The organism is Parashewanella sp. 2304DJ23-3, assembly GCF_056591695.1.
In genome coordinates, this window is the sequence record NZ_JBWQOH010000001.1 from 1,268,773 (window position 1) to 1,326,443 (window position 57,671).

At 40.4% G+C, this 57,671-nt stretch carries 48 protein-coding genes and 1 pseudogene (2 of these 49 only partly in view); 19 read left to right on the forward strand and 30 right to left on the reverse strand.

Annotated features, from left to right (window positions below; all coding sequences use genetic code 11):
* From AC1EU2_RS05585 to rpsF, 5 genes are all read right to left on the reverse strand, one after another.
* Positions 1-6,906 carry the 5' portion of an ankyrin repeat domain-containing protein gene (locus AC1EU2_RS05585; protein ID WP_480296994.1) on the reverse strand. 1,533 nt of this gene lie to the left of the window's left edge, so only the first 6,906 of its 8,439 coding nucleotides appear in the window; it begins with the start codon at positions 6,904-6,906; its stop codon lies off the left edge, out of view.
* Positions 6,907-7,396: 490 nt separating this feature from the next.
* On the reverse strand, positions 7,397-7,849 hold the full coding sequence (gene rplI / locus AC1EU2_RS05590) for a 50S ribosomal protein L9 (RefSeq protein WP_129945795.1): 453 nt from the start codon (positions 7,847-7,849) through the stop codon (positions 7,397-7,399).
* Positions 7,850-7,875: 26 nt separating this feature from the next.
* A complete protein-coding gene (gene rpsR / locus AC1EU2_RS05595) occupies positions 7,876-8,103 on the reverse strand; it encodes a 30S ribosomal protein S18 (protein WP_129945797.1) in 228 nt (75 codons plus the stop codon).
* A 12-nt stretch (positions 8,104-8,115) separates the two neighbouring features.
* The gene (gene priB / locus AC1EU2_RS05600) at positions 8,116-8,421 is read right to left on the reverse strand and encodes a primosomal replication protein N (RefSeq protein ID WP_129945799.1); all 306 of its coding nucleotides are present in this window, start codon (positions 8,419-8,421) and stop codon (positions 8,116-8,118) included.
* An 8-nt stretch (positions 8,422-8,429) separates the two neighbouring features.
* On the reverse strand, positions 8,430-8,843 hold the full coding sequence (gene rpsF, locus AC1EU2_RS05605; protein WP_129945801.1) for a 30S ribosomal protein S6: 414 nt from the start codon (positions 8,841-8,843) through the stop codon (positions 8,430-8,432).
* A 220-nt stretch (positions 8,844-9,063) separates the two neighbouring features.
* Here rpsF and AC1EU2_RS05610 point away from each other — a divergent pair, with 220 nt between their 5' ends.
* Positions 9,064-9,816 (forward strand): DUF481 domain-containing protein, encoded by a 753-nt coding sequence (locus AC1EU2_RS05610; RefSeq protein ID WP_480296995.1) that lies wholly within the window; start codon positions 9,064-9,066, stop codon positions 9,814-9,816.
* 141 nt (positions 9,817-9,957) lie between these two features.
* Here the strand turns inward: AC1EU2_RS05610 and rlmB are convergent, their stop codons facing one another.
* The 6 genes from rlmB to AC1EU2_RS05640 all read right to left on the reverse strand — a co-directional run bounded on the left by rlmB (position 9,958) and on the right by AC1EU2_RS05640 (position 16,020).
* Positions 9,958-10,695 (reverse strand): 23S rRNA (guanosine(2251)-2'-O)-methyltransferase RlmB, encoded by a 738-nt coding sequence (rlmB, locus tag AC1EU2_RS05615; RefSeq protein WP_480296996.1) that lies wholly within the window; start codon positions 10,693-10,695, stop codon positions 9,958-9,960.
* A 74-nt stretch (positions 10,696-10,769) separates the two neighbouring features.
* Complete coding sequence (locus tag AC1EU2_RS05620; RefSeq protein ID WP_480296997.1) at positions 10,770-11,915, reverse strand: protein-tyrosine phosphatase family protein; 1,146 nt, start codon at positions 11,913-11,915, stop codon at positions 10,770-10,772.
* A 142-nt stretch (positions 11,916-12,057) separates the two neighbouring features.
* Complete coding sequence (gene rnr / locus AC1EU2_RS05625; protein WP_480296998.1) at positions 12,058-14,484, reverse strand: ribonuclease R; 2,427 nt, start codon at positions 14,482-14,484, stop codon at positions 12,058-12,060.
* 43 nt (positions 14,485-14,527) lie between these two features.
* Positions 14,528-15,154: a tetratricopeptide repeat protein gene (locus tag AC1EU2_RS05630; protein WP_480296999.1), complete on the reverse strand. Its 627-nt coding sequence runs from the start codon at positions 15,152-15,154 to the stop codon at positions 14,528-14,530.
* A 114-nt stretch (positions 15,155-15,268) separates the two neighbouring features.
* On the reverse strand, positions 15,269-15,502 hold the full coding sequence (locus tag AC1EU2_RS05635; RefSeq protein WP_480297000.1) for a hypothetical protein: 234 nt from the start codon (positions 15,500-15,502) through the stop codon (positions 15,269-15,271).
* A 152-nt stretch (positions 15,503-15,654) separates the two neighbouring features.
* The gene (locus tag AC1EU2_RS05640; protein ID WP_480297001.1) at positions 15,655-16,020 is read right to left on the reverse strand and encodes a TonB-dependent receptor; all 366 of its coding nucleotides are present in this window, start codon (positions 16,018-16,020) and stop codon (positions 15,655-15,657) included.
* A 280-nt stretch (positions 16,021-16,300) separates the two neighbouring features.
* Between AC1EU2_RS05640 and AC1EU2_RS05645 the strand changes: the two genes are divergently transcribed.
* Positions 16,301-16,702, forward strand: coding sequence for a VOC family protein (locus AC1EU2_RS05645; RefSeq protein WP_480297002.1), 402 nt, complete (start codon positions 16,301-16,303; stop codon positions 16,700-16,702).
* Positions 16,703-16,747: 45 nt separating this feature from the next.
* Here the strand turns inward: AC1EU2_RS05645 and AC1EU2_RS05650 are convergent, their stop codons facing one another.
* The 3 genes from AC1EU2_RS05650 to AC1EU2_RS05660 all read right to left on the reverse strand — a co-directional run bounded on the left by AC1EU2_RS05650 (position 16,748) and on the right by AC1EU2_RS05660 (position 18,705).
* Positions 16,748-18,043, reverse strand: a complete 1,296-nt coding sequence (locus AC1EU2_RS05650) for an adenylosuccinate synthase (RefSeq protein WP_480297003.1) — start codon at positions 18,041-18,043, stop codon at positions 16,748-16,750.
* 66 nt (positions 18,044-18,109) lie between these two features.
* Positions 18,110-18,298, reverse strand: a complete 189-nt coding sequence (locus AC1EU2_RS05655) for a DUF2065 domain-containing protein (protein ID WP_480297004.1) — start codon at positions 18,296-18,298, stop codon at positions 18,110-18,112.
* A gap of 14 nt (positions 18,299-18,312) precedes the next feature.
* The gene (locus tag AC1EU2_RS05660; protein ID WP_480297005.1) at positions 18,313-18,705 is read right to left on the reverse strand and encodes a VOC family protein; all 393 of its coding nucleotides are present in this window, start codon (positions 18,703-18,705) and stop codon (positions 18,313-18,315) included.
* Between the two features lie 88 nt (positions 18,706-18,793).
* Between AC1EU2_RS05660 and AC1EU2_RS05665 the strand changes: the two genes are divergently transcribed.
* The gene (locus AC1EU2_RS05665; RefSeq protein WP_480297006.1) at positions 18,794-20,887 is read left to right on the forward strand and encodes a cytochrome-c peroxidase; all 2,094 of its coding nucleotides are present in this window, start codon (positions 18,794-18,796) and stop codon (positions 20,885-20,887) included.
* Positions 20,888-20,957: 70 nt separating this feature from the next.
* On the opposite strand, the gene rpsI is transcribed toward AC1EU2_RS05665, so the two are convergent.
* From rpsI to zapE, 4 genes are all read right to left on the reverse strand, one after another.
* Positions 20,958-21,350 (reverse strand): 30S ribosomal protein S9, encoded by a 393-nt coding sequence (gene rpsI / locus AC1EU2_RS05670; RefSeq protein WP_129946061.1) that lies wholly within the window; start codon positions 21,348-21,350, stop codon positions 20,958-20,960.
* 14 nt (positions 21,351-21,364) lie between these two features.
* Complete coding sequence (gene rplM, locus AC1EU2_RS05675) at positions 21,365-21,793, reverse strand: 50S ribosomal protein L13 (protein WP_129946062.1); 429 nt, start codon at positions 21,791-21,793, stop codon at positions 21,365-21,367.
* A 260-nt stretch (positions 21,794-22,053) separates the two neighbouring features.
* Positions 22,054-22,938, reverse strand: coding sequence for an EamA family transporter RarD (gene rarD / locus AC1EU2_RS05680; RefSeq protein ID WP_480297007.1), 885 nt, complete (start codon positions 22,936-22,938; stop codon positions 22,054-22,056).
* A gap of 138 nt (positions 22,939-23,076) precedes the next feature.
* The gene (zapE, locus tag AC1EU2_RS05685; protein WP_480297008.1) at positions 23,077-24,186 is read right to left on the reverse strand and encodes a cell division protein ZapE; all 1,110 of its coding nucleotides are present in this window, start codon (positions 24,184-24,186) and stop codon (positions 23,077-23,079) included.
* A 567-nt stretch (positions 24,187-24,753) separates the two neighbouring features.
* Here zapE and AC1EU2_RS05690 point away from each other — a divergent pair.
* Complete coding sequence (locus AC1EU2_RS05690) at positions 24,754-26,106, forward strand: DegQ family serine endoprotease (RefSeq protein WP_480297009.1); 1,353 nt, start codon at positions 24,754-24,756, stop codon at positions 26,104-26,106.
* A 147-nt stretch (positions 26,107-26,253) separates the two neighbouring features.
* The gene (locus tag AC1EU2_RS05695; protein WP_480297010.1) at positions 26,254-27,372 is read left to right on the forward strand and encodes a trypsin-like peptidase domain-containing protein; all 1,119 of its coding nucleotides are present in this window, start codon (positions 26,254-26,256) and stop codon (positions 27,370-27,372) included.
* A 55-nt stretch (positions 27,373-27,427) separates the two neighbouring features.
* Here the strand turns inward: AC1EU2_RS05695 and nfuA are convergent, their stop codons facing one another.
* A complete protein-coding gene (nfuA, locus tag AC1EU2_RS05700) occupies positions 27,428-28,006 on the reverse strand; it encodes a Fe-S biogenesis protein NfuA (RefSeq protein ID WP_129946068.1) in 579 nt (192 codons plus the stop codon).
* A 205-nt stretch (positions 28,007-28,211) separates the two neighbouring features.
* On the opposite strand from nfuA, the gene AC1EU2_RS05705 reads away from it, so the two are divergent.
* The gene (locus AC1EU2_RS05705) at positions 28,212-30,746 is read left to right on the forward strand and encodes a M14 family zinc carboxypeptidase (RefSeq protein ID WP_480297011.1); all 2,535 of its coding nucleotides are present in this window, start codon (positions 28,212-28,214) and stop codon (positions 30,744-30,746) included.
* 134 nt (positions 30,747-30,880) lie between these two features.
* Here AC1EU2_RS05705 and AC1EU2_RS05710 read toward each other — a convergent pair whose 3' ends face one another.
* Complete coding sequence (locus tag AC1EU2_RS05710; protein WP_480297012.1) at positions 30,881-31,627, reverse strand: ComF family protein; 747 nt, start codon at positions 31,625-31,627, stop codon at positions 30,881-30,883.
* A gap of 49 nt (positions 31,628-31,676) precedes the next feature.
* Between AC1EU2_RS05710 and bioH the strand changes: the two genes are divergently transcribed.
* Both bioH and AC1EU2_RS05720 read left to right on the forward strand, forming a co-directional pair.
* A complete protein-coding gene (gene bioH / locus AC1EU2_RS05715) occupies positions 31,677-32,450 on the forward strand; it encodes a pimeloyl-ACP methyl ester esterase BioH (protein WP_480297013.1) in 774 nt (257 codons plus the stop codon).
* 65 nt (positions 32,451-32,515) lie between these two features.
* Positions 32,516-32,995: a hypothetical protein gene (locus AC1EU2_RS05720; protein ID WP_480297014.1), complete on the forward strand. Its 480-nt coding sequence runs from the start codon at positions 32,516-32,518 to the stop codon at positions 32,993-32,995.
* A gap of 21 nt (positions 32,996-33,016) precedes the next feature.
* On the opposite strand, the gene AC1EU2_RS05725 is transcribed toward AC1EU2_RS05720, so the two are convergent.
* Complete coding sequence (locus AC1EU2_RS05725; protein ID WP_480297015.1) at positions 33,017-35,347, reverse strand: Tex family protein; 2,331 nt, start codon at positions 35,345-35,347, stop codon at positions 33,017-33,019.
* A gap of 165 nt (positions 35,348-35,512) precedes the next feature.
* Between AC1EU2_RS05725 and greB the strand changes: the two genes are divergently transcribed.
* Positions 35,513-35,983 (forward strand): transcription elongation factor GreB, encoded by a 471-nt coding sequence (greB, locus tag AC1EU2_RS05730; protein WP_480297016.1) that lies wholly within the window; start codon positions 35,513-35,515, stop codon positions 35,981-35,983.
* A gap of 31 nt (positions 35,984-36,014) precedes the next feature.
* Here greB and AC1EU2_RS05735 read toward each other — a convergent pair whose 3' ends face one another.
* The gene (locus AC1EU2_RS05735) at positions 36,015-37,865 is read right to left on the reverse strand and encodes a hypothetical protein (protein WP_480297017.1); all 1,851 of its coding nucleotides are present in this window, start codon (positions 37,863-37,865) and stop codon (positions 36,015-36,017) included.
* Between the two features lie 386 nt (positions 37,866-38,251).
* On the opposite strand from AC1EU2_RS05735, the gene AC1EU2_RS05740 reads away from it, so the two are divergent.
* Positions 38,252-39,919: a hypothetical protein gene (locus AC1EU2_RS05740; protein WP_480297018.1), complete on the forward strand. Its 1,668-nt coding sequence runs from the start codon at positions 38,252-38,254 to the stop codon at positions 39,917-39,919.
* Between the two features lie 43 nt (positions 39,920-39,962).
* Here AC1EU2_RS05740 and AC1EU2_RS05745 read toward each other — a convergent pair whose 3' ends face one another.
* On the reverse strand, positions 39,963-41,153 hold the full coding sequence (locus AC1EU2_RS05745; protein WP_480297019.1) for an SO_0444 family Cu/Zn efflux transporter: 1,191 nt from the start codon (positions 41,151-41,153) through the stop codon (positions 39,963-39,965).
* A gap of 2 nt (positions 41,154-41,155) precedes the next feature.
* Positions 41,156-41,620: a Zn(2+)-responsive transcriptional regulator gene (gene zntR / locus AC1EU2_RS05750; RefSeq protein WP_480297020.1), complete on the reverse strand. Its 465-nt coding sequence runs from the start codon at positions 41,618-41,620 to the stop codon at positions 41,156-41,158.
* Between the two features lie 297 nt (positions 41,621-41,917).
* Here zntR and purH point away from each other — a divergent pair, with 297 nt between their 5' ends.
* Positions 41,918-43,504 carry a bifunctional phosphoribosylaminoimidazolecarboxamide formyltransferase/IMP cyclohydrolase gene (gene purH, locus AC1EU2_RS05755; protein ID WP_480297021.1) on the forward strand — a complete coding sequence of 529 codons (1,587 nt, stop codon included), beginning with the start codon at positions 41,918-41,920 and terminating at the stop codon, positions 43,502-43,504.
* A gap of 69 nt (positions 43,505-43,573) precedes the next feature.
* On the forward strand, positions 43,574-44,869 hold the full coding sequence (purD, locus tag AC1EU2_RS05760) for a phosphoribosylamine--glycine ligase (protein WP_480297022.1): 1,296 nt from the start codon (positions 43,574-43,576) through the stop codon (positions 44,867-44,869).
* Positions 44,870-44,927: 58 nt separating this feature from the next.
* On the opposite strand, the gene AC1EU2_RS05765 is transcribed toward purD, so the two are convergent.
* Entirely contained in the window at positions 44,928-45,665 is a 738-nt protein-coding gene (locus tag AC1EU2_RS05765) for a hypothetical protein (protein WP_480297023.1), read from the reverse strand.
* 628 nt (positions 45,666-46,293) lie between these two features.
* Here AC1EU2_RS05765 and AC1EU2_RS05770 point away from each other — a divergent pair.
* Entirely contained in the window at positions 46,294-48,306 is a 2,013-nt protein-coding gene (locus AC1EU2_RS05770) for an ankyrin repeat domain-containing protein (protein WP_480297024.1), read from the forward strand.
* A 150-nt stretch (positions 48,307-48,456) separates the two neighbouring features.
* Here the strand turns inward: AC1EU2_RS05770 and AC1EU2_RS05775 are convergent.
* Positions 48,457-48,729, reverse strand: a pseudogene (locus AC1EU2_RS05775) (DHHA2 domain-containing protein); the annotation flags it as partial.
* A gap of 161 nt (positions 48,730-48,890) precedes the next feature.
* Here AC1EU2_RS05775 and AC1EU2_RS05780 point away from each other — a divergent pair.
* A complete protein-coding gene (locus AC1EU2_RS05780; protein WP_480297025.1) occupies positions 48,891-51,575 on the forward strand; it encodes a hypothetical protein in 2,685 nt (894 codons plus the stop codon).
* A 6-nt stretch (positions 51,576-51,581) separates the two neighbouring features.
* On the opposite strand, the gene AC1EU2_RS05785 is transcribed toward AC1EU2_RS05780, so the two are convergent.
* Positions 51,582-52,502 carry a manganese-dependent inorganic pyrophosphatase gene (locus tag AC1EU2_RS05785; RefSeq protein WP_480297026.1) on the reverse strand — a complete coding sequence of 307 codons (921 nt, stop codon included), beginning with the start codon at positions 52,500-52,502 and terminating at the stop codon, positions 51,582-51,584.
* Between the two features lie 205 nt (positions 52,503-52,707).
* Between AC1EU2_RS05785 and AC1EU2_RS05790 the strand changes: the two genes are divergently transcribed.
* Complete coding sequence (locus tag AC1EU2_RS05790; protein WP_480297027.1) at positions 52,708-53,616, forward strand: pseudouridine synthase; 909 nt, start codon at positions 52,708-52,710, stop codon at positions 53,614-53,616.
* Between the two features lie 439 nt (positions 53,617-54,055).
* Here AC1EU2_RS05790 and AC1EU2_RS05795 read toward each other — a convergent pair whose 3' ends face one another.
* The 3 genes from AC1EU2_RS05795 to AC1EU2_RS05805 all read right to left on the reverse strand — a co-directional run bounded on the left by AC1EU2_RS05795 (position 54,056) and on the right by AC1EU2_RS05805 (position 55,458).
* Positions 54,056-54,622, reverse strand: coding sequence for a hypothetical protein (locus AC1EU2_RS05795; protein ID WP_480297028.1), 567 nt, complete (start codon positions 54,620-54,622; stop codon positions 54,056-54,058).
* 75 nt (positions 54,623-54,697) lie between these two features.
* A complete protein-coding gene (locus tag AC1EU2_RS05800) occupies positions 54,698-55,186 on the reverse strand; it encodes a SycD/LcrH family type III secretion system chaperone (protein WP_480297029.1) in 489 nt (162 codons plus the stop codon).
* 50 nt (positions 55,187-55,236) lie between these two features.
* A complete protein-coding gene (locus AC1EU2_RS05805; RefSeq protein WP_129946090.1) occupies positions 55,237-55,458 on the reverse strand; it encodes a hypothetical protein in 222 nt (73 codons plus the stop codon).
* A gap of 126 nt (positions 55,459-55,584) precedes the next feature.
* Here AC1EU2_RS05805 and AC1EU2_RS05810 point away from each other — a divergent pair, with 126 nt between their 5' ends.
* The 4 genes from AC1EU2_RS05810 to AC1EU2_RS05825 all read left to right on the forward strand — a co-directional run.
* The gene (locus tag AC1EU2_RS05810) at positions 55,585-56,487 is read left to right on the forward strand and encodes a virulence factor BrkB family protein (RefSeq protein ID WP_480297030.1); all 903 of its coding nucleotides are present in this window, start codon (positions 55,585-55,587) and stop codon (positions 56,485-56,487) included.
* Entirely contained in the window at positions 56,447-56,896 is a 450-nt protein-coding gene (gene dtd / locus AC1EU2_RS05815) for a D-aminoacyl-tRNA deacylase (RefSeq protein WP_480297031.1), read from the forward strand. Before AC1EU2_RS05810 ends, dtd begins: the two co-directional genes overlap by 41 nt.
* Positions 56,893-57,345, forward strand: a complete 453-nt coding sequence (locus tag AC1EU2_RS05820) for a thioesterase domain-containing protein (protein WP_480297032.1) — start codon at positions 56,893-56,895, stop codon at positions 57,343-57,345. Before dtd ends, AC1EU2_RS05820 begins: the two co-directional genes overlap by 4 nt.
* Before the next feature lie 79 nt (positions 57,346-57,424).
* Positions 57,425-57,671, forward strand: the beginning of a protein-coding gene (locus AC1EU2_RS05825) for a hypothetical protein (RefSeq protein WP_480297033.1). Its footprint extends 1,160 nt past the window's final position; 247 of the gene's 1,407 nt are visible here — the first part of the coding sequence; it begins with the start codon at positions 57,425-57,427; its stop codon lies off the right edge, out of view.

A 57,671-nucleotide genomic window follows, 5' to 3' on the forward strand; every position in this document is an offset into this window, starting at 1 on the left:
TTTAGCTGCCGATTGGCTTAATAATGCTTTTGTAAAATCTGCTGCTGAAATTTCAGCAAACTCTTCTAAATTTTCATTATCTTCTTCGGTAGAAGCAAGTCTTTGAGCTTCAACCTCTTGACGAGTGGCAAATGATTGCGCTTCAGCCTCTTGACGAGTGAGATTAACAACTTCATCACCTTGAACACCTATATAATTAAAACTTTCAAGGTTATCTTCTTCTAATTGTTTGGCTTGAGCCGCTCTTTCTTGTTCTTCGGTATACTCACCTTCAGCAATTTGAGATATCCTCAATTCTATTGCTGCTGCAGCTCTATGCAACCCATGTTCTTGCGCTAGCTCTTTAGGTGATTTTGGCGATTCCGCAGTCGTTTTCTGTACCAGTGGTTCCCTACTTTTACATTGACCAATTAAATATTGAGACAGTTCAGGATGTTTTGCGTCCATCGTAGCAATATGTAATGCCGTTAAGCCTTTTTCATTTTTATCCATGATTTTGAAACATGGAGCGCCATTTTCGATATACAGAAAGTCATTAAGATCTTGACTTTTCCATGGGGATTCCCATACCTGTTCAACATTATCAAGTACGACAGTTTCATTCAGATTCTCAGGGGAATTATCAAACATATCTAATGACACCGTTACTTGACCATTAATTTGAAGCTTACACAAATGTGGTACGGCATCTATATCTTCATTGGCTACTGCGACATGTAATAAATTGTTTCTTCCTTTATAAAGGTGTTTGGTTAGCTCTTTTAAGCTATCAAGATCATTAGTTAGAGCTCTTAATGCATCAAGATCTTTGAGAGCTATAGCGACTAAATAAAAATCAAGGTGACCGTATTGTTGCTTCATTGCTCTTATACGCATGACGTCACTTTCTTTTGTCCTTTGATCTGAAATACGCAGCGCTTCCAGCTGGCTTTGGTGTTCAGTTGCTTTTTCTGGAATCACATCTTCAAATTCAAAGTCTTCTGGCCAAGCTTTCCAAAATTCATCTAAATCCCGTTCATAATGATTCAATAAAGAAAGGAATATACCTTGATGCCGATTTAACATTGTAATCATCAGTGGAGTACAGCCCGACTTCCCTGATGCTTTCAATAATTCAGGCTGATAATATTCTACAGCCGTGAACATCTGTAAATTATTATGTATACAAGCAATATGAATGGGGAGATTTCCATTATTGTCTTTTATGCTTAGGACTGAAGGCAAACCTGTTTGTTGCATATTCTTTGCCAACGGCATCGATTGCAACATTAGTTTTACTATACGAGCATCTTTTGAAGCTGCGGTTAAGTGTGCAACAGTTTGACCATTAGGGTTCTGTTTAGCAAAGCTGATCCCTTCGATATTTATTAATCTTTGTACAAGCTCGATATGACCACTTTCTAAGGCAAGGTGAAGTGCTGTATTCCCTTGACCATCTGTTGCATTGATGAACGAAGGCTTTTGATACCTTGGTGTAGCGAGCACATAGTCTATTTTATTTAAGCATTCAGCTTTATCTTTCTCGGTCTTTGCCAAGCGATACTTTTTATATAAAGAATGTAATGCAGTATTATTTTTAGCATCACGAGGGAAGTTAGGCTCTGCAACTGCGGATTTTATTGTCTCATTAAGCCCAGCTTTGATTAAATGTACTTTTTTGCCTGTGCTGTTGATTGGCAAATTTGCCACAGGTTCTTTTGCCTCAGGGTCAATTCGAGTAATAAAGATTGTATGCTCACTTGCATCTTGCACCTTTTCTTTGAAAGGAATGCTTAAATCAGCACCATATGTATGAAGTAACTTTAGCATTTCATTACTTCCCTGCATCATCGCTAAGTGTGATGCAGTTTGTCCATCTTTATCTTTACGATCGATACCAACATCGACTCTAATCTCACAGTCAAAACCCTCAACTCTCTCTCGCTCTGAGCTTTCAAAACACAACTTATTGGCATTTAACACTTCAACTAGAGCTTCTTGACTCCCTGATTCAACCGCTAGGTGTATAGCGGTTTTTCCTGTTGGCGTGAGGAGAAAAGTATCAACTTCACCAGGGGAAGCCAACAGCTCTTTTAGAATCGTAATGTTGATACTCTGTGCTTCGCCTAAGTCATTTCTATGTCTCAAAGCAGTATGCAACACTGTATCTTTACTGCCATTCCTTCTGTGTATTTCGGCATTATTATTGAGTAGTATTTTCACCAATTCATGGTAGCCATTTTTTACTGCAATATGTAACAGCGTATCGTTATTTTCATTTTTTAAATGCACTAAATCTTTAACATCAATGCCTGTCTCTTCATGATTTTTGGCGTAATCAATCAATGCCTGAACAACATGATGTCCACCTTTATTCGTATACTCCAATAACAAGCTTCGCACTTCACTTTGTGTGAAATGAAATTTATCTGTAGCAATTAAATGGCCGAGAAGAGGATAATACTCCTCAGGACGAATCAAGCTATCATGAGCAAATCTTTCTTTTACCTTTTTATCTTTGGCAGCTAGTTCCGATTCTATATCTTCAAGCTTGCTTTGTGCTTGATTATGTTTCTCCCAAAGTATTGCCTGTGAACGTATTAGATCAAACGCTGTTTTACCATTTGCGTTTTTAGCGGTAATGTCAAAGTTAGTATTTCCAATGAGTGAATCTGCAACTGCAAAATTTCCATACTCTATAGCTGTATGTAATAAAGAGTCTCCATATTCATTTCTTAAATTTAATAAGTGGCTATTTTGAGCGATATGATTGTGAAAATCATTTACTTTTATTCCATTAATCACCGCTTGGTGCAGTGAAAAATCAACCGAATCGATAGTTGGTGAAGGCTTTGCTTTAGTGATAAAAAAAGATTTCAAAAATGAAAGAATAACCTTAACTACTTTTGTAAATTTATTTTTTCTAGCTATTTGTAGAGGCGTCACCCCATCTTTGTTGGGAAGTGTTGCAGTTATTGGCATTTGCTTTTGTAAAAATTGCACATTATCGGCTTGGTCTGCTCTAGTGGCGGCATGTATAAAGCTCTCACCTTGCATACGTAACTCTATGCCTGGTTTACTCACCGTTTCTGAAATATCAAGAACTTCGTAAGGCTTCTCAATATCATAGACTTCGCCGCCGCTCTCAACAGATTTAAGTTCTTGACTCGTGACCTCTTGCAATAATCCCTTACCATCACACCATTTTAGGACATTAATATTTGGATTTTGGCTTGCCCGATGAACAAACGTGTATCCTTCATTGTCTTTATTCTCAAAAATTTGTGCGTGCTCATCATTTGAAAAAACACAATCATTCACTTTCGCAACATAAAGAGCACTGAGTAGTTGTGCCGCACTTTCACCCTCAACCAATGCAGCATAGTGCATGGCTGAATATCCTTTATTATCTTTAGCTGAAAGCAACTCAACGATATTTGAACTAGAAAATGTCTTTTGAGCATCACCAGAAGTGGTTTCAACATACCCCTCAAGAAGCGTTTGATTAGCCATAATATTGTCAGATGACTTATCTTCTTCGGGTGCTTGATAAGCCAGTATTTGTTTATAAACATCGTAACAGTCAGCAATATTACTAATATTTGAAACTCGATCAGCATAGTTTATGGGGTATCTTGTATGCATTCCTGATTGGTATCGCTCATTCTCCCAATCCCGTAAGCAACGTTTTAGTAATAAAGTAAAATACAAGGGCTCACCTAAACGAGCAGCATAATGAATGGCTGTGCCTCCATCGATGTCAGTTTTGTTTAAGTTCATTGACGAAAAATTTATCAACTCTTTAATAATACCGTCATAACCCAATTCTAAGGCCATCATTAAAGCCGTTTTACCTGATTTACTTAAAACATTAATTTGATGCTCTTCTGTATCTAATAACCTCTTAACTTCATCTAAATCTTCACTTTGCACGGCATTATGAAGCGATGTGTCCACTAAGTAAGCTTGCCCATCGACTTTAGACTGTTCAAAGGTATGCTTTCTTAATTTTTCAGAACAGGGAGACTTTACCTCAGCAGCCAAACGTGATGCTGTTTTTCCATTTGCATTTTCGAGTTGTAAATTAATGTTTTTAGCTTTTAAGACGACCTCTAACAATGAAAGGGCAACGGGCCTATCAGTTAAAGTGACAATTTTATGCAATAAGTACTCTTCGTTGCTTAATATTTGGTTAGGATTTACCACACCTGAAGACAATAGAGCATCGAGTACAGTAGGGTTATTTGATAAGTAGGCTAACTCTAATAAAGGCCAATGCTCTTCTTTAATCGCTAAAGCTGTTTCTGGGTTAGCTCCCTCACTGAGTAATAAGGAAACCATTTTTGAATCTTGATTAAGAACAGCAAGAATTAGAGGTGTTCGGCCTGCAGCATCAGCCTGTGACAAGATAGTTTTTGCCTCAGGCTTATATTTTTCTAATAGATAGCCAACCAGTTCTATATTTCCTGATTCAACTGCAAGTAAAAGGCATGAAACATTAATAGTCGAATTTGTTTCATAAAGCGGAGGAGATATTTTCAATAGAGCTTCCACTACATTTTTATGACCATTCAAACATGCGATTTGAAAAGGCGTAAGCTTGTTGTGCTCAGCAATAGCTCTGGCACTCAATTTACCTGTCGGAATGGGATAGCCAACTATTTGCTTTGTCATTACTTTACTTTGCTTTACTACCCCAGGAGCCTCAGTTCTTTCAAACAGAAAACTGGCAGACTCTGCATCTCCGGACTGGCAGGCAACATGTAAAGGAGTCAACCCATCTTTATTGATTGCTTTAATCAATATGGGGTATTTACTGGAGATAATTTTAACAAGCTCAAATTGTTGATTTCGGCATGCTATATGAAGAATATTTTCTCCTTGTTCATTCGTTACGGTAAAGCTAGCTCCAACATGCTTCAAAAAGGATTTAATAATTTCTGTCTGTGCTTTTTTATGCTCAACCGACAAAGCACAAGCTTTTAATATCAAGCAGCCTAGCGAGAACTCCCCTCCATTTAGTGTTATGGCTTGCCTTACGTTTGAATTTTTTAAAATTTCTTCAACGGCTTGTGGATCTGGCTTTCTTATGGCCTCTTCTAGAGGAATAACAAGGCTCTTCATTACAACCGTATTACCCGTCACTTGAGCAGCAATGTTTGCCTGTTTTAGCTTTCGTTCAGAGCTGGCTTTGAGCTTAGGCTTGGTCTTATCATTTAATCGATGAGAGCCACCAACTTCATCAATGTCCCTTAAATGTTGCATGTGGGCTTCTCGACCTGCACCTTCACGTATGGACGTTCTGGATACCCCCACTTTCCCCATCAAGTGTCGAGCAAATTGACCCATTTTCTTTTTATCGGTTTGCTGAGCTTGATACTGTACTAAAGCATCCGCATATTTAGGTGTTTTAAACCTTCTAACCAATTCAGCTAGGTAACTACGCTGTACAGAATTAAACGAACTTGGTAACTGTTCAATAGTTACTTGGGCAAGTGACTTTTGTTTTTTCTTTTCGGGCTTTTTAGCTGCTTCTTTGAGTTCTTTTTTCGCATCATGTTGTGTATCAATAAGCTGTGCTGCACAAGCAAATTTAATGAATGCAGGAATTTCAGTTTCAGGTGTCGTTCTAATTGCCTGCCTAACAAGTCGTTCTCGATGCTTAGGTTCCAACTGTTTATCTAATTGCTCGAGAATAGACATTACATGCCTAAGTGATACTGCTTCTCTCTTACTTTCATCTTTACCTTTTTGAAGCCAAAAATATTTTCCATCGTTCTTTAAGGTGTACTTTTTCCATTTAAATCTAAACTGCAATTCAGGGATAAGTTCACGCTTTGTTTTCAATTCAATTGCGGAGCGATGGGCTGCAGTTAATTCATGTTTCAACCCCTCTTCTGTTCTCTTATGATAAGCACGTTTTAGTAATTCATAGTTTCTTCTGTTACCGATTAATCGAGAAAGTGCTTTAGCTCCTTCTTTTAATTCTGGCCTTTTACCCTGAACCTCTAAACCTGAAATCCAATCAGTAAACTGTGCCAATGCTGAACGTTGAACAGGTTCTGTCACTGGGTTTTGGAAATGAGCAACTTGAATATTATGTGCTAAATCCACCATATCCTCACTCGTGCATGAGTGCTGAATATAGTGTTTAAAATCAAGTAGTGATTCTTCTCTAAAAAGGGGATTCTTTGGTAGTTGGAGGTTTTGAAACGTTAAACCAAGTGCAGGCGCTGATTTCGCAATCAGGTAATTCATTTCTTTTTGCTCAGCAGTTAGAGGCTGTTCTCGCTGACTTGAACCTCTGCCGATTTTTAAAGCTTTAATGCCTACGACTGGTGGCCTTTGCTGGCTAACATCAGCTAATAGCTGATCTGCTTGCTCTTCTGTTACTTTATCTGAGCCTATATCTGGCAAACCATAAACATACTCAGATGCCATTCGATGAAGTTGAAGCGCCTTCAGATGAAGTAAGGTGACATATCTTCCCTTATTAGCTATTTGTAGATCCGAGGTTAAACAGTCTAAGTCGGAGTAATCCATTAGCGGTAGCTTTAAGGCTAAACTGCAAAGTACCGTTTTTTTATAGCTTTCTTTTTCAACGGAATCGTTGGAATTTAACTGAAATAATTTGGCGAACTTATAGAACTCTGCTAGGAATTGTTTATATCGCTTAGGATCTTCATTAGATAGAGTTTCAAGCTCACATTTCAGATCTTCTATATCAAAGCTAAAATCAATATCTCGTTCTTTAAATGCTTGATTAATGCTTTCATTAGCTTTAAGCATTTTTTCCCAGTGCTTTATTTTGCTTGGCGCTTGAGTTGAAGGGAGCCTCTCATCAACGACTCTTACACCAGCTTTTAAGCCGCTATCTGTAAAGGGATCAGGAGCAGCTTGTGGATATAAAACAATTGGTGTTGACATAACATTACTCCTTTCGCCGGTGAGCAACATCTTCACTATACTCCCTAAGCAACAGAAAAATAATGAATTTTAAGATCAGGCAAAAGAAAGCAAAGTTCATCTTCGCTTAAGTTCTTTTAACAAACGTCATTTTAATTGAACTTATATAACATACTGAAAAGTAAGCATTAGTGATTTGGTTTATCCAATAGAAGACTGTTACCCTCTGAGATTTTTGTAACGTTTTCGTGATGAGAGTAAAAATTAGTTCATCAACTAGAAGTGAAGTTTGGATGAAGATTCTTTCATTAACTGCAAAGAAAGTCAGTTAAATCAATAAATTTTTCGATACAGTCATTACGACACTATATTCTACGAAATTTATCGTTATAACTGATTTAAATATGAAATATGGAATGTTATACCAATACGATAAATGTTGCTTCTTGCCTTTAAAATGTAAAAAACCCCAGCCGAGGCTAGGGTTTTATAGGCTAAGGCTTAATTTGAATTAAGCTTCAGCTACAACAGAAATTTTAACTGTTGCTTTAACTTCAGTGTGAAGTTGAACTTCAACGTCGAACTCACCAGTGTGGCGTAGTGCGCCGTTTGGTAGACGAACTTCAGCTTTCGCTAACTCAACACCAGAAGCAGTTACTGCATCAGCGATATCGCGAGTACCGATAGAGCCGAATAGTTTACCTTCTTCACCAGCTTTAGAAGCGATTTCAACAGCTTCTAGTGCAGCAAATTTTTCAGCACGTGCAGTAGCACCCGCTAATTCACCAGCAAGCTTAGCTTCAAGTTCTTGACGACGCTCTTGGAAGAATTTTTCATTTTCTTCGTTAGCAACAACCGCTTTACCTTGTGGTAAAAGGAAGTTACGAGCATAACCAGACTTTACAGAAACCTTGTCACCTAAGTTACCTAGGTTAGCGATCTTATCAAGCAGAATAACAAACATTATTTAATCCTCTCAATTCGTTGCAATTACTGATGTAAATCAGTGTATGGCAGTAGAGAAAGGTAACGAGCACGCTTGATAGCGCGAGCTAGTTGGCGTTGATATTTAGCGCTAGTACCAGTGATACGGCTAGGAACAATCTTGCCGCTTTCAGTGATGTAGTTCTTTAACGTAGCAATATCTTTGTAATCAATTTCTGCAACACCATCAGCGGTGAAACGGCAGAACTTGCGACGACGGAAATAACGTGCCATTTTGACAGTCTCCTAAATTTTCAAATCGACTTGTTCGGCATGAAGGACCATTTTATTCTGGCCACTGCGAGAGGTTTGCATAGCAATAAATCCCTCAACGCTCATCTCCATACCGGCTTCTAACTTTTCTGCTATTGGCGCAAATTGAGCACCACTCATAATCACTTGAATTTGCAAATACACATTTCTAAGAAGCTCAGCCTCATAGCGCTGTGATTTGTGCTCTAACGTAGCTATCCAATGAGGAATGCCCGCAGGGCTTTTCATGCTTTTGGTACGTTTAACGGTGCCAAACAAGCGAATGTGATTATCAGTCACAGATAAAATTACTCAGCAGCAGCTGTTTCTTCAGCTTTTGCTTCTTCTTTTGGCGCTTCAGCAGGTTTGTCAGCTGAAGGAGCACGACGAGCATCACGCTCATCTTTTGCTTTTGCCATTGGAGAAGCTTCAGTTACTGCGTTTTTAGTACGCATAACCATGCTACGTAGAACAGCGTCGTTGAAACGGAAAGCTGTTTCTAATTCTTCGATAGCTTCTGCAGATGCTTCAACATTCAAAAGAACGTAGTGAGCTTTATGCAGTTCAAGAACTGGGTAAGCTAGTTGACGACGGCCCCAGTCTTCTAGGCGATGAACGGTACCAGCAGCTTCAGTAATTAGGCCAGTGTAACGCTCGATCATACCTGGGACTTGTTCACTCTGATCAGGGTGAACCATAAATACGATTTCGTAATGACGCATTTATCATTCCTTACGGTTATCTAGCCTCGTTTTGGGATCAGCCAAACCAACGTTGAGGCAAGGAATTAATTAAAAAGGCTGAATCAGGCCGCGAATAGTACAGAAAATAGTAAAAATTAGCAAGTTATTGGTGCAACCATAAAAAGGGGGCTGGTCACAAAATCGGTTTTCAGTTTATGATATGTCTATTCTCTCGATATTATGATATTTAGTTGTAATCATGCCATTCAAGCCTGTCCATTTTTTCACCTTCTGTACTGCTTTTGTCACTTCAACTTGTTGGGCGCTTGTTCCCAGTTATTACAAAGATCCAGAAAATAACTTTAAAGCCGAAATTGAGGCGGGATTCCAACTTAATACAGGTAATACAAGCAGTACTAGCTTCAATGGCCGAACAAAAGTCGTTTATGACACTGATGAAGCAACACAAGAGATGACAGTTAAAGGCTTTTTTTCATCAGATAAAGAAAGAACAACCAGTGAGAAGTATGAACTGCAATTGCAATCGAACTATAAGCTTTCGACGGGGTACATCTTCGCTCAAGGCGACTTTACCTGGGATCGGTTTGGTAGTTATACCAAGTTAAGTACCGTTTCATCAGGTTATGGTTTTGATGCTTTGGATGATGGTAAGGCCAAACTGAGCTTAGAATTCAGTCCCGGTTTCCGCTATAACCTCCCGATTGAAACGGAAACTGAACCAACCCCTTCAAGTAACTCTGATATTATCTTGCGTTCTGCAGCAAAGTTTACTTATAAGCTTCAAGAGTATTCCAGTGTAGATGCGAGTTTAACAGCTGAAAACGGTGAAGATAATAATACGTTGACTTTAGATGCCAGTTATAAAAATTTGGTTTTTAAAGATTGGGCATTCAAGTTAGGGGTGAATGTTAGGTATACCGAAGTTGTTCCTGAAGGAACCGAAAAGACTGATACCGTCACTACGTTTAATTTGCTCTATACGTTCGAGTAGCTTTTTATGTCTGTTTGCCTCACTCACACTGCTCTTTGTACTGAAGATATAATTGATTCAGAATTTCAGATAAAAAATGAGCCTAAACATAGCTAAGTCATTTTATTTTGCCAATGACTTAGCTCCTAATTTTTGTTGTTTTTACTGACGTTGGCGTACCGCCTCAAACAGACAAACACCTGTCGCAACAGATACATTTAAGCTTGAAACTGTACCAGCCATCGGAATTGAAATAAGACTATCACACGCTTCACGGGTTAAACGACGTAATCCCTTTCCTTCAGCGCCCATCGCCACAGCTAATGAGCCTTTTAAGTCTGCTTGATATACATTACTGTCCGCTTCACCTGCTGTACCAACAATCCACACACCCAATTGCTGAATATGACGCATCGTACGAGCAAGATTGGTAACTTGGAATACAGGAACGGTTTCAGCCGCACCGCAAGCCACCTTACTGACTGTTGACGTCACAGCAACCGCATTATCTTTAGGTACAATAACGCCATGCACGCCTGCTGCATCAGCGTTGCGTAAACAAGCTCCAAGATTATGAGGATCTGTTACACCATCTAGAATCAATAAAAATGGTTGAGGTGTTTTCTCTAATAAAGCATCTAAATCTTTTTCGGTTAGTGCTTTAGCTAACTTAACTCGAGCGACCACACCTTGATGTTGATGACTTTGTGCTTTTTCATCTAACACTTTTCTGGAGCTGCGTTGAATGCTGATGCCATAGGTATTAGCCAATTCAATGATTTTTGTTAAACGATCATCATCGCGACCTTGCAATAACCAAAGTTCTAATATGCGTTCTGGAGATTGTTTAAGAAGAGACTCTAAGGCGTGAATGCCATACATTACATCGTGTTTTTTCATTGGCTAAATATAGTATAAGTGCAGATAGGGCGCACTTTAGCATAAAAGCTATTTATTCCTAAGATTACTCTCTATTATTTTTTTTCATTTATCCATGCTTCAGCCGCATCGAGTAATAGCCATTTTTGCTTATCTGAAGTTAGTACTTGAGTACCTCTTTCTTCTCGAACTTGATTGATCACTTCTGCAACGGCTTTTTGGTAATTACTCAGTTGAATTGTGTCATTTTTGATTCCTTCTTTTAGCTTTATACCAGCCAAACAACACATAGTTCTGCCTCTACCCTCTAAGCAATGTACCAAAATTCCATCATCGATATGACTATGCATTTCATTGACCAAATCTGTAAACTCGGAGACACTGACCGCTCCCCCATCTGGCCAATCAGTATAATGAAAACGATTGACGCTGAACTCTGTATTTTCATCAACTTCAATAGCAAGATTTTGTCTTGAATTAACCAGTTCTGGTGCTCTTATACTCAGTTTCCCTTTTTCATCAACACTCTTGTAATATCGGAACATGCTTGGTTTTTCTGTCGAAGTTAAGTCATAGACAAATCGAACTTTTTTCTCTGCTACCATGTCCCAAAAGTGATATTGGCTTTCAAAGTCATGAGAATGTGGGTATGACATAGCAATAGCGCAAACAGGAGCACTCTCCCCTTTTTTTGACTTCATGGTTATCGAGTTGGCATCAAACATCGGGCGCTCTTCTGTTGTACTCCCTCCCTTGATGCTCTTGATCAATGTTGCTCTACTCGCCAATATTTTATCGTCACTCCCAGTGACACAAAACTTGAAATCTCTCACATAATCAGCGCCTTTGTCATTCATTCGATACGATTTTAATGTTGATGAAAACGCTTTAGAAAATACTCTTTCCTCTTGCTTTAATAGCACGGGTTGGGTAACTTTTTGTGTCATTGATGAGTGAGGTGATGCATTCTCATTTTTTCCAGTGTCATGTGAAGAAGATGGCGTTGAAAAGCTGAATTTTAAATTCAGTTTATTTGCTCTAATCCGTCCTTTTTTGTCCGTATTAAACTTACCGTCAAAAAAAACTGAATCAGGAGCAACCTCACTTGATTCTACAACCTTTGTTGAGAATATCTCACCTGAAGCGCTAACTGTTGGCTCATTACCTAATTCAGGTAACTCATCACCTCTACAGAGACTCTGAACATCAGGAACAGGTAAATCGGTAGGAAGTGTTGCCATCAGTATCTACCCAGAGAGTTATGCATTAAATACAAAATACTCTGAACCTAGTGAATACTTAAATGAATTATTGTTTAAACTTAAATACTAAGGCCAACAAAAAGGAAGTTTTAATGTTGGCCTTAATTTGAACAAAACTCAATCAACGCTTACGAGACTTCTTCTTTGCGCCAGATTTTTTGGGTTTCTTCGTATCTAAATCTTTTTTGAGTTTAGATTTTCCTGACGCTGGTTTCTTCGACGATCGCCGCTTACCTTCAGCATTCCCCTTTTTCTCTCCACGTCCCGAACCATGTTCTTTCTTACCATGCTTCGCCCCTTCAATATTCACTCGCTCTCTTGCCGTCATTGGCTTTTTACGACGAGGGGAACGACGTTTCTGTTGGTTGTCGCCATCCAGAACCAAATCAATTTGTCGATCATCAAGATTTACGCTGGCCACTTGAATGGTAACAGGGTCGCCCACTTGATAAATGAACTTAGTATTTTCACCAATCAAGCGCTGCCTTTCTTGATCAAACTGAAAGTAGTCACTGGCTAACGAAGATACATGCACTAACCCATCAATAAATAGGTCATTAAGGCGAACAAACATGCCAAAGTGCGTCACTGAAGCAATCACACCTTCGAACACATCACCAACATGATCTTGCATGTATTCACACTTGAGCCAGTCACTAACATCACGAGTTGCTTCATCAGCACGGCGCTCATACTCTGAACACGTTTCAGCGAGTACATCTAATTCTTCTAGCAGATAGTTGTAACCACCATCGGGTGTCCATTTTTCTTTATTTTGCCCTTTTTCTTTTGCTAATAGATGACGAATAACACGGTGTAAAATAAGATCAGGATAACGGCGGATTGGCGACGTAAAATGCGCATATTGATCAAGCGCTAAACCAAAGTGACCATTATTATCAGGGCTATAAACCGCTTGTCGCATTGAGCGCAATAACATCACTTGTATCAGTTGCGCATCGGGTCTATCGGCAATCTCTAACATCAAATTCTGATAATCAGCGGGCTCTGGTTGCAGACCACCAGCTAATGTGAGCCCTCTCTCAGCTAGAAACGTTTTAAAATTCGTCAGCTTTTGCTCAGATGGCGCTTCGTGCACTCGATAAAGTACTTCACCTTGATGCTTTTCAACGAACTTAGCCGCTGAGACATTCGCTAAAATCATGCACTCTTCAATGATTTTGTGTGCTTGATTTCGATGCCTAGGTTCTATACGCTCAATTTTACGTTGCTCATTGAAAATGAACTGGGTCTCGACGGTTTCAAACGCAATAGCACCACGCTCTGCCCGCTTTTCTTCAAGCGTTAAATAAAGGTTTTGCAAGTTTTTCAACTGCGGCAGTAAATCTTGGTGTTCTGGTAACCCCTGCTCACCTTCAAGCATGGCGGCTACTTGCATATAAGTAAATCGTGCATGCGAATGCATCACAGCTGGATAAAACTTATAACCAGACAATTTGCCATTGGCTGAAATGGTCATTTCTGCAACCATACATAAACGATCGACTTTAGGCTTAAGTGAACATAAGCCATTCGACAGCTTTTCTGGCAACATTGGGATTACTTGCGACGGGAAATACACCGAAGTACCACGTGCTTGCGCTTCTTTATCAATAGCGGAATCCGTTCGAACATAATGACTGACATCAGCAATCGCCACCCATAAACGCCAACCGCCACTCTTTTTAGTTTCGCAATACACTGCATCATCAAAATCACGTGCATCTTCGCCATCAATGGTCACTAAAGGCAAATGACGCAAATCAACTCGGTCTGCTAGTTCGCTCTCTGTCACTTCGTCTGGCATTCTACGCAGTTTTTTCTCAATGACCGATGACCATGTATGTGGAAGATCGTAGTTACGCAATGCGATTTCGATCTCCATACCTGGCGCCATTTGCTCACCAAGTACTTCTGTAACTTTTGCTGTCGCCTTTATATAACGACTCGGACGCCTTGTTAACTCGATAACAACCACGTCGCCATGACGAGCACCATTTTTGGCTTCTGCTGGGATCAATATTTCTTGAGTGATGCGCTTGTCATCAGCAACAACGAATCCCATACCAGCATCTAAAAAGTAGCGACCAACTAATGGCGCAGTACGTTCACCAATCAAACGTACTATGCGAGCGTCACGTTTGCTGCGACCTTGATCGCCAGCTTGCTGTGCCAGTACTTTGTCGCCATGAAAATACATTTGCATATCACGGGCATTAATATAAAGGTCGTCGCCACCTTCGTCAGGCTTGAACCAGCCAAAGCCATCTTTGTGACCAAGAACAGTACCAGACAATAAGTCCATACGTTCTGGCAAACCATAGCTTTTACCTCGGGTGAAAACTAGTTGCCCATCGCGCTCCATTGCTCTTAAACGTCGACGCAATGCTTCGAGTTGCTCTTCATCGAAGATGTTCAGTGCTTTTGCAATTTTTTCTTTAGATTGCGGAGCCGTTTGAGATGTCAGGTACTCTAAAATGTACTCACGACTTGGGATGGGGTTTTCATACTTACTTTGTTCACGCGCTAAATGCGGATCTTTTGACATTCAATTTCCAATTTTTTCATTTCAAGCTCTGAGTTTTTCAAATTTAATATTTCCCTCTTTGAGCTCGCTCTACGACACTTTGTGGCATTTTTTTCGCCAATTGTCGCAATAATTTTTCTGCTTTATTTTTAGTAACGTTATCATCAAAAGTATTGTGATAAAGCAACCGATAACTCATTTCATAATCAAATGGGCTGCCATGACCTTCAACAAATAAACGTACTAACATCATTTGTGCAGGTACATATTCACCTGCTGCTGCCGGTAGAGCGTATTGAATTGCTCTATCCTTATTTTCAATAACGAGATCACCTTCGTCATAATAGCGAGCCAAACGGTACATAGCTTCATTACTGCCTTGATTAGCACTATCAAGCACTAAGGTCATACCGCGCTTTTTGTCTGCCTTGATACAAGTGCCAGTATTAAGCATTTCACCCCATAAAAATTGGTACAAGGGCTCCTTTAGTACTTCGGCTTTCGCTTCAATATCTTGTACTAACTGACAATCGTCTCGCTTGACTTGCTGTAAATATTCATTCTTTTTAATGAGTTCAGACAACTGCTTCACTGAGTAGATATCAATGGCTTGCAACTCTGCCTTGGCAGGTAGGCTAAAAAGTAAACTGGTTGCAATGATAATAAATAATGAGGTCAGTGTATGCAGCATAGTCTTTCTCGATGACAGCAGGATTACTGTCAATATCGGCAGTATAACTCAAATCTTGAGCAGAGGATGCATTCATTTTATAAAACAGCTTGTGCATATTACTCATCCTAATGGCTAAAAATGATAACTGACATCCATTCTGATTCTGGAACCTGTACCGCTATCGGACCCATTCCTATGTAAACTGTAGAAACTTGCACTGACAAAGTCTTCATCAAAAAGGTTGTCTACTCTCAGATCTGCTTCCCATCTGTCATTTTTATACTGTAATGCTGAGTTAATTAATGTGCAGTCACTGATCTTACTCGCAATATTTAAGCTGTCGCCCTCAGTAAATCTATCACTCACCTATATGGATTCAACGAAAAAATGCCAGCGTTTTGATATAGAAAACTCTATATGTGCTCTTGCTGTATGCTCTGGTACACCCGATATTTTTTGGTTACGATACTCTCCTCTGGTATAGCTCGTATCAACATAATCGTACTCATCCCCCAACATTAGATAATCTGTAGCCTGCCAATCCTAAATCGTTCAGAGCTATCAGCATTAACATTGGCTCTTTCGAATTGACTATCAATAGGTTTAGGTGCATTAGGAACCCATACAATTTCATCTTCTAAATCCAGTCGATACAGATCGAGATGCAACTGATGGTTTTGATTGTCGTATTGCCATCCTAATTCATAAGAGCGGCCTGTTTGTGCTTTTAATCCCACAACATTTGGTGAGGTGTATGCTTGCTCATCTGGATGGGTAATCGTCTCGAAAAGATCTTCATTTGATTTTGAATAACGTCCACCGACGACACTTCGCAACTTTGAAGATAACGGAATATTAGCTTCAACGTAGCCTGCAACAATCACTTGAGTATGCTCCCCAATTTATCGTATTCACATCTGTATCGGTGTAATCCACTTCTAAATCGAATACTCAATCTTTTACTAATTTCTTGCTGAGCAGAACGGTGGGAAGATAGAGTGGTACAGAACATAAATAGAACAACCGATAACAAAGCTATTTGAAATATAGTGAGTAAACGAATTTTGCTATTGAACGAAACTAAGATGATATATGAACAAAAGTTAACCTTAGAGAGCATCGATTTGCTTTACATTAGAGTCCCCATACAATTGGAGAAACTTAATGTTCCATTTCGACCATATAAATATTAGAGTTCCAGAAGCTAAGCTGACTAAAGAAAAAGCGTTTTTTTGTGATATTTTACACCTAAAAGACAGCCCAAGGCTTAATCTAAAAAGCAAAGGGGCTTGGTTATCAGATTCTCAAAGCAACATCGTCATTCATTTATCAGTACTATCATCGAGTAATCCAATACCAACAGATACTGGTGTCATTGATCACATTGCATTTAAATCAGTAGATGCTAATGCTTTTTATGAGCACTTAGAAGAATACGACATACCAAGTACAGTAAGATATTTCGACAATGATAACGTCACTCAAATCTTTATTTTTTCGCCTTCAGGTATAAAAATTGAAGCTAATTTTCCAAATGAAAAACTAAATATAAAAAAGGCGCTTTAACTCTGAATAGAGTAACAGCGCCTTAATCGCATCGTTTTAAACTGATTAGTTAAATGGATTAACTAAAATCATAGTTTCATTACGATCTGGACCGGTAGAAATGATATCAACTGGCGTTTCCAGCAACTCTTCAATACGTTTAATGTAATTGATTGCCGCTTTTGGTAGCTGCTCAACCGTAGTAGCACCTTCCGTGCTCTCTTTCCAACCAGGCATGGTTTCAAGTACCGGAGTAACTTGTTCATAACCTTCGGCTGCAAGTGGTGTTTGTTTCATCACGGTGCCGTCTGGCATTTGATAACCAACACAGATCTTAACTTCATCTAAACCGTCTAACACATCAAGCTTAGTTAAGCAGAAACCGGTAATTGAGTTAATCTGGACAGCGCGTTTCATTGCCACTGCATCTAACCAACCTGGACGACGCTTACGACCCGTCGTTGCACCAAACTCGTGACCTTTCTCACCTAAGTAATCACCAATTTCGTTTTGCAATTCAGTCGGAAACGGACCTGCACCTACACGTGTCGTATAAGCTTTGATGATGCCGAGAACGTAATCTAAATGACGCGGGCCAAAACCACTACCTGTAGCTACACCACCCGCAGTGGTGTTCGACGACGTTACAAATGGATACGTACCGTGATCGATATCAAGCAATGTACCTTGAGCACCTTCAAATAAGATTGGCTCACCAGCTTTGCGCGCAGTATCAAGTAACTCAGTAACATCAACACACATAGATTGCAGATAATCAGCAAGTGCTAATGCATCTGCTAACGTTTTATCGTAATCCACGGCTTCTGCTTTGTAGTATTCAGTAAGCATAAAGTTGTGATAATCCATCACGTCTTTTAGCTTCTTGGCGAATAATTCTTTATTGAATAAATCGCCAACACGAAGACCACGGCGAGACACTTTATCTTCATACGCAGGGCCAATACCACGACCTGTAGTACCAATGGCATTGTTTCCACGAGCATGCTCACGAGCTAAATCAAGTGCACAGTGGATAGGTAGAATCAAAGGACAAGCTTCAGAAATCAATAAACGCTCTTCAACTGGAATACCACGCTCTTTCAGCATGTTGATTTCTTTCATTAGGGCGTCTGGTGCTAAAACAACACCATTGCCAATAATGCATTTCACATTATCACGAAGAATACCAGATGGAATAAGATGAAGAACGGTTTTCTCGCCATCGATCACTAGGGTGTGACCAGCATTGTGACCGCCTTGATAACGAACTACGTATTTTGCCTGTTCTGTCAGAAGGTCGACAATCTTACCTTTTCCCTCGTCACCCCATTGAGTGCCGAGAACTACAACGTTTTTGCCCATTTTCATTCGTAGGTAGAGGTTAAAAAAGGATTTTAACAGACTTTAGGGGTTAAGTGGCAAGCATTTTTAAGAAAAAGTGATTAACAAAACTACGCCAGCCGTTACAAGACACCCACCAAGCCGCTGAAGCGACTGAGGTGACTGTTCTGAAATTGAGGCTAATACCTTCTTCCATGCCTTTGGAGCGAATAATGGGCCAAGTCCCTCAAGAATTAATACCAGCCCTAGCGCTAACATAATCAATGCAAATGTCATTATCTAATGGTGCCTTATTCAATTTTCCCTTGTGGTGGTTCCCACAACTCGACTTTATTACCATCAGGATCCATCACCCATCCGAACTTCCCAAACTCAGACTCTTCAACCTCATCCATGACCTGACAACCTTCTTCCTTCAATACGCTGAGCAGCGCTTTCAAATCCTCAACCCGATAATTGATCATAAAACCTGATGCACTCGGGTTAAAATATTTCGAAGACTTATCAAACACACTCCAAACCGTTGCACCGTTTTCGTTTGATTGATTTTCATTGTGCCATTGAAAAGACACACCGCCCCAATCCTGAATATCCATACCGAGGTGTAGTTTATACCAATCCCTCAATCTTTGAGGATTTTCTGATTTAATAAAAACTCCACCAATACCCGTTACTCGCTTCATTTATAAACCTTTTTATATCATTTAACGTATTCGAGACTATGCTTGATTAAGTGTGAGTTTCTACTTTATTGCGATGGAGAGCAAGCTGATGTTAGTAAGAACACGATTATCAATGGTGTCGTTATTTATACTGGGGGTACTCGCTGGATGCGGAAGTGACTCTAAGAAAAAAAGCGTAGAACCTGAAATCATTAAACCTGCAGAACTCACTGCAGATGAAATTAGAGAGCACATTGTATCTCAAGTAGGTGGATTAAATAACTTAACCGTTCCGGCAACCAATGAAGCCATTCCACTTCCTAACGTTCCTGATAATAAAGATTATTACATTGAAACAACGGAAGAAAAACGCTTTCTTGGCAAACAATTATTTCATGACTCACTGAGAACCGTTCGTCTGCGTCCTGAGTTTGGTGGCAGGCAAGAATTAACACAATCGGGATCTTGCGGCAGTTGTCACTTTGGCGAGGTGGGTTCAAAAGCTGGCACACAAATTAACTTTAATGTTGGTGGAGAAGGCCGAGGCTACACTGATGCTGAGGGCAACTATACTCCTCGCCGTCGAGCTCGTATGGACATACTTGAAACCATTCGTCCTGAACCTCTATTCGAAGGTGACTTGCGCGTCGACAGAGTGCCAACGCTCACTGACGTCTATGAGAACGTCGTTGGAATTCCATCCGTTCCTCAGTTCATCGATGAACCTGGTGCTTTAATTCACTCAGGGCGCTTTGATGCCGTCGATAGTGTAGGACGAAATGCGCCAAGTATCGTTGGGACAGCGTATAACAACCGACTTTTAGGCGGCGGATTTGCAGGCGAACCAAGCAGTAATCCAAGAGCCATTAACCCCGATGACGATCCTGCACAAGAAAACATTGCACTGTTATTACTTGATGCGCACAGAATGCTTGAGACTCAATCCTCTGTGATTCGAGAGATACCTGGTTATGTCGAATTGTTTAAACGTGCCTTTCCTCGTGAAGCAAGAGCAGCTGAGGCACTGGACAACATTGGCGAGCTGATTAATGATGGAACCATCCTTCGTGCGACTGCGACCTTTATGCGGACGGTAATCACTCGTAATTCTCCATGGGATCACTTTTTAGCTGGGGACAATGAGGCATTATCACCATCACAATTGCGCGGTGCGAAACTGTTTTTCACCAACGCAAAAGAAGGTGGTGCAGGTTGTATGAGCTGCCATTCAGGCCCAGCCCTTAATAAGCAAATTAATGACCCTAACTTGATGGGAGTAGGTGGATTCATCGAACAGAACTTCTTTAATTTAGGATTATCTGATCATCCACTTCAAGCATTGAATCGCCATGTTAGAAGCGACCCTAATTATCGTGATGAAGGCCGTATGGAAATTACAGGCAAAGAGGAAGATGCTCATAAATTCCGCACGCCAACATTGCGTCAATTAAAAGGAAGCCGTGTTTTTTTCCACAGCGGGGAGTTCACATCAATAAAAGATGTCGTGAACTACTTTAATGCAGGACAACCTCAAGACAGTATCACAGGTAACTCGCCAACATTAAGTGAGCGTTTTACTCATCCGAGAGGAGAAGGAAGTGAGAGAGGTCTAGGGTTATCTGAAAATGAGATCAATGATCTCGTTAGCTTCCTTGAAGATGGTCTGTACGATGACGCCTTTGTTAATTACGACTCTAATTCGACGACAGATACATTCCAGCTTAATGAAAAAGATGTCACATATTCAGTTCATCGCCCATTTTTGACTAATGCTGGTGTTGAGGATGGTTTTGTTATCAGTGGAATGGCACAAAATAACAATGACCCTCTCACACGTCGAGATGCTGGCATGGAGTTTTTAGATGTCACAAACAAAGCTGAAACAGCGTTGAGCCAACGTACAAGGGAAAGTAGTGAACAAAGAGATGAGTTAACAGTTAAGAACATCAGTGATTACTTCATCGATACTCACTTATTGGTCATTGTTGAAGGTCTTCCGGATGGTGTGAAGCTAGAGAATGCCAGTGGCAAAACCGAAGAAAGTCAAAAACCATACTTAAGACTGTTTTTAGAGGATGGTGTCATCAAACCTAATGCATCTACAAAGTTTGAACTGGTATTCACGGATGACCGTGATGCCGACAATCAATCAACTATCGATGATTATGTATTGACCCTCAAATCAGGCCAAGGTAATCCTTAGCATTATTTTCCTTGCCTAATAAAAAACCCAGCATAAGCTGGGTTTTTTGACAAAGGTTCCGAGCGTAAAATTAACGCTTAGAGAATTGTCTCTTACGACGTGCTTTACGGAAACCAACTTTCTTACGTTCAACTTTACGAGCATCACGGGTAACGAAACCAGCAGCACGTAGAGTAGGACGAAGAGTTTCGTCAAGTTGCATTAGAGCACGAGTAATACCGTGACGGATCGCACCAGCTTGACCAGTAGTACCACCACCTTTAACAGTGATGTTTAGGTCTAACTTTTCTAGCATTTCAACCAATTCTAGAGGTTGACGAACTACCATGCGAGCAGTTTCACGACCGAAATAAACGTCCAAAGAACGGTTATTTACTGTGATGTTACCACTGCCTACTTTTGCAAATACGCGAGCAGTTGAAGTTTTGCGACGGCCAGTGCCGTAGTACTGAGTTGCAGCCATTAGCTTAATCCCGTTTAGATATCAAGAACTTGAGGTTGTTGTGCAGCGTGGTTATGTTCTGCGCCTGTGTAAACTTTAAGTTTACGGTACATAGCGCGGCCCAAAGGACCTTTAGGTAACATACCCTTAACTGCTTTCTCGATGATCATTTCTGGCTTGTGAGCTTGTAGCTTTTCAAAGCTAATTTGCTTGATGCCACCTGGGAAGCCTGAATGCGAGTAGTACGTCTTGCCTTTTGCTTTGTTACCAGTAACAGTAACTTTCTCAGCATTGATCACGATGATGTAATCACCAGTATCAACATGAGGAGTGTATTCTGGCTTATGCTTTCCGCGTAAACGAGCAGCGATTTCAGTTGCAATACGACCTAAAGTTTTACCTTCAGCGTCTACAACATACCAGTCACGAGTTACAGTTTCTGGTGTAGCAGTAAAAGTCTTCATTTACAAAAACCCAATGTTATATGTTGTTTCACACATTATTAGCCGATGCTAGTAATGTAAAAAGTGCCTTCGATGTTGCCCCTTCGAGCAAACGAAATGGCTTAATAATCCGCTAATTAAAACGGTTTAACGTGGGCAGGCGCAAGATTGTACTAGAAGATGAGTTAAAAATCATCTGTTTTTTTCATAGTTCGTCATGCTCAATGTGGCTTTTGTTGAACCTTTAGAGGAGTTACCAACAAATCTGTATTTTCTAGCCGCTAAGCTAGGTTTTCTTGCCTATTAAGCTTGAGCTCGCTTGAAAACAATATTAACGCAAACCAAATAAAAGCAAACGCTATCGCCTTATCCCAAGTTATCGCTTCGTGTTGCCAAAATAATCCACAAAAAAACATTAGTGTAGGCGACAGATATTGAAGAAATCCAAGTACAGTGACGGGTATCTTTACTATTGCGCCAGTAAAACAAATCAGAGGTATTGCAGTTAAAATACCTAATATCATAAAGCTTATTTGAGTGATAAAAGAGTAGTGAAATGTTTGCCAATGACCAGAATATAACTGCCATCCCGCATACATCAGTAGCACTGGTAGCAGCAATATTGCTTCAATCAAAAGTCCGAGCCTGACATCAATTTTTATCGCTTTTCTCAATATGGGATATAAACTCGAAACCACAGCCGTGATTAATGCAAACATTGGTAAGTACCCAAACACACTGGCTTGAATTGTGACCCCCACAAAAGCAAGAAAAATCGCAACCCATTGATGTCGTGATAGCGTTTCTTTATAAAAAACGACACCGAGTAATGACGTCATTAATGGCATCATAAAATACCCTAAACTCACCTCTAATGTTCTTTGATGGTTCACGGCCCAAATAAACACCGTCCAGTCGATTACGAGCAAAATAGCAGTACAGAACAGTATCAATATGAGGGTTGGTTTATCTAATACGTTTTTAATTTGTTTAAAAAACCTGAGAGAGAAAAGTGATAAGAATAACAGTAGCCATAAGCTACGAAAAAAGACTAAGTCTGTAGCCGTCGTCTGCCCGACCAAAGTATAAAAAATGGGACCTAAGCCCCAAAAAGTGTAAGCGCACAAAGCCAATAACAAGCCCTTATCAAACTCTGTTATTCGCATATACCCTCAGAAACAATAAGTTAAAAGAATAACTTATCAGCTTTAATGAATAAAAAGCTGAATCGTAACTGACAATTTGCAGCTTTTCTTATCTGAGCTAAACGTTACCCTTGAAAGAATGTCATTTTTTGACTGATGCTACGGTAGGTGCTCTAGCGCTAAATAATCATGAGACTGCATTTCAATTAAGCGTGAACGGCAACGTTTAAATTCAAAATTGAGCTGACCCTCTGTATAAATATCCTCAAGAGACACTTCTGCAGAAATGATTAACTTCACATTACGCTCATAAAATTCATCGACTAAAGCAAGAAATCGACGAGCGATATCATCACCCGTTTGTTGAGAGCCCATTTGCTTAACACCACTTATCATAACGGTATGATAGAGACGAGCTAACTCCATATAATCAGTCTGACTTCTTGGGCCATCACAAAGTGCAATAAAATCAGCCATCAACACACCTTGTGAATGCTGGCGAATTTCAATACTTCTTCCCTCAATTTCAATCTTGCCAGTATCAACTTCCGACTCCGATGCCAGTTTTGCGAAGTAGTCAGTAAGATTGGTTTCTGCTTGTTGATCTAACGGGTAATGGTAAATCTCTGCTTGTTTCAAAGTCCGTAGGCGGTAATCGATACCTGAATCCACATTTAAGACGATACAATTGGCATTTAGCTCAGCGATTGCGGGTAAGAATCGTGCTCGTTGTAGACCATTTTTATATAAGTCGTCTGGAATAATATTTGAAGTTGCGACCAATACAACACCACGTTGAAATAATTCTTGGAAAAGTGTTCCCAGCAACATAGCATCAGTAATGTCTGACACGAAAAATTCGTCAAAACAAATGATTTTATACTTTTTTGACATGTCTTCAGCAATGACTTTGAGTGGGTCTTGTATACCGGTCAATGCTTTCAAGTCATGATGAACTTGATGCATGAAGCGATGGAAATGAGCACGTAATTTTTGTTCGAAAGGAAGCGCATCGAAAAAGGTGTCCATCAAATAAGTTTTACCTCGGCCGACTCCTCCCCATAGATACAAGCCTTTGACTTTAGCTTGTGATGAATGCCCAAACCAATTCAACACCTTCTGCCATCCTAAAGCACTTTGTTGTGCTTCAAGCAGGTCATCATAGACTTTTTGTAACGCCTTTACGGCCTGCTCCTGTGCAGAATCATGATTAAAGTCATCTCGTTTAAGGTCTTGCTTATAATGCTGCAGGGGCGTTAATTTCGACACTACTGAACTTCTCTTCGATAAAGATTAAAACGTCGCAATGTTAGCACGAGTTTGAAAAAGAAATATGTTTTTACATTTAGTCTGCTGATTTTTAGCGAATAACTTGATATTTCTTGAATCGACACCTATTTATACTAGTAGGTTAATTCTTCTGCGGCACTGTTTATGCGCAAATATTCAGCATCAAATACCTGATTTCTGAAACTTTGTGAACTTTGTTAATACAGCCCGGTCGGAATTATAAATACCTTGAAAAGTACTTTTACAATCGTAAGCCAGAAATTACTTTTCAAGTATTGAAATAACTTGGACGAGAGTGGATTTTAAGTAACCCTTTTAAGGCGCTACTTTTCAATAAGTGCCTGACGATAAGTTCTTTGAAAATTATTGTGTTCAGGTTTAGTGCAATACAAGACGCAATGTAGGGCGCATAGCTGTAGCTATGTAACCGAAATTGCAACGCCGTAGAGTGCTGAAGCTGGACACAAGGAAATCTTAAGAAACTTATGGTCAGGTACTTAAACACTCATCATCTAAAACTTTGAACGTTTTTGGAGCAACAAATTGATGAAGACAAAACTAACTGTCCTATCAGCTGCCGTTTTAGGAGCTGCACTAACGCTGACCCCTGCAATTTCTCAAGCATCAATACCACAATCTGTCGATGGACAAGAGATGCCGAGCCTTGCACCTATGCTACAGAAGGTGACGCCAGCAGTGGTTTCAGTCAACGTTTCTGGTGTTCAAGTTTCTAAGCAACGTGTACCTGATGTTTTCCGTTACTTTTTTGGCCCTAATGCACCACAAGAGCAAGTACAAAAACGCCCATTCCGCGGTTTAGGCTCTGGCGTCATTATCGACGCAAAAAAAGGTTATATTGTTACCAACCACCACGTAATTGATAATGCTGATGATATTACTGTTGGTCTAACTGATGGCCGTGAAGTACCTGCGAAATTAATTGGTAGTGATTCAGAAGCGGATATTGCATTACTGCAAATCAAAGCTAAAAACCTCTCTCAAATACAACAATCTAACTCTGACAATCTACGCGTTGGTGATTTTGCAGTAGCCATTGGTAACCCGTTTGGACTGGGACAAACCGTCACATCTGGCATTGTTAGTGCTTTAGGCCGAAGTGGTCTAGGCATCGAAATGCTAGAGAACTTTATTCAAACAGATGCTGCGATTAACAGCGGTAACTCAGGTGGTGCTTTAGTAAATCTACGTGGTCAACTCATCGGGATTAACACAGCAATTGTTGCACCAAGCGGTGGTAACGTCGGTATTGGTTTTGCCATTCCAGCAAACATGGTACATAACCTAGTAAGTCAAATCATCGAGCACGGTGAAGTTCGCCGAGGTATCCTTGGCGTCACAGGCGGAACCTTAACCAGCGAGCTTGCAAAAGGTTTCGGTCTGGATTCTCAACACGGTGGCTTTGTTAATGAAGTTCAACCTGACAGTGCTGCCGATAAAGCAGGCATTAAAGCTGGGGATATCATCATAAGTGTGAATGGTCGTAAGATTAAATCCTTCACAGAACTTGCCGCAAAAGTATCTACACTGGGCGCTGGTGCGAAAGTTGAATTAGGTATTATTCGTGACGGTAAGAGCAAAACCGTAAATGTAACTCTGGGCGAAGCAAAACAAGTACAAGAAAAAGGTGCTGGTGAACTACACCCAATGTTGCAAGGTGCAGCGCTTAAAGATACTCGAAAAGGCGTAGAGATCACAGAGGTCGCTTCTGGCTCACCAGCCGATGTAGCGGGTCTTCAAAAGGGCGATGTAATTGTTGGTTTAAACCGCAAGTCAGTTAAGAACTTGAAGGACTTACGCAAAAGACTGAAAAATAAAGAAGGTCAGGTGGCGTTAAAAATTGCCCGCGAAGGTAATTATTTATACTTAATACTTAAATAAAACTGATTTCTTTCTATCCCAGAGGAGGCTTATGCCTCCTTTTTGTTTTATATCAATAACATCTATACCCGGCCACCATTTTGATTCATAGGCCGACTCTGGTAGACTTTTGAGTTCTTCTGTAGGTTTATGGATTGCTGGGCCAATATGTTTTTTAAGAATTCACTGATATACATCACTAAAGCCATCGCCTTCGGTTTGATCATGGCGACCGTGGTGATTGTGTTGTCATCTTCCTTAGGGCAAAAGCTAAAAATAAACGAATGGTTTGGCCGTGAGAATGTCTCTGAGCATTTATCTTTTGCCAAAGCTGTACGAAAATCCGCCCCAGCTGTAGTTAATATTTACAGCATCAATATTGTGCCTGCACGTGGCTCCTCGTCAAAAACCTTACAGTCAAGATCAAGGTTACAGGGGTTAGGATCAGGCGTTATTATGCGTAAAGACGGTTTAATCCTAACTAACTATCATGTCATTCAAAAAGCCGATGAAATTGCAGTGTTACTTCAAGACGGTCAGCAATTTGAAGCTGAAATCATCGGTATGGATCCAGCAACCGATCTTGCAGTACTTAAAGTGAATGGCACTAATTTACCTGTTATAAAATTTGATGTTAAGAGCATGCCGCAAGTTGGTGATGTTGCTCTTGCCATTGGTAACCCATACAACTTAGGGCAAACCATCACTCAAGGCATCATAAGTGCTACTGGTCGTGCTGGATTAAGCGCTGGTTATCAAGAGTTTTTACAAACCGATGCAGCTATTAATGCAGGAAACTCTGGCGGTGCACTCATTGATACTAAAGGGAACCTCATTGGAATAAACACTGCTGCATTTCGTGTAAGAGGTGAAAACGAACAATCTCTTGGTTTTGCAATTCCAATTAAGCTTGCTTATGACGTGATGAGTAAGCTCGTAAAATACGGTCGAGTGATTCGCGGAGAGATTGGCTTTAATGGTGGAGCTGTTGCTGCCAATCCAAAGCTCGCACAAATACTAAGGCTACCAGATCTTTCTGGTGTGCTGATCCAAGGTGTTGACAGAAACAGCAGTGCCTACTCGCATTTAATGGTTAACGATGTTGTTATTGCCTATAACGGTGAGAAAATCCCTACAGGCGTACAAGGTACTTGGATGTTGAGAGATAGAATTGCTGAGAGTAAGCCAGGTTCAAAAGCTAAAATTACCATTATTCGTAACGGCAAAGAAATGACGACAGAAGTGAATGTAACCGAAAAGCCGACGATACCGTTAAACGTGAGATAAATACAAAAACACCAGCTTGCTGCTGGTGTTTTTCATCAATAAGATATCAAAGATGTTAGTAGAACGAATGCTCACCACGTTCGTGTTCTGTGGCATCTTTTACGGCCGTTAACTCACCAGGGAATTGTTCAAGCAATTGCTTTTCAATTCCATCTTTCAAAGTTACGTCAACTTGAGCACAACCGTTACAACCACCACCGAACTGGAGAATCGCTTCACCTTCTTCTGTTATCTCTAACAATAAAATGTGGCCGCCATGACTCGCTAACTGCGGGTTGATTTCAGCCTGGATCATATACTCAATACGATCTTTTAATGGTGCATCATCATCAACTTTTTTAACTTTCGCATTAGGTGCTTTCAGTGTGAGTTGAGAACCTAATTGGTCCGTAACAAAGTCAATGCTCGCCTCTTCTAAAAAAGGAGCGCTCTTTTGATCAACCTTAGCATTGAAGCCATTAAACTCCAACGAAATATCATCGTCTTCAACGGCATCTGGAGGACAATACGACACGCCACATTCTGCTTGAGCAGTACCTGGACTGATCACAAACACCCGAATATCTGTACCTTCAGGCTGATCTTTCAATAACTTAACAAAGTGTTCTTGTGCTGATTCAGAAATGCTAATCATTCAAACCTACTTCTTCAGGCTATACCTGAGTGTTTTACTTGGGAATTGCGCCATGATAACAATTTTAGCACTGATTTGACCACCTTATATCATCGACATTAACTAATTCGATGATAAATTTAATAACACATTTCCATTTCACATCTAAATTACGAACTGGTAACTTAGCCGCATAAAAATTCAAAACAAAAAGAATGAACACACTATGATTAAGCCTCTCACACGCTCATTACTATGCGGTGCATTATTGTCCGCAGGTTTTAGTCTGTCAGCTCACGCTGACATAAAACGCACCTTTGATTTGCCTGATGCACAATATTTGCAGCAACTGCCTACACCTGAAACTTTATTAGGTTACCCACTAGGAAAATGGCACTTACGCCATGACCAGCTTAACCAATACATTACTGAGCTGGCCGATAAAAGTGACCGAGTTTCAATGGAAAATACAGGTTATTCACATGAACAACGTCAACAGTTGTCCTTAGTGATTTCTTCAAAAGCCAATCAACAAAATCTAGATAAAATTATCAAGGCTCGTGGTCAGGTTAAAAACGGGAAAGGCTCAAAAGGCCCTGTTGTTATCTGGTTAGCCTATTCCATCCATGGTGATGAAGCCAGCGGCTCACATGCGGCAATGGCATTGAGTTATTACCTAAGCGCCAGTAAAGAGAAGTGGGTACAAGATTTACTCGATGATGCAATCGTGATCATCACTCCTAGCCAAAACCCTGATGGAATGGATAGATTTGCAACTTGGGCGAACAACAACCGCAGTAATACTCTTAATGCCGATCCGAACAATCGTGAACATCACCAGCACTGGGCTCGTGGCCGTTTAAATCACTATTTAGCTGATTTAAATCGAGATTGGTTGTTCTTACGTCACCCTGAATCACAAGGTCGTGTCGCATTATTCCATAAATGGCAACCGCATTATGTGGGCGATTTTCATGAAATGGGCCACCGTTCAAGTTACTTTTTCCAGCCTGGTGTACCAAGCCGCACTCATCCACTGACACCACAAAAAAATCAACAATTGACCGATAAGATCGCCAATTATCATCGTGCAGCATTGGATAACTTAGGTCAGCCTTATTACAGCAAGCAGTCTTTTGATGATTTCTTCTACGGTAAAGGCTCGACTTATCCTGATATTAACGGTGCTATCGGTGTTCTGTATGAACAAGCCAGCGCTCGTGGTAAAGCACAAACCTCAATGAATGGTGTGGTAACTCTAGAGCGTGCGATTCAAAACCAATTCGCAACTTCACTTTCAAGCTTAAAAGGCGCATTCGCCGTTAGAAACGAGTTGCATCAATATCAAAACGACTTCTTTGCCGATAAAGCCTTCAAGTCAGGCAGTCAAGATGGCTGGTTAATTACAACAAGAAGTGACCGCCAACGTCGTGATGTATTTGTTGAAATGCTTAAACAACATAAAATCAAATTTTCTTACTTAACGTCTAATGTGAGAGAAAATAAACAGAATTTCACGCCAAATGACAGCTTATTCATACCAAGCCAACAACCTCAAGTTGATTTAGTTGCCGCATTATTTGATAAACGTACAACGTTTAAAGACGCCACTTTTTATGACGTCTCAAGCTTCGATATGGCAGCCGCATTTAATTTAACTGTCGTTGATGATGCAAGTCTATCCGCTAAAAAGCTTACTGCATCTATGCCTACTCACAATAATGTGAAAATAAATGATGACAGTGTAGCCGTCTTAATTGATTGGCAACAAGGAAGCGCTGCTCCTTGGCTTCAACAAGTATTATCACAAGGGGTTATTGTTAAATTCACTCAAAAACCGTTTGTTGTAAATACCAATCAAGCGTTTGGTGCGGGTAGCTTACAGGTCAATTTGACTCAAGATAATTTAACTCGCAAGCAAATTATTCAAATACTCGAAAATGCAGCTCATACACACTCAACTCTGCTTGCCCAAGTAAACACTTTTGCAGCGATCAGCGGTGGTGATTTAGGTAGCCCAGATGTGCAGCAAGTACTACCTGTAACACCATTATTGCTCACCGATGGCAGTACAAACCCAATGGAAGTAGGTCAAGCCTGGAATTATCTGGATAATACTTTGCGGATGCCTGTAACGCTATCTGATACTCGCAGATTAAATCGTATCAACACTAACCATTACAGTCACATTATTATGGCTCACGGCAGTTATGGCGAGCTCGGAGACAAACAAGCTGAACAATTAAAAGCTTTTGTGCGCCAAGGTGGAACCATCATTGCGATGAAAAGTGCCAATAGCTGGTTGAAAAAACAAGGACTAATTAAAACTGATTTATTTGACCGTAAGCAAGCTGATGCATTGTTTGATACCGACGGATTGAGTTTTGCGGATAGAGCAGATCTACGTGCGAAAAAAACCATCGGCGGTGCAATTGTTAACCTTGACCTCGACTTAACTCACCCGCTAAGTTTCGGTTTAAACAAGCCAGAACTGAAAGTTATGAAAAAAGGTACATTGGCGTTCAATCAACCAAGCAAGCCTTTTATTGCCGCAGCTGATTACAGTAAAGACGCGTTATCGAGCGGCTTTATGGCTTCAGAGTATCAATCGGTTTACCCGAATAAATCCGCATTTATTGTTGAAAGAATTGGGCGTGGTCGTGTGATTGGTTTTGCCGATAATCTTCTATTTAGAAATATCTGGTTAGGTTCAGAGAAAGTTGTTGCTAACGCTTTGTTCTTTGCACCGAGCTCTCTCTAAATACGTACAAATTAGAGCACGAAGACTGAAAGTATTCAGTCTTCGTTTCTATCTCTCATCTCTTTTTTAATCATGCGTAAATTGAAAGGAGTTGCTTTTTAAATCTACCAAATAAAATTTTTACGATTATCTAACTATCTAGCCTTCACTTCTGGCGCTTCAGCTCGAGCTAAACACCACACTTGCACATCAATATTTTGCCTTTGAAAGCATTGGGCAATTTCATTAACCGTTGTCCCAGTAGTAACCACATCATCAACCAGAGCAATACGTTGATATGCAAACTCATCATTCAAATCGAATGCCTCATTGATGTTTTTTCTTCTTTGCTTTCCATCTAATCCGGCTTGCGCCTGTGTGTCTTTTACTCTTATGAGGACGTCATCAATTAAAGGGAGGTTCAATAATTGACTCAATTGCGAGGCGATTAACCACGCTTGATTATAACTGCGTTGTTTCAAACGATTAGGGTGGAGTGGCACAGGAATGATCGCTTGCGGCAATGAGTACCAAGGTTGCTGTTGCAACTCTAAAACGCTTTTAGCTAATTCGCCACTTAATGCTTTTAATACGGCGAATTGCTTCTGGTATTTCATCGCCGCAATCCATGCCCCTAAACCATCATGATAACTACAAGGCGCAATAATTTTTATCGGTTCTGACTTTTGGCATCCGCCACAATAAGGCAAAAAGCAAGGCTCTCCGGGTTCGGCAACATTGATACCACACCCTAAACAAACTGCCTGTTGATATATGCCAGTTTGCAAGCAAACTGCGCATATGCCTTGTTCATCACTGAGCAAACTTTGGCGACAAGCAATACAACGATTTGGCAGAAGTCTGAGCAGTGACTTTAGTCCGTATTGCCACACTCTTTGCATTGAATTTTCGATATAATGTCACTCCATTGAATTATTTCGAGCACTATTAATGACACATTCTCCACTTCATATCGAGTCTATTGGGCAAGGGAAAGATATCGTGATGCTTCACGGCTGGGGAATGAATAGCGGTGTTTTTACACCGCTGCAATCAGAATTAGCTCACTTTCGAGTACACTATGTAGACCTACCCGGTTATGGCTATAGCCAGCCTAAATCAGGAAGCATCAATGAGTGGGCCAAACTGATCGCTGAAAACACACCGAAAAATAGCGTCTGGTTAGGGTGGTCATTGGGAGGGTTAGTGGCTAAAACCGCAGCGTTATATCACCCTGAACATGTTAAAGCACTCGTAACTGTTGCATCATCACCCTACTTTGTTGCAGAACCTCAAAATCAGTGGCCAGGGATTGATACTAAAGTACTGACGACGTTTGCCAATCAGCTCAATTTAGATGTAAAAACAGTCATTGAACGGTTTCTTGCGATTCAAGCTATGGGCAGCGAAACCGCAAAGCAAGATATTAAGTTGCTAAAAGAGCACGTTTTGTCACGCCCATTGCCAGATAAAGCCGCACTAGCCCAAGGTCTGCAATTTTTAGAACACGTGGATTTACGTAAAGAGCTTGAACACATTTCACAACCTTGGTTACGTATGTGGGGCAGGCTCGATGGTTTAGTGCCTCGTCAATTACCTCCAAAAATGCCACGCCATCATGATGGTGTTACGGATCATGTCATCAAAAAAGCGTCCCACGCTCCTTTCTTCTCACACCAACAAGAATTCAGTGAAGTCCTGCTTAACTGGTTAAAAAACCTTTAAAAATATGGTAAACACGACTATTATTCATACTATCAAGGAGCAAATGTAGCGTTAGGATAATCGTCATGGCTATCATTACCAATTACCCAAATGTCCCTATTGTGACCACCAATGTTGCAACAGATTCAGTACGTAATGATAATGAACACAAATCCAGCGTTGCACCCACAGACAAGGTCAACAAGCTTCATGAAGAACGTGCAATTGATCCTGAAAAAGAGCATGACTCCAACCAGCAACATCATGAACAACAACATCGACAATCAGCATCTAAAGAAGAAGATGATGTCTCCCTTTCTGAAGAGTTAGAAAAAGAAAGTATAAAAGCACAGGAAATGCTGGCGGTTAAGTATGCGGCCCTATCGCGTAAAGATATCAAAATTTATGCAGAAGCGACTGACGCAAGCAGCAATGAAACATGTGACGTCTCTGAAAATGAAAACGCCCTCAATCAAGAAGACGTTAAACAAATCAAAAAAAATCTAAATTCCGCGTATCAAACTCAAGAAAGCAAACCTAAATCTAAATTGAGTGAATGGGGTTAACCACTTACTCAATCAGAATCACTACTTCTTCATCTTGGCAAACGCTTCAGCAAAGGCATTGCCCATCGCTTCATTTTTTTGCTGTTTAGGCTTGTGAGAATGTGATTTCTGACCATGATTTTTATGTTGCGGTTTTGAATTTTGTTTGTGATTACTCGCTTGCTTTTGTTGTCCAGCCTGTTCATCTAACCGCATGCTTAAGCCAATTCGCTTGCGCGCAACATCCACTTCCATAACCTTCACTTTAACCACATCGCCCGCCTTCACAATCGTATGTGGATCACTAACAAACTTGTCCGTTAATGAAGATATGTGGACAAGACCATCTTGATGAACACCAACATCTACGAAGGCACCAAAGTTCGTCACGTTAGATACCACGCCTTCTAGGATCATGTTGAGTTCCAGATCCTTGATCTCTTCAATACCTTCTTTAAATGTCGCGGTTTTAAACTCACCACGAGGATCACGTCCAGGCTTATTCAGCTCACTAATGATGTCATTAATGGTTAAATCACCAAACTGCTCAGTCACAAACGTCTTAGATTCAATACCCTTTAACAAATCACTATTACCAATTAAATCAGCAACGCTAACCTGTTTGTGCTCAGCGATTCGTTCAACGACATTATAAGCCTCAGGGTGAACTGAAGATGCATCCAGTGGATTTTTACCATCGCGAATTCTTAAGAAACCTGCAGCTTGCTCATAAGCTTTAGGGCCTAAACGAGCGACTTTCAATAGTTGTTTACGATCACTAAAGGCACCATGCTCATCACGAAACGCCACCACATTTTTCGCTAACGTTTTATTCAACCCTGCTACTTGCGCCAACAAGGCCATTGATGCCATATTTAAATCGACACCCACAGAGTTAACACTGTCTTCAACCACAGCATCCAAAGATTGTGATAATTGGCTTTGGTTTACATCATGTTGATATTGACCTACACCGATAGACTTCGGCTCGATTTTAACCAGTTCAGCCATTGGGTCTTGCAGACGACGAGCAATAGAAACTGCCCCGCGTAATGACACATCGAGATCTGGAAATTCTGCAGCAGCCAATTCAGACGCAGAATATACCGATGCCCCCGCTTCACTCACCATAACCTTGGTAACTGATGGGTGTTTTTCTTTCACTGCTGCAATGACTTCTGACGCCAATTTATCCGTTTCGCGAGAGCCTGTCCCATTACCGATGGCTAACAGCTCAACCTTATGCATATTCACTAAATTAGCTAGGGTTTTAACCGACTTATCCCATTGCTTTTGCGGCTCATGCGGGAAAATCGTTGTGTGCGCTACCAGCTTGCCGGTTTTATTTACAATGGCGATTTTTACGCCTGTACGTAAGCCTGGGTCGAGCCCCATTGTTGCTTTTGCGCCAGCAGGTGGTGCCATCAATAAATCATTCAAGTTACGGGCGAAAACTTTAATCGCTTCGGACTCTGCACGCTCACGTAATGATGCGATAAACTCGTTTTCCATTTGAAGTGCAATTTTTACGCGCCAAGTTGCGTTCACTACTGTTTTTAACCACTGATCTACAGAAGAATCACTGAACTTAAGGTTAAAATGGTTGGCAATAATGACTTCACAATAACTGCCAAGCTTCGCCTCTGAGTTTGGGTCTGCATTCATTGAAATTGAAAGTAACCCTTCATTACGTCCACGCAGCATGGCCAATGCTCGGTGGGATGGCACTTTTTCCATCAACTCAGAATGTTCAAAGTAATCACGGTATTTAGCTGCGTCTTTCTCTTTACCTTTAACTAGCTTACTTTCAAGAGTGCAGTGATTAGTTAATTGCTTACGGATCTTTTGCAGCAAGTCTGCATTTTCTGCAAAACGCTCCATTAAAATAAATCGAGCGCCATCTAATACCGCTTTAACATCTGCAAAGCCTTTTTCCGCATTTATAAATTCAGCCGCTTTAGCTTCAATATCCGCTGTGCGATGTTCAAATAAGAAATCTGCCAGAGGCTCAAGTCCTGCTTCAATCGCAATTTGTCCTTTGGTACGACGCTTTGGTTTATATGGCAGATATAAATCTTCAAGGCGAGTTTTAGTATCCGCTTGCTTAATTTGCACTTCTAATTCTGGCGTTAATTTGCCCTGAGCTTGGATACTAGACAACACCACTTCACGACGTTCATACAAATCTCTTAAATAACCTAAACGTGAATCTAATGTCCTCAATTGAGTATCGTCTAACGCGCCTGTAACCTCTTTACGATAACGGGCAATAAACGGTACAGTTGAACCTTCGTCTATGAGCTTGATGGTGGCGTCAACTTGGTGTTTTGAGACATTCAATTCATCGGCGATGATCTGAGAAATGGTTTGCATAAACTCTCGTTCTTTATAACTGCAATTTAATGAGGGCTAACCATATCACAATCGTTTTGAAAATTTTATCTTTGTACTTTATTCGCTCAACTAAAGAACAACCGGATTGATCTTAAGCTGATTTTTGACGATCCTGTTACTAACTTTTACACCGGAATGACACCATTGCGAACAAACTTGATTACGCCTGAAGGCATGGAAAAGCTCAAAAAAGAACTCGATCATCTATGGCGAGAGTACCGGCCAGAGATAACTAAAAAAGTGGCTTGGGCTGCTAGCCTTGGTGATCGCTCTGAAAATGCTGACTATAAAGAAAATAAGCGCTTACTTCGCCAAATTGATAGTCGAGTGCGCTTCTTAAGAAAACGTATCGAAGCACTGACAGTGGTTCACCACGCCAAAGAGCAACAAGGCAGAGTGTTCTTTGGTGCAACCGTTGAAATTGAAAATGAGCAAGGCGAGACGCTTAAATTTCGAATTGTAGGGCCAGATGAAATTTACGGTGAAAAGGATTACATATCGATTGATGCACCAATGGCGAGAGCATTGCTTAAAAAAGAAGCGGATGATGAAGCAGTTGTTATTACGCCAAATGGAGAGCAGCTTTGGTTTATCAATAAGATTGAATATACCTGAAAGGCATCCATGCCTTAATAACGCTACAAATTTACTGCTTCTTACAAGTATTCAATGGAGAGTCAACAAACTTCCAAGGTTTATTTCCATCAGAAACATTCCCGTAATTTTCATCTGGTGCTTGCCCAGCGTTAGCGTACCAGATGTTTTGATATTTATGACCTTGATAGTTTACTGGCTCTGAACAAGCTTGATACGATTTGGATGGATCCCAATCTCCAGGTTTTACAGGTGTTGGCTTAGGTGCTGGTTTGTAATCTCCGATTGAAATATCACAAGCGCCATTGTTGAAGCCTACATTCATCTGCTGTGATTTAATGTTATTTGGCGATGAAGCAATTTGCTTGAATGCACTTTGAGCTTCACTAGTGCAATCCACGGCTCCATCAGACATTCTCAAGATATTTGCTGTTGATAAAATATTAATAGTTGTATTGGGTGTTAAGTAATTATTATTAAGTACATTCCCAGCGGGATCTTTTGCCACAAAATACATTTGCCCTTCTATATTCGGCTCAGCATAAATATGGACACTATTACCGTTATTAGATCCTGAACTGTCTGAGGTAACCGCATCAAATTGAGCGTTGGTTAATTGCTCAACATTCGAGATAGCTTGATCAACAAAATTGAAGAGCTGTGCTCTTTCCTTATCAGAGGATAGGCTGAAACTCTCATTACCTGATAAACCCGTTTTTGCAGCAGCTGAACGCAATGCACCATCCGCAATATTTGAGGTTATCAAAACTAAACTACCCTTTGATTTATCTTTCTTATAAGACATCTGAGTAAAACTTTTAACAAAAGCATCTTTTAGTTCTGAGTATGAAATCGAAATATTATTGTGGATATTAAGTCCATATTTAGAAAGATCCTTGCCAAACAGTTGGTCTGCATAAAATGAAACTTGTCTTGGATAGCGATAATAAGTGTCACCTCCATTATCTTTTGCCCCTATAGCCGCACGATAATCTGCAGGGTTAAGAGAATAGTCGTTCAAACTTTGTAATTGACTAGGATTTTGAGTAGTACAAACATCTAAATACGAGGAGAATACAGGGCTGTAATCCCCTGCGTTATAAATCACATTCATTATAAAGTCTGTGATTCTTAAGGCGTCAGGATCTTGTGAAAGTGAGGCAGAGTTCATTTTTTCCCAACATGTTTTCCAAGCATCTCGATTGACATACCAATTAGTCGCCGACTCTACTTTAAGCCGATTGACATCGTTTAAATGATAAAATGCAACGACCATAGGACCAAAATACACATCATCTAACGCATTAGGTCCCTTTCTTTCCGTTTGAGCGCCACTGTCCTGATCGGCGATACTGTAACCGAGTGTCGTTCTCACCGCATCGTAATTAACAACACCCAAACCATCTTTTGCAGTGGCATAAGGTAGCTTTTTACTATAATCGTTGATCTGATAAGGTCCCCCTTGACCTTTTACTAGGTAAGAGTCTTTAATCGCTGAATTGTTAATATCATGGTTATCAGAAAATTTTGTATTAATACGTGTTTGATCTAAGCCTGATTCTTGTAATAGCTGCCCTAACATGGTGCCGATCATATAATCTTTATTAAACTGCAAGTCGGGATATTTTTCTTTCATGATATGGGTATACATCACACCAGCGATTAAGTTCGATGCAATAATAGCGTGAGAATAACCATTATTGACGAGCTTATCGTTACCGTCTGTATTCTGAATATTAAACACATCTAAGTCGGTGTCAGACGGAGAGTAAGGGAAATGAGTATGAAAAATAATTTGGTTAGAAGAAGGAGCATCATTAACATCACTCGCTTGTGAAACTATAGGCAAAAGGCTCGCCCCAATTAGAGCACCAATTGCAAGCATGATCGGATTTTTTTTCATCGGAAAACCTAACTACAAGAATAGAAGTAAGTCCAATGTTTAATACATACCTAGATAAATAAAAAGTAGAATTCACTTATTTGAACGATGTTTAATTTCACGTCAACTCATGGTTAATAAACTACATCAATTGTAAAACTCTCATTCTGTTCACTCATCTTCTCTGTTTAAAAGTAATACGTTAAATGACCTAGAGGCCATATACGACCTCTAGTTTAATTTGCACAAAAAAGCGCAAGATCCCTCATCATTAACAGATGATGTTTGTTTAATGAAACTCAATTTGTTTTAGCTTATTTCAAATTCACATGTCAGGAAACGTTCAGCCACAAATCATAGTATGAGAGGTGAATTCTCAATCTTGCAATGCAGCACAAGGTATAGCTATGCGAAATTTCTATAAGAAAACAACACTGACTAAACTTGCAATAATAACTTCCACTTTATTTGTTCCTATTCACTCTTGGGCAGAGCAACAAGTCTTATCTAGCTCTATTCAACAAGCTAAAGCTCAAGGAATCAATCAATTCGATTCCAATCAAGAATACCAACAGGGGGATATAGTCCAAAACGGCAACTGGGTCTATAAATCAGATGCCACAGTAACAGCTAATACTTTTACCCCCGGAATAGGAAATCCATGGGAGAAATATCATGACTTAGCCAAATGGAATGATGCCACCATTTATTATGGCGGTGATAAAGTCATAATGAATGGTCACGCCTATCAATCTGGATGGTGGTCTCAACACCAAAATCCAACGCTTCCCCAAAACCAAAATACAGCAACCCCGACTCCTGGTCCTTGGACAGATCTCGGGCCTTGGCATAACTTAACAGATAAAGAGAGAGCGGCGATAAAACCCTACAACCCAGGGTATACTTACCATAAATCTGACTACGTCAAAAATAGTAATGACGTATATACCGCAAGTAAAGAAATCCATGGAATTGATCCACTACAAAAGAGTCCTTGGAATGATATTATTCTTTGGAACAACATAGCCAACTCAGTTCATAATCAAAGTGCCAACTGGCCAAATCATGTTTTTTCACCATACACTGACATGTTGCAAAATCCACCAGACCTCACATCTCAAGAGCAAAATGGCGTCAACCACTTCAATATGGCTTTTGTTGTAGCGAAACAAAACCAATGCCTCCCATCATGGGGAAACCAGCAGTCACTCAACCTTTATAACTACGCCAATCTCAATAAACTTAGAGACAGTGGTGGAGATGCGATGCTCTCCATCGGTGGGGCAAGTGGCTCACCTTTAGCTAATGTTTGTGAAGATGTCACTCAACTCACCACAAGCTATACTAATTTAGTTCAAAACCTTCACCTGCATGCGCTTGATTTCGATATTGAAAATGCAGCATTAGATGTTTCTAAAGCCGTAGATAGAAGAAGCCAAGCTCTTTACAATGCACAACAAGAGTGGAATACAGAACACCCCGTAAGTGTATGGTTTACCTTGCCTGTTGCTCCTCAGGGGCTCACGGCTTCAGGTCAATATCAAATAACGAGCTTATTAGATCATCATGTGAAAATCAGCGGCATTAACTTAATGACGATGGATTATGGTCCAAGCACGATGAATATCGAAAACTGCACCCCTACCCGTACAAAGAAAGATCAAAACTCTCCTTGGATAAATAAAAATGACTACACTAAAGTACAGGGAAACTGTGCGGTTATCGCATTAAAAAATGCTGAACAATTCATTTACTCAGAGTTCCAAAAACACGATGAAACGAAATACATTACCGAAGACCAAGTGTGGAGTATGCTTGGGACAACACCAATGATTGGTGTCAATGATTTTGGGCAAGAAATACTCTATCCAGACGGTGCTAAAATCATCGCAGCCGATGCCCACAACCACAAATTGGGCATGGTAAGTATGTGGTCATTGAACAGGGATAAACCACAAGAAGGTACAACTATTCCAGATGCAGGAAACAGCACAAATACAGGGTTACCGAGTGATATAACACAAGATTATACTTTTGCAAAAATATTGCAGGGTGGTGTGAATAACAAGAAATAAAAGCTCATATAATAAGGGGCGTATTCGCCCCTTATTTTACAATTTACGAACAACAATCTTTAGGTTTCGATTTAAGTGGCAGCTTATCGTAAATCACTTTCCCCATTAGCAGCGCTAGAACAATTCCACTGATCGCCACTAACCCTTGAGGTAGCATCGCATGCTGTTCACCGATTTGCGGGGCAACCACAAACCCATACTTGTCAACAACGAAATCTGTGATGAGTCCTGCAATGACCGCAACTCCAATCACACCGCCTAAATACCCGAACAGTGCTCGCTTACCCAGCTCTTTAGTTACCACACCCAAGGTTGCAATATTGGTTGCAGGGCCAGCAAGCATAAACACTAATACTGCCCCTGGCGAGATACCTGCTAATAGCAAGCCCGCTGCAATCGGAGTAGATGCTGTAGCACAAATGTACATAGGCACAGAAATCACAATCATCACTAACATGGCGACGATGCCACTACCGTGTTGCGCTAAAAAGTCCTCTGGGACATAAGTTTTTACTAACGCTGCAAAGAAAATACCGACCAATAACCAAATGGTCGTATCACGCACTAGATCCGTTGCCGCATACTTAATACCTGCAATGACTTTAGCGAAAACGCCTTTTGGAGATTCAGCCTGTCCATGACTATGATCATGATCATGATGCTCATGAGAGTCAGATTTCGAGCTACAGCAGCTGCTTTCAGTTTTGATAGGTTCTTGCTTTTTACTGCTGCAACAACTGGCTTCAACGTTCACTTGCTCTGCTTTTTTAGTGCTACAACCGCTTGACTGCGCATCATCGATAGAATTTGATTCAGGTTTACGAGTTATCACATCGTCTTTATCGTCAGGGCCTACCAATAAACCGGCCACAATCGCACTGATCACTGCGGCAATCGGCCGAACGATCGCCATGAACGGGCCAAGTAAAATATATGAGACACTCACTGAATCCACACCTGTTTCTGGCGTCGAAACCATAAAGGTAGTGGTTGCCGCTTTAGACGCACCAGCCCGTCTTAACCCAACAGCTGCAGGGATCACCCCACAAGAACACAACGGCAGTGGAGCGCCAAAAAGTGCGGCTTTAATTACAGTTTTAAAACCGTAACCGCCCAATTGTTTGTTCATCCACTCCATCGAAACAAACATTTTCAGTAAACCAGCGATGAGCAGCCCTAAGAGTAACCAAGGCGCTGACTCTAAAAACAGTTCTAGAAAATTATCGACCAACATGGTTATCTCTCCTGCTTAACTTCAAGGGTCACTTTCTCACAATGGTGATCGTGACGGTGTTCAACCTGACTATCATCTAATGCTTCCAAGATTGAGCAATACTCTGCACTTTCATCCCCACCACAACAGGAGTCAGAAAGTTCTTTTAATCCTTTTTTAAAGCGTTGCAGTTCGGCAATTTTGGCTGTAATTTTATCTAATTTAGCATCCACACGCCCTTTAACATCAACACAAGCCCATTGTGATTTATTTAATTCAATCGACACAAGCTCTTGTATTTCATTGAGGGTGAATCCGACATTCTTTGCCCGAATAATAAATTTCAGTAACACAGCATCTTGCTGACTATACATTCGATAACCTGATTCCGTTCGCTCTGATGGCGATAACAGGCCATGTTTTTCGTAATACCTCAACGTATCAGACTTTAAGTTAAATAAATCCGCTAACTCACCAATTCGATACATGAAGTCCATCCAAAATAAGGGTAATTGATATCAGTATAAACCTTGGAGTTTAGTCCAAGGTCAAGGTTTTTTGTTCGTTAAGAAAAAAGTTCGAATATATGAACACTGAATTTCGACTTACAACCAGATAAAAAGCTAAGAAAAAAAACCAGATATCGATGATTTACGTTAGAATAGCGCCCGCTGACGAAGGGACACTTTCGAGGGCTTTTTGGAAAGTAAGGGAAATGCTTAAGTTTAAGAGCATACGCTTATTTTCCGAAAAATCCTTGAAACTAAAAAATAAAAGTACCCACAATGAATAACGCCAGACCTATTCGTCGCGCACTACTGAGTGTATCTGATAAAACCGGAATCCTAGAATTTGCCCAAGCCCTTCATACGCTTGGTGTTGAAATTCTATCAACAGGCGGCACAGCCAAGCTATTAGCTGAAAATGGTGTGCCTGTCATTGAAGTCTCTGATCACACAGGGCATCCAGAAATCATGGATGGTCGTGTTAAAACTCTGCACCCTAAAATCCATGGTGGCATCTTAGCTCGTCGTGGCATTGACGAAACAGTAATGGCTGACAATAACATTGCAGGCATCGATCTCGTCGCAGTTAACTTGTACCCATTTGCTCAAACCGTAGCGAAAGAAGATTGCACTCTTGAAGATGCAATTGAAAATATCGACATCGGTGGTCCAACAATGGTACGCGCAGCAGCGAAAAACCATAAAGACGTTACCATCGTAGTTAATGCGTCTGATTATGGTCGAGTCCTTGCAGAACTTGCCGATAACCAAGGCAGCACCAAATACGACACTCGCTTTGATCTCGCCATTGCCGCTTTTGAGCACACGGCACAATACGACGGCATGATCGCGAACTATTTCGGTACTAAAGTGCCAGCACATTTTGATAATGCGACGGAAGACTCTAAATTCCCACGTACGTTCAACACTCAAATGGTGAAGAAGCAAGATTTACGTTACGGTGAAAATAGCCACCAGCAAGCTGCGTTTTATGTTGAAAACAATATTGCAGAAGCTTCTGTTGCTACTGCGACTCAACTGCAAGGTAAGGCACTTTCATACAATAACATCGCCGATACGGATGCTGCACTTGAGTGTGTTAAAGAGTTTGAGCAACCAGCTTGTGTCATCGTCAAGCATGCTAACCCTTGCGGCGTGGCATTAGGCACAGACATTCTTGAAGCGTATCAGCGTGCATTCAAAACCGACCCAACCTCCGCTTTTGGTGGCATCATTGCGTTCAACCGTGAACTTGATGAAGCAACAGCAAGTGCCATTGTTGAGCGTCAGTTTGTTGAAGTGATCATTGCGCCTAAGATCAGTGAAGCAGCTAAGCAAGTAGTTTCAGCCAAAGTAAATGTTCGTTTACTTGAATGTGGTGAATGGTCACAAGCTGCGTCAGCGCTTGACTATAAGCGTGTAAATGGTGGCATGTTAGTGCAAGACCGTGACCAAGGCATGGTCGCAGAGTCAGAGCTAAAAGTGGTTTCAAAACGCCAACCCACTGCTGAAGAAATGAAAGACCTAATGTTTTGCTGGAAAGTAGCTAAGTTCGTTAAATCCAATGCGATTGTGTATGCCAAAGACCACATGACCGTAGGTGTGGGTGCAGGCCAAATGAGTCGTGTGTATAGCGCAAAAATCGCAGGCATTAAAGCCGAAGATGAAGGACTAACGGTTCCTGGTTCTGTCATGGCATCCGATGCTTTCTTTCCATTCCGTGACGGTATTGACGCTGCAGCAGCGGCAGGAATTACTTGTGTCATTCAACCGGGTGGCTCTATGCGTGACCAAGAAGTCATTGATGCCGCTAACGAACATGGTATGGCGATGGTATTCACTGGAATGCGCCATTTCCGTCACTAATAAACGGCTAGGTTCACTCGACATAATTTGGGGTGAACCTAACGAATTAACACGCTCAAGGAATTGAATATGAACATTCTCGTAATTGGTGGCGGTGGCCGCGAGCACGCCTTAGCATGGAAAGCGGCACAAAACGAAAAAGTACAGACGGTTTTTGTTGCACCAGGCAATGCTGGTACGGCACTCGAGCCAAAACTTGAGAACATCGCCATTGGCGTTGAAGACATTACCGCTTTGATCGATTTTGCCAAAAGTAACGATATCTCACTCACCATTGTCGGCCCTGAAGCGCCACTAGTCATCGGTGTAGTCGATGCATTCCGTGCTGCTGACTTACCGATTTTTGGCCCAACCGAGGGCGCTGCGCAGCTTGAGGGTTCAAAAGCGTTCACTAAGGACTTTTTAGCGCGTCACAATATCCCAACGGCGGATTATCAAAATTTCACTGAAATTGAACCAGCAAAAGTTTTCTCAGCGCAACTTGCAGAAAAAACAGGTTATCCAGTTGTGATTAAAGCTGACGGTTTAGCGGCGGGTAAAGGTGTGATCATTGCTCAAAACCAAGCTGAAGCCGAGGCGGCAATCGAAGACATGCTTGCAGGTAATAAATTTGGCGAAGCAGGTTCTCGTGTTGTTGTCGAGGAATTCCTCAAAGGCGAAGAAGCCAGCTTTATTGTGATGGTGGATGGCAAAAATATTCTACCAATGGCCACCAGCCAAGATCACAAAGCTCGTGATAACGGTGACAACGGCCCTAATACAGGTGGAATGGGTGCTTACTCCCCTGCACCTGTTGTCACGCAATCTATTCACGATTGGACTATGGAACACGTCATCAGACCAACCGTTGATGGCATGGCTGCTGAAGGCCACCCTTACACGGGATTCTTATATGCAGGATTAATGATTGCTGCTGACGGTACGGCGAAAGTCCTAGAGTACAACTGCCGCTTTGGTGATCCTGAAACGCAACCGATTATGATGCGTCTGCAGTCTGATATTGTGGATCTTTGTTTAGCCGCAACTCGTGGCGACTTAGACAAAGTCACCGCTGAATTTGATGCTCGTGCCGCTGTAGGTGTTGTTATGGCGGCCGGTGACTACCCTGTTTCCGCCCGTAAAGGTGACGTTATTTCGGGTCTTACATTGGGCAATAACGACATCAAAATGTTTCATGCTGGCACTGCCGATAAAGACGGTCGTGTTGTGACTAATGGTGGCCGAGTTCTATGTGCTACAGCATTAGGTAACAGTGTGACTGAAGCTCAAAAGCTTGCATACAGCCTAGTGAACGAAGTACATTGGGATGATGTGTACTTCCGAACTGACATCGCTTATCGTGCGATAGAAAGAGAAAACACGTAACCTCATATTTCTCATAAAAAAGTCTGCTCTACGCAGACTTTTTATTTAATGACCAATCTCACCCTGCCCTTCCACAAACCCAAACACCATAGCCATTATAAAAATTAGGATCATCTGCTGACGGTAAAGATGAGAAAATATAAGGTACATTCGTAAACTGTTGATTTAATGCCCCTCCCCATTGTCCTGCTTGACTCCACGAGGTGAAATACCCTGTTAGCAGTTTTACATTTTCCATCACATCAAGGCGAGAATCTTCCACAAAACTATGATCTCTTGAAGGTAACGATTTTTGGTTCTCACCCGATTTATTATCAATTTCCACAAAATGTTGCGAAACAAACTTTTCCCTATTCGCTTGCTTTTCATCTTTTAAATAAGGCACAGGAAACTGCACACTACTGACGTAAAACCGTTGTTGATCATAGCGGTTCAATCCAAATTGAATGAATAATCTGGAAGGAGTGCGAGTTTTTACAGTGAGATTCTGGTTAGATTTAACATCGGATTGCTGGATTTGAGGTATCGTAAGCGGCGTAGCCTTAAAGTTTGGAGCAATATACGCTGGAACAATAATATCACCAGACATAATCGGCGTTCTATTGTTCGCAGCGGTTGAATAGATAACCAAAGGTTCACTACCTGGATAACAAGAAAAACTGTCAGTATAACCTTGTGTATCAACGAATTGATTATTCCCTATGGCTACCAGCTGATTAGGTTGAGACATAACAGACGCAAAACTTGTTAAAGGCAATAAACAAACAAAAACAAGCTTAGATGGCTGAATTTTCATAGCAACACCTTCTATCTAATACTGAACTCTTATAATGGAAATTTTCTGCGGGCTTCTCAACAAAATTAAAGATATTTAATTCGAATGGAATTTTTTCAAAAACCATAGGCAAATAGATCAAGAATGGCTAGAGGCCGTTCCCAATTAACGATTTCGATTTGCTGTTGTAGATTTTTTGTTTATTCAAGACGACGAATGTGAGGTGTAGTTGCTCTACATAAACATTCGGCAACAAAGAAACGAAAAATATACACAGCCCTTCGGGTTACGCCTAAATTCTATTCAATCGAAATAAATCTTTTATCTTAAGCCCTAAATCTAAAACCTTATTTTGATTGAGTCAGCAGAGATTCAGCCTTTCCTAAAGTTCAAATGGTACGATAAACCGTAAATGCATTAACTTGAATTAACTATGACAGAAAAACTAGAGCGTGTTACTCAAGCTCCCCAGTGGGCTCAGGATGACGGTCATCTTCAAGCTCCTCACACGCAAGATAAATCATTTCTAAGGAGAGGCAGTAAGCAATACTCAACTACCAGAACTAAAGGGAGCGACCTAAGTCAATCACTGATTGCATTTAGAGTTAAAAGACCAAAATCTACGATTGACCCTGCTCATCAGCCTTATTTGGCTAAACTTAAAACTAGACCTTCTAGTGGCTCTTCCATTCCAAATCGTACCAATCATAAATCTTCTGAATTAGTATTACCTAAAAACAATGAAAGACTCTATGACATCTTAAAGTTTGACCGTGGAGGATACTCCAGTTCCGATATTTGTCTACTCATCGCAAATGGTGAAAGTGCGAAAAATATATCATGGCTTATACCGAACTTTAGAGCTTTGCTCAATAAACGGGAAAATGGGTTGTGTCCTTTAGAAGCAGCTTATTTAACAGGTAACATCAAGCTAGTTAATGATCTTATCAAGGAAGGTGCAAGTTCAGACACCGTGGATGAAGCCAGACTTAGACAGACGCTCTGCAAACCTGACACTTTAGCTACATACTTTCATTGGTTAGAAAAGAAAGCTCTTACTTTTAACGATATAGGGCCCTTGCTTTACCTAGACGTACCTTATGAAAACATTCAAGATTGGATCGACAAATTTATTTTTTCTACTGCATTTAAGATTAACGAAAAACACCAAAAAAAAACGCTTTTAGAGCATGCAGTTAGAGCCAACAGAATTGAACTAGCAACAGCTTTACTCAAGTTTGAAGACTTGAATCACGAAATGTTTTCAACAAATGAAAGCCTACTTTTATATGCTGCCACACACAACAAAATTGAACTTATTAAGGCCACTTTAGAGCACTCAGATGCTAATCTAGAACTAAACGAAGTATTCAAAATCATGAGTTCAGGGTGTAATCAAGATATTTTTGAATCACTATTAAAAAGAATTCAATTTCAAATTAATGAAACAAAAACAAATAATTATCAAGAAACACTGAAAAGAATTGCATTAAAAGCTTGTCAATTAAATCGGGTCGATTTTTTATTATCTTGTTTAAACCATGGTTTATCAGCAGATTTGTTAAAGGATCCCATTTCAAAGCTATTGGCAAGAGAGTGCGAGGTTCATGATCTTGATAAAATTCAACAAATTGTCAGGCTACCTCAGCTGCAACTTTCAATAGGGAGTATAAAAAATCTCGTCAAGATAAACTGTTCAGCCGAAACTATTCAGTTAGCTCTGTCTAAAAGATCTCCTATAGAAGATTTGGTGAAAGATAAACAAGAACTTCAAGAATTAATTGGCTATATACTTGAAAAGAAACGAGTTGATTTAATACCTATGCTATTAGATAACGAAATGTCGCCAGAAAACATTATGGCAATGAATAAATTGAAAATTCTGCTCAGAGAGCAAAATAAAAACAAAGACTTTTTAGCCATAATTTCAAACAGGTTCATAACTTTTGAAGTCGAAGACATATATCGATTGATTGAATTAGAAATACCTCTTGAACAACTGAATACCTATTTAGCAAGAGCAAAATCTCAAAGAGATGATGAAATTAAAGCTCAACGTCGACCTCACTTCTTAATAAATAAGCGAATAAATGGAAAATCTTGTATTGAATTAGCATGTCAGCAGAATAGCTCAGAAAAAGTAAAGATGCTTCTTGATAATGGTGCCGATGTAGCAGAAGCGAATACGGAAACAGTAACATTGTTCCATATCGCAGCAAATGCAAATGATCTCGCTACATTAAAAGTTCTTGTCGCTCATGAAAGAGAGTCTAATTCTCCTACACAAATGCTTTTAGAGCGAGAGCTATATGGCGGAAATACTCCTCTTCATTATGGCTTTGCAAGTGGTAATAGAGCACTTATTCATTTTCTTGTCACTACGGTCGGAATTCAAGTATTTACCCAATATAATAATGACCAACTTACCCCTTATGATGCAATGACAGAAGCTAATAATTTGATGGAGTTACCCGTTGATACACCAACTATTGAGGGTTGGTTGAATGAGTATTTCTTAAACAAAACTATGGCCACAAAAACGGCCGACCAATCTGAACTTGAAAAAGAGCAGAAACAACTTAAAACACAAACAGAACATTTCATCAAAACATGGAAAACGACTGTAGAAGAAAAACAAAAATTAGCCGAAAAGGCAGAATAATTAGAACAAGAAGTTACAAGAATGAAGCTCATACTTGAAAAGTTAGCCCAGTTTGAAATCCCCGAAAAGTTAAAAGTAGAACTAAGAAACCTAAAAGCTATTACGAGTTAAAACGCCCAACACTAATATTGGGTATTTCGAACACACAAACTAAGCAAACATCCCTTGCAAAGGTGGCACGACTTGCTTCTTACGGCTTAATACACTTGGTAACCAAGCACGACCGTTTTCAGTCGTAATATCGTAAGCTTTCTTATTTAGCTCTGCATCATCACTCACAATCAGAAATTCAGAACCTTCTTTCATAATGTCTGTCAGTAACAGCATTACCATATGGCGATAGCCTTCTTCTTTTAGGGCAGCAATATCCGATTCTAAATCCGTTTTGATTTTATCGAACACCGATAAATCAATCACTTCCACTCCAGCTGAGAACGATTAGCAAAAAGATGAAAAAGGATTAACTTTATTCCAATCATCAAAAAGCTTATAGCTTATAACCTCCCTTCAATATAGCTCTGACTTATACCTATAACAGTTTGGAGCTATTTGACATAGCTTACACTTAAACAGAAGTATCAATTATGACTGAAAATATAGCGAGTGGTTCGGTGCTAAATAGTCTACCAAGTGAAGGCGTTACACCTGAAACCCCACGTCTTGCCCCGAATACAGGTCAGCTAAAATATGATTCCTATTATCTTCGAGGCGGTAAACTCGCAATTCACCCTACAGAACTGTATTTTACCAGTCCTCGTTTAACAAGACCTCGGCCAACTTGTGAAAACATAGCCTATACCGTTTCACCGAGAACATCGTCAGAACCGAATTTAGCCCCAAGTACAAATTTAAATCTTCCTAGCGACCCCGAAAAGCTTAAAGAAATCCTTAATTTTGATGATGGTAAATATTCAAGCGCTGATATCAATCTTTTAATAGCGAGTATCCAATCATTGAACTTATCTTATCTCAAAAGTTATATCAGCACACTTACCCCTGAAATGCTTAACACTCAAGCAAATGGCCTTTATCCACTAGAAGCTGCTTATTTAGCTGGAAACACAGCTTTAGTTGATGAGTTAATTGAGTTTGGAGCAAACCCTCGTATTTTAGCCATTTCGAATCTCCAAAACGCACTTTGCTTACCTGGCACAATAGAACGTTATGTTCACCTCTGCCACTATGGAACATTGCGTTCTGAACATATCTTAAAACTGTTGAAAATGAATGTCCCTTATTCGAAAGTTAAACCAATAATAGATAGATATATTTACTCTCAATCATTTAATGTAAATGAGAGTATTGAAGGCAAAACTCTCATGGAGCATGCGTTTTTGACAGGGAGGCCTCAACTCGTTGAATCTCTATTTACCATTGAGCCTAATCAACATCAACCTTTATCAACCGGGCTTAGCCCGCTTTTCTCTGCTTTAAAAGCCAATAATTTAGAGCTTTTCAAGGCCGTTCTTAAACCATCGAGCATGACGCTTACGGAAGAAACCATATTTCAAGTTATGGAAATGAAATGCAATGCTGAATTTTTTGGTTGCTTAATCAGTAAGCTTAACTTGCAGCCTCTACCAAACGCCATCAAACTTTGGAAACATATCACCGCAAAGGCCTGCCAAATGTATCGGATGGATTTCATCGAAGAACTCATAAAGCAAGATGTTCCAACGCCAATAATTGAAGATAAGCTCGCTAAACTAAAAGGAAAATTACTGACTAGGAGTTGCTCAGAAGTAAACAAAAAACGTCTTGTGGAACTCGTTAAACTACCCAAGTTACCCCTCGAACCAGAGATCATACAACTGCTCATTAAACACGATTTACCGGAAAATATTATTTGCGATGCATTATCTAAAGTGAAGTTCACAGAAACTGATGAGCAAACTCTGCAACAAGAACTATTAAAAATAGCCATCAAAAAAGGCTACGCACATTTAATTCAAAAAATATTAGAGTCCCACTCTCCCAGTGAGCAAGTCCAAGAAAGTTGTCTAGAAGAGTTACTAAACATAGAACCACTTACGACTAGTATTATTTTGTGCTTAATGAAGTTAAACATTGCACCTAAAAAGCTTGAAGATAGACTCAATACCCATAATACATCCAGTGATAGATCACTCGATCTGAGCATCATTGCCGCAGGTACATCTCTCATTGAGTTTGCTTTAGAAAATAACCTATTACAATACTTAAGAGTTTTTATCAAAAATGGGAACTATGTTAAAAGTTATAAAGGGTTTGGCTCAATTACGGCATACCTAGTGAACAATGGTGACATAGCAACACTTAAAGAAATTTATTCCTGGCCTGAATATCCTTTTTGTTCAAATGATCTACACATCATCATTCAGCATGATCTTGGCGTTCAATTACTTTTCGACGTCTGTGCAAACAGAAAAAAAGCTTCAGATCCTAAGTTAAAAGATGAATTTCACAGTTTTGATATGAACTGTATCATTACGGCATCTAAAACCGAAGCCAAAATAACCACACTAGAACAGGCTTATCAGCAAGAAAAGCTTGAGTACTTAGCAACTTTACTTAAATTCGATATTGATTTAAATGTTTGCGGTGAAGGAGGAATTATTTTGCTTCATCGAGCTGTTAGAGATAGTCGTATTGATGTACTGAAAATGTTACTTCCAATAACAAAAACTGAGGGATACGATTTAGCAGGAAAAGGCCTTCATTGCGTAGAGTTCATCAATGGAGATACGCCCGTACATATAGCTTGCAAAGCAATAAACCAAGAAGCACTTGGCGTTATGTTCGCTTATATAACACCCGCCACACTGCATCTTAAGAATCTTGTAGGCGATACACCACTGCAAATACTCTCTCAACAATTGGGTTATCGAACCGCAATGCAGTTTCTCTCGAAACTGTTAATGACTTCACAAAGAAAATTACAAGCTTATGAATCATCAGAAAAATTAGACACATCATTAACACAAGAGACTCATAGAGTTTTGAATGAAAACCTGCAGCAATCTCGAACTGGTCAGCCGACACAATCTTCACCCCCTCCGTCATCCCGATTAACAACACAACTTGAGGCTAAATACGATGCACTTTTTGGAAGTGCAGAAAATGCTGATGTTATGCAATCATTAGTACAAAGCCAAAAACAAAGAGCCCAAGAGCTTAGCAATTTAAAAGCGAAAGTTAGTGATCAACAACAAGAAATTGAAATATTAAAATTGAAGTTACAGCGATACGAACAACGTGAAGCTCAGGGACTACCCCAAGCTTCAAGTTAACGTCAATTAAGCAAATGCATCCTGTAGCGGAGGCACGACTTGCTTCTTACGGCTTAATACACCCGGTAGCCAAGCACGCCCGTTTTCAGTGGCGATATCGTAAGCTTTCTGACTAAGCTCTGCATCATCGCTCACGATAAGCAGCTCAGAACCTTCTTTCATAATATCAGTCAGTAACAGCATAACAGTATGGCGATTACCTTCTTCTTTTAACGCTGCAATATCTGCTTCTAGATCTGCTTTAATGTTATCAAACACAGATAAATCAACCACTTCAAGCTGACCAATGCCAACAAGGTTACCGTTCATATTAAAATCTTTAAAATCACGCATCACAAGATCGCGAGGCGCAGTACCACCAACCGCTGATTTCACTTTAAACATTTCCATGCCTAATGCTTTGAAATCTTCAATTCCTGCAATCTCTGCAAGTGCTTCAACGCAACGAATATCAGCAGTCGTGCAGGTTGGTGATTTAAAAATCACCGTGTCACTTAAAATGGCACACAACATGATGCCAGCAATGTCTTTTGGAATTTCTACATTGTAGAAGTCATACATCATTTTAATCACGGTGTTTGAACAACCTACAGGGCGAATCCAACACTCAAGCGGTGTAGACGTAGTTAAGTCACCCAATTTGTGGTGATCAACAATACCGACAATCGTTGCTTCTGCAATATCATCTGGCGCTTGAGTGAGCTCTGAATGATCAACAATGTAAACTTCTTCACCTGCATAGCTCATTTTTAATTCTGGCGCTTCAAAGCCAAAACGATCCAGAATAAATTGTGTCTCAGGCGATGGCTCACCTAAACGCGACGCTTTTGCTGGCTCGCCGATTTGATTTTTTAAATACGCCAGTGCGATAGCACCACAGATTGAATCAGAATCAGGGATTTTATGCCCCACTACATACATTGACATTGCAAACACTCTCTAATTGGTTTTAATGGAAAGGATTTTAGCAAATCTACGCTGAATAAAAAAATACCTTAACAATAATAGCCGTCCCCCAATTACCCCCCTTTGATTTAATGACTCATCAGCAACGACCTCAAAGGAGACTTTCACTCAAGTTGCCTTCAAGATACAATTCGACCTTGGTCTTAACTGTGATTGTAATTGTTGAATGTCATCGTCTGCTCAAGCTGCACAACCTTCTTATATTGTTATCCCTGATAACGTCTCTACACAGCTCACTGTTGTAGACTTTTTGATACAGCAATTCCCACATGTTTCAGCGCAGATTTGGCATCAGCGTATAAAGCAAAGCAAAATTCATTGGCAAGATAACTCGCGATTAAATCTCGACACACTTTGCCGACCAAGACAGCGCGTGTATTACTACCGTGAAGTACAACAGGAAACCAAAGTCCCATTTACAGAACAAGTTTTATTTGAAAACGACCGTTTTTTGATTGTTTTTAAACCGCACTTCTTACCCGTTACCCCAAGTGGTAACTACGTCAATGAGTGCTTAGTTCATCGATTACGCATAAAAACGGGCATTGAAACCATCGCACCTGCACATCGTTTAGATAAAGATACGGCAGGGATCATGTTGTTCACCAAACTGCCTGAGTTTCGCAATACTTATCATTCTTTATTTAAAGACGGCAATATTCATAAGCAATATCAAGCTATTGCCAAGCTCACTCCAGAAGCTGAGTCTGCATTCAAACAACATGGTCAGCAACACTGGGAAGTTAAAAATAAACTCACAAGAGGTGAGCCTTCTTTTTTAGTCAAGCAAACGAGCGGTGAAGCGAACACCCACTCCAAGATTCGATTAATTCAAATAAAGGGAGATTATGGCCTGTTTGAGTTAGAGCCGATCACCGGTAAAACCCACCAGCTTCGTGTGCACATGCTTGGGCTTGGAATGCCAATATTGAATGACCGTTTTTATCCACAGTTGCAACCAAAAGCTGAACCTGACTTTACCCAGCCACTGCAACTATTGGCACATAAACTCGAATTTGTTGACCCCTTTAATGAGCAACAACTTAAATTTATCTGTTCGCCGTTAGGCTTTTAAAAAGCTAGATGGAAGCAGTGTTGTCACTCACTAGAATGAATGTGGCACTGATTTTTTTTACCGCCACATACTTTGCCGTAAATATAATTAAAATTAAATATCGTATAGTCAATGGCGAGATTGCTGACATTAAATTTCTCACCATTCGTTACACAAAAAATAAGGCGAGTTCCAGGTTCACCATATTGCCAGTCAATAATTTTACCCTTAAACCAAAATGGCACACCAATAGGCCGTTCCCAATTAACGATTTCGATTTGCTGTTGTAGATTTTTTGTTTATTCAAGACGACGAATGTGAGGTGTAGTTATTCTACATAAGCATTCGGCAACACAGAAGAAACGAAAAATATACACAGCCCTACGCAAGAGTGACTGCAAAGTATGCTGAACTGCATTGGTAGTCAGGAAAGTTTAAAGTAAGTGCTACCTTAATTTGCCTAATAATCATGCCAATTGTACTTACAGTTGTTACCCTTAATGTCACAAACGTTACCGAAAATAAATTTACTATCATGATTACCAACCTTTTGCCCGTTATTGCTGGTCGCAAGCGCAACATCCTTAACAGTATAACTCTCACCATTTGCCACACTGAATGTTAAATGCCCAATTACGGCGCTACCAAACTCCCAATCAAGCTTCCCACTTTCCCATTTAGGAATACCAATGAGTACATGCCTACGGTAAGTACCTCGAGTGTAATGCGAAGATACACAGTCACCCGGTTGAACATTCAGCTTAAACTCGCAAACAAAATATTCACCATGACCAGAGTGAGCACAGTCTTCAGCAGTGAAGGCCACGGCAATTGCCGTTTTATTCAAATAAGTGGCGAAATGTTCTCTTCTAAATTGATCACTATTAGGATTGTAATATGTCGCATTACAAACCGTCACAACATCTTTTTTAGCGGGTAAGTCAAAATTATTCTCAACAACCTGCGCACTTAACACATTAAAACTGAATAATAATGATAGAGGTAACAACAAAATTCGGTTCTTCATATCACAACACCTGATTTTAATTAACATTAAATGGAGTGTAGAATATGCTCAAAAACACACATAATGAATTATTACTTAGCGACCGTTCAGCTCATCAAGCAATTTTCTGGCTTGTTCACCAATATGATGCTCATCAGGGCGAATATAGCTCTGCTCTATGGCCGTTTGTAATGCTTCACGAGCTGAAGGTTCGTCCCCTAAACTTAAAAAACATTGTGCGATTCGAAACGTTGCCCCTGGATCACAGGCATCCATCACCAACGCATAACCATAAAAATTCAGAGCATGTTTAAATTCACCAAGCCAATGCAAGGTTGAACCAAGCGCCATTTGAAAGCGCCTGTCCCAAGGCATGTGCATAACTAAGTACGTGAACTCAGTCATGGCTTCGTCAGGCTTGCCAGCATTGTATTTTTCTAATCCCTTAGCATAAACATCTTCCAGCTCTTTGGGCGTGATGTTCTTAACTTCAGCTAAGGTCTTATGTTCACCCAATGCTTGCTCACACGCTTTTTCAAGCTTTTTTAGATCAATATTGAGATCTGTTTCCTCTTTTTTCGTCATAGACAACCCAAGTTCTTATATCATTAAAAGTCTAGACGAGACTCACAAGATCAGCTGCCTTTATAAAGCGCTGCATCAACAATTGCCCACAGGTGAGCCACAACAGCAATCACACCTGGGAACACCAGCCACCAGAAAAAATAACCTAAGCTACACACGACAAAGAAAAATACCGCAAAAAAGATTTTTCCCTGAACCAACTGCCCTAACCCCGGAATGAAAAAACTTGCAACCGCAGCGATTACATTTCCTGTAGATCCTTGCCCACTCATATCAATACTCCCTATCTTCGTTTATTGGTTATCTCAATTTTTGGTTATATATTGTGAACTCAGTCAATCTTTGCCATAGTTAGCCACTTATTAAAAAGCCCTCTATATGGAACTGGAGCAACTGCCATGCAATGGCCAACTATTGAGCAACTCAAGCAATATAGCCAAACGTTTTATCAATTCTGTTTACACCTTAAACAGAGGTTAAAACAAGATCAAATCAATATTGTTTCAGGACATTTAACTTACGTTACTTTACTCTCTTTAGTGCCTATCATCGCCGTCATGATGTCCATGCTCTCTGTGTTCCCTGTATTTCAAGGAATACGTGAACAAATTGAAGTCTTCATTTACGGTAACTTTTTACCGTCAGCCAATGACACAATCAAAATCTACATCAATTCTTTTGTCGACAATGCGTCAAAAGGAACAGCCATAGGTATCTTGGCTCTAGTCGTCGTCGCATTTCTACTGATGTCGGCCATTGATAAAACGCTCAATAAAATATGGCGAGTCACCAAAAAACGCCGATTAATCATTTCATTCTCAATGTATTGGATGGTGCTGACATTAGGCCCCGTCTTTGTGGGTGCCAGTTTAGCGGCAACGTCTTATCTAGTATCGTTAAAAATTTTTAATGCCGATCAAATCGCTGATGTTGTGCCATTTTTTGTTGCTCGTTTGCCAATGTTGTTTTCGATGGTGGCTTTTTTAATGATTTATCTTGCAGTACCGAATCAAAGTGTAAAATGGCAGCATGGACTGATTGGTGCTGCGACAGCCGCAATTTTGTTTGAAGCAGGCAAAAAAGTCTTTACCTTTTACCTGACCCACTTCCCAAGTTATGAAGCGATTTACGGTACGTTAGCCACCATCCCAATCTTATTTGTTTGGGTCTATATCTCATGGATGATTGTATTATTGGGTGCGGTAATTACCGCAGCCTTACCCGAATTTGTTGAACAGTTACATAAGATAGAAAATCAAGATGAAAGCCATAATCCAAAGAGTGAAACAAGCGCAAGTTGATGTAAGCAACACCACCATTGGTCAAATCAATCAAGGGATGTTAATTCTCTTAGGGGTTGAGCAACAAGATACCCAGCAAGATGCAGAGCAGCTGGCACAGCGAATTATCAATTACCGGATATTCAATGATGGTAACGGCAAAATGAACCTCAACCTTGAGCAAATTCGAGGTGAGCTATTAGTGATCTCACAATTCACTTTAGCCGCAGACACCAGCCGAGGCCGTCGACCAAGTTTCTCATCCGCCGCAACACCTGAACAAGCAAATACCTTGTATCAGCACTTTGTAAACTATTGTCAGCAACAAAATATCACTACAGCAACGGGGGAATTTGGTGCTGATATGCAAGTCAGCCTTATCAACGATGGCCCAGTAACCTTTGCATTAGAAACAAAAGAAAAATCATGACGGATACAAACCAAACCTTACTCAAGCAACTCACCGAAACATGGCACAGTACCATTCCAGTTAGCCAGTTTATGCAAATTAAACCGCTAGACCTCACTGATGATACTTTTAGCGTTACCGCCCCGATTGAACCAAATATCAATTGTCACAACACCATGTTTGCCGGTTCGTTATCTACACTCGCCACCTTAACTGGTTGGGGTGCCATTTGGTTGCAACAAAAGCTCAATAATGTAACAGGTGATATTGTGCTGGCTGACGGTCACATCCGCTATCTTGCCCCCGTTACTGAGCAGCCTATCGCTAAAGTCAACTGTGAAGGCTTCGACTTTTCTCGTTTATCCGCAGGCAGAAAACAACGCTTTGAACTAAAAATCGACATCATTTGCAATCAAAAAATCTGTGCTGAGTTTTCAGGCGTTTATGTCAGCCTGCCTATTGTAGATTAACAAAGTTTAATAATTGATAATCAAACACAACGCAGTTTCATGCTAAGTTTACCCTTTCAATTATCACTAAAATGAGCATATGTTAGCCGGGATTAAACAACTCCTTGTAATGCGCTTTGAGGCTAAGCAGGAAGTCGTTATTTCCAGAGTACCAGAGGAGGATCAAGACTGGGTAATCGTTGATCGTGGGTATATTGTAAAAACACAAACAGCAATACCAAAAGTCAATGAGCCAAAGCCCAAACACGATGAAGCAAGTAATTACAAATTACAATTCAAACCTCTGGAAGGAGAACCAAGCACTACGAGCTATAAGGTTCATACGA

Coding starts and splice junctions, on each gene's coding strand:
- rplI (WP_129945795.1), bottom strand. CDS start 7,849: ATGTTTGTTATTCTGCTTGATAAGATCGCTAACCTAGGTAACTTAGGT.
- rpsR (WP_129945797.1), bottom strand. CDS start 8,103: ATGGCACGTTATTTCCGTCGTCGCAAGTTCTGCCGTTTCACCGCTGAT.
- rpsF (WP_129945801.1), bottom strand. CDS start 8,843: ATGCGTCATTACGAAATCGTATTTATGGTTCACCCTGATCAGAGTGAA.
- AC1EU2_RS05610 (WP_480296995.1), top strand. CDS start 9,064: ATGCCATTCAAGCCTGTCCATTTTTTCACCTTCTGTACTGCTTTTGTC.
- rlmB (WP_480296996.1), bottom strand. CDS start 10,695: ATGAAAAAACACGATGTAATGTATGGCATTCACGCCTTAGAGTCTCTT.
- AC1EU2_RS05620 (WP_480296997.1), bottom strand. CDS start 11,915: ATGGCAACACTTCCTACCGATTTACCTGTTCCTGATGTTCAGAGTCTC.
- rnr (WP_480296998.1), bottom strand. CDS start 14,484: ATGTCAAAAGATCCGCATTTAGCGCGTGAACAAAGTAAGTATGAAAAC.
- AC1EU2_RS05630 (WP_480296999.1), bottom strand. CDS start 15,154: ATGCTGCATACACTGACCTCATTATTTATTATCATTGCAACCAGTTTA.
- AC1EU2_RS05645 (WP_480297002.1), top strand. CDS start 16,301: ATGTTCCATTTCGACCATATAAATATTAGAGTTCCAGAAGCTAAGCTG.
- AC1EU2_RS05650 (WP_480297003.1), bottom strand. CDS start 18,043: ATGGGCAAAAACGTTGTAGTTCTCGGCACTCAATGGGGTGACGAGGGA.
- AC1EU2_RS05655 (WP_480297004.1), bottom strand. CDS start 18,298: ATGACATTTGCATTGATTATGTTAGCGCTAGGGCTGGTATTAATTCTT.
- AC1EU2_RS05660 (WP_480297005.1), bottom strand. CDS start 18,705: ATGAAGCGAGTAACGGGTATTGGTGGAGTTTTTATTAAATCAGAAAAT.
- AC1EU2_RS05665 (WP_480297006.1), top strand. CDS start 18,794: ATGTTAGTAAGAACACGATTATCAATGGTGTCGTTATTTATACTGGGG.
- rpsI (WP_129946061.1), bottom strand. CDS start 21,350: ATGGCTGCAACTCAGTACTACGGCACTGGCCGTCGCAAAACTTCAACT.
- rplM (WP_129946062.1), bottom strand. CDS start 21,793: ATGAAGACTTTTACTGCTACACCAGAAACTGTAACTCGTGACTGGTAT.
- rarD (WP_480297007.1), bottom strand. CDS start 22,938: ATGCGAATAACAGAGTTTGATAAGGGCTTGTTATTGGCTTTGTGCGCT.
- AC1EU2_RS05690 (WP_480297009.1), top strand. CDS start 24,754: ATGAAGACAAAACTAACTGTCCTATCAGCTGCCGTTTTAGGAGCTGCA.
- AC1EU2_RS05695 (WP_480297010.1), top strand. CDS start 26,254: ATGTTTTTTAAGAATTCACTGATATACATCACTAAAGCCATCGCCTTC.
- nfuA (WP_129946068.1), bottom strand. CDS start 28,006: ATGATTAGCATTTCTGAATCAGCACAAGAACACTTTGTTAAGTTATTG.
- AC1EU2_RS05705 (WP_480297011.1), top strand. CDS start 28,212: ATGATTAAGCCTCTCACACGCTCATTACTATGCGGTGCATTATTGTCC.
- AC1EU2_RS05710 (WP_480297012.1), bottom strand. CDS start 31,627: ATGCAAAGAGTGTGGCAATACGGACTAAAGTCACTGCTCAGACTTCTG.
- bioH (WP_480297013.1), top strand. CDS start 31,677: ATGACACATTCTCCACTTCATATCGAGTCTATTGGGCAAGGGAAAGAT.
- AC1EU2_RS05720 (WP_480297014.1), top strand. CDS start 32,516: ATGGCTATCATTACCAATTACCCAAATGTCCCTATTGTGACCACCAAT.
- AC1EU2_RS05725 (WP_480297015.1), bottom strand. CDS start 35,347: ATGCAAACCATTTCTCAGATCATCGCCGATGAATTGAATGTCTCAAAA.
- AC1EU2_RS05735 (WP_480297017.1), bottom strand. CDS start 37,865: ATGAAAAAAAATCCGATCATGCTTGCAATTGGTGCTCTAATTGGGGCG.
- AC1EU2_RS05740 (WP_480297018.1), top strand. CDS start 38,252: ATGCGAAATTTCTATAAGAAAACAACACTGACTAAACTTGCAATAATA.
- AC1EU2_RS05745 (WP_480297019.1), bottom strand. CDS start 41,153: ATGTTGGTCGATAATTTTCTAGAACTGTTTTTAGAGTCAGCGCCTTGG.
- zntR (WP_480297020.1), bottom strand. CDS start 41,620: ATGTATCGAATTGGTGAGTTAGCGGATTTATTTAACTTAAAGTCTGAT.
- purH (WP_480297021.1), top strand. CDS start 41,918: ATGAATAACGCCAGACCTATTCGTCGCGCACTACTGAGTGTATCTGAT.
- purD (WP_480297022.1), top strand. CDS start 43,574: ATGAACATTCTCGTAATTGGTGGCGGTGGCCGCGAGCACGCCTTAGCA.
- AC1EU2_RS05765 (WP_480297023.1), bottom strand. CDS start 45,665: ATGAAAATTCAGCCATCTAAGCTTGTTTTTGTTTGTTTATTGCCTTTA.
- AC1EU2_RS05780 (WP_480297025.1), top strand. CDS start 48,891: ATGACTGAAAATATAGCGAGTGGTTCGGTGCTAAATAGTCTACCAAGT.
- AC1EU2_RS05785 (WP_480297026.1), bottom strand. CDS start 52,502: ATGTCAATGTATGTAGTGGGGCATAAAATCCCTGATTCTGATTCAATC.
- AC1EU2_RS05790 (WP_480297027.1), top strand. CDS start 52,708: ATGTCATCGTCTGCTCAAGCTGCACAACCTTCTTATATTGTTATCCCT.
- AC1EU2_RS05795 (WP_480297028.1), bottom strand. CDS start 54,622: ATGAAGAACCGAATTTTGTTGTTACCTCTATCATTATTATTCAGTTTT.
- AC1EU2_RS05800 (WP_480297029.1), bottom strand. CDS start 55,186: ATGACGAAAAAAGAGGAAACAGATCTCAATATTGATCTAAAAAAGCTT.
- AC1EU2_RS05805 (WP_129946090.1), bottom strand. CDS start 55,458: ATGAGTGGGCAAGGATCTACAGGAAATGTAATCGCTGCGGTTGCAAGT.
- AC1EU2_RS05810 (WP_480297030.1), top strand. CDS start 55,585: ATGCAATGGCCAACTATTGAGCAACTCAAGCAATATAGCCAAACGTTT.
- dtd (WP_480297031.1), top strand. CDS start 56,447: ATGAAAGCCATAATCCAAAGAGTGAAACAAGCGCAAGTTGATGTAAGC.
- AC1EU2_RS05820 (WP_480297032.1), top strand. CDS start 56,893: ATGACGGATACAAACCAAACCTTACTCAAGCAACTCACCGAAACATGG.